This window comes from Streptomyces sp. NPDC037389, assembly GCF_040636475.1.
In the GTDB taxonomy this organism is placed as follows: domain Bacteria; phylum Actinomycetota; class Actinomycetes; order Streptomycetales; family Streptomycetaceae; genus Streptomyces; species Streptomyces hesseae.
This window is the reverse complement of record NZ_JBEZUS010000003.1, coordinates 1-57,671: the sequence shown is the minus strand read 5'-3', so window position 1 is coordinate 57,671 and position 57,671 is coordinate 1. Positions and strand designations below refer to the sequence as shown.

45 protein-coding genes (1 of these 45 running past the window's edge) are annotated in these 57,671 nt (G+C 71.1%); 30 read left to right on the top strand and 15 right to left on the bottom strand.

Features of this window, described 5'->3' with window-relative positions:
* The 3 genes in view from AB0E98_RS07055 to AB0E98_RS07045 are tightly spaced (at most 34 nt apart) and all read right to left on the bottom strand, a layout consistent with a single transcriptional unit that may run on beyond the window.
* Positions 1-609, bottom strand: partial view of an aminoglycoside phosphotransferase family protein gene (locus AB0E98_RS07055; protein ID WP_361699470.1) — the 5' portion only. The gene continues 330 nt to the left of window position 1, outside the view; only the first 609 of its 939 coding nucleotides appear in the window; the start codon lies at positions 607-609; its stop codon lies off the left edge, out of view.
* Between the two features lie 34 nt (positions 610-643).
* A complete protein-coding gene (locus AB0E98_RS07050; RefSeq protein ID WP_361699468.1) occupies positions 644-1,090 on the bottom strand; it encodes a ferritin-like domain-containing protein in 447 nt (148 codons plus the stop codon).
* On the bottom strand, positions 1,087-1,653 hold the full coding sequence (locus tag AB0E98_RS07045; protein WP_361699466.1) for a hypothetical protein: 567 nt from the start codon (positions 1,651-1,653) through the stop codon (positions 1,087-1,089). Before AB0E98_RS07045 ends, AB0E98_RS07050 begins: the two co-directional genes overlap by 4 nt.
* A 241-nt stretch (positions 1,654-1,894) precedes the next feature.
* Between AB0E98_RS07045 and rimP the strand changes: the two genes are divergently transcribed.
* The 9 genes from rimP to AB0E98_RS07000 all read left to right on the top strand — a co-directional run bounded on the left by rimP (position 1,895) and on the right by AB0E98_RS07000 (position 15,377).
* Positions 1,895-2,431, top strand: a complete 537-nt coding sequence (rimP, locus tag AB0E98_RS07040) for a ribosome maturation factor RimP (RefSeq protein WP_361699464.1) — start codon at positions 1,895-1,897, stop codon at positions 2,429-2,431.
* Between the two features lie 2 nt (positions 2,432-2,433).
* Positions 2,434-3,426: a transcription termination factor NusA gene (gene nusA, locus AB0E98_RS07035; RefSeq protein WP_361699462.1), complete on the top strand. Its 993-nt coding sequence runs from the start codon at positions 2,434-2,436 to the stop codon at positions 3,424-3,426.
* A gap of 210 nt (positions 3,427-3,636) precedes the next feature.
* Positions 3,637-3,918 (top strand): YlxR family protein, encoded by a 282-nt coding sequence (locus AB0E98_RS07030; RefSeq protein ID WP_361699460.1) that lies wholly within the window; start codon positions 3,637-3,639, stop codon positions 3,916-3,918.
* 157 nt (positions 3,919-4,075) lie between these two features.
* Positions 4,076-7,156: a translation initiation factor IF-2 gene (infB, locus tag AB0E98_RS07025; protein WP_361699458.1), complete on the top strand. Its 3,081-nt coding sequence runs from the start codon at positions 4,076-4,078 to the stop codon at positions 7,154-7,156.
* A 167-nt stretch (positions 7,157-7,323) separates the two neighbouring features.
* A complete protein-coding gene (locus AB0E98_RS07020) occupies positions 7,324-7,620 on the top strand; it encodes a DUF503 domain-containing protein (protein ID WP_311614080.1) in 297 nt (98 codons plus the stop codon).
* Positions 7,621-7,674: 54 nt separating this feature from the next.
* Complete coding sequence (rbfA, locus tag AB0E98_RS07015; protein WP_361699455.1) at positions 7,675-8,139, top strand: 30S ribosome-binding factor RbfA; 465 nt, start codon at positions 7,675-7,677, stop codon at positions 8,137-8,139.
* Complete coding sequence (gene truB, locus AB0E98_RS07010) at positions 8,139-9,041, top strand: tRNA pseudouridine(55) synthase TruB (protein WP_361699453.1); 903 nt, start codon at positions 8,139-8,141, stop codon at positions 9,039-9,041. Before rbfA ends, truB begins: the two co-directional genes overlap by 1 nt.
* A 257-nt stretch (positions 9,042-9,298) precedes the next feature.
* Entirely contained in the window at positions 9,299-14,359 is a 5,061-nt protein-coding gene (locus AB0E98_RS07005; protein WP_361699451.1) for a hypothetical protein, read from the top strand.
* Between the two features lie 52 nt (positions 14,360-14,411).
* Entirely contained in the window at positions 14,412-15,377 is a 966-nt protein-coding gene (locus AB0E98_RS07000) for a bifunctional riboflavin kinase/FAD synthetase (protein ID WP_361699449.1), read from the top strand.
* Positions 15,378-15,451: 74 nt separating this feature from the next.
* On the opposite strand, the gene AB0E98_RS06995 is transcribed toward AB0E98_RS07000, so the two are convergent.
* The 3 genes from AB0E98_RS06995 to eccE form a co-directional block, all read right to left on the bottom strand.
* Positions 15,452-18,427, bottom strand: coding sequence for an SCO5717 family growth-regulating ATPase (locus AB0E98_RS06995; protein ID WP_361699447.1), 2,976 nt, complete (start codon positions 18,425-18,427; stop codon positions 15,452-15,454).
* 276 nt (positions 18,428-18,703) lie between these two features.
* Positions 18,704-19,501 carry a hypothetical protein gene (locus AB0E98_RS06990; protein ID WP_361699445.1) on the bottom strand — a complete coding sequence of 266 codons (798 nt, stop codon included), beginning with the start codon at positions 19,499-19,501 and terminating at the stop codon, positions 18,704-18,706.
* On the bottom strand, positions 19,501-20,682 hold the full coding sequence (gene eccE, locus AB0E98_RS06985; RefSeq protein WP_361700488.1) for a type VII secretion protein EccE: 1,182 nt from the start codon (positions 20,680-20,682) through the stop codon (positions 19,501-19,503). The genes AB0E98_RS06990 and eccE overlap by 1 nt, the downstream gene beginning before the upstream one ends.
* Positions 20,683-21,031: 349 nt before the next feature.
* On the opposite strand from eccE, the gene eccB reads away from it, so the two are divergent.
* The 4 genes from eccB (at position 21,032) to AB0E98_RS06965 (ending at position 27,165) form a co-directional block, all read left to right on the top strand.
* Positions 21,032-22,594, top strand: coding sequence for a type VII secretion protein EccB (gene eccB, locus AB0E98_RS06980; protein WP_361699443.1), 1,563 nt, complete (start codon positions 21,032-21,034; stop codon positions 22,592-22,594).
* An 11-nt stretch (positions 22,595-22,605) separates the two neighbouring features.
* Complete coding sequence (gene mycP, locus AB0E98_RS06975; protein ID WP_361699441.1) at positions 22,606-23,874, top strand: type VII secretion-associated serine protease mycosin; 1,269 nt, start codon at positions 22,606-22,608, stop codon at positions 23,872-23,874.
* A gap of 253 nt (positions 23,875-24,127) precedes the next feature.
* Positions 24,128-25,666 carry a PQQ-binding-like beta-propeller repeat protein gene (locus AB0E98_RS06970; protein ID WP_361699439.1) on the top strand — a complete coding sequence of 513 codons (1,539 nt, stop codon included), beginning with the start codon at positions 24,128-24,130 and terminating at the stop codon, positions 25,664-25,666.
* A gap of 197 nt (positions 25,667-25,863) precedes the next feature.
* Positions 25,864-27,165 (top strand): PQQ-binding-like beta-propeller repeat protein, encoded by a 1,302-nt coding sequence (locus AB0E98_RS06965; protein WP_361699437.1) that lies wholly within the window; start codon positions 25,864-25,866, stop codon positions 27,163-27,165.
* 52 nt (positions 27,166-27,217) lie between these two features.
* Here AB0E98_RS06965 and AB0E98_RS06960 read toward each other — a convergent pair whose 3' ends face one another.
* Complete coding sequence (locus AB0E98_RS06960; RefSeq protein WP_361699435.1) at positions 27,218-27,499, bottom strand: DUF397 domain-containing protein; 282 nt, start codon at positions 27,497-27,499, stop codon at positions 27,218-27,220.
* 148 nt (positions 27,500-27,647) lie between these two features.
* On the opposite strand from AB0E98_RS06960, the gene AB0E98_RS06955 reads away from it, so the two are divergent.
* The 6 genes from AB0E98_RS06955 to AB0E98_RS06930 all read left to right on the top strand — a co-directional run bounded on the left by AB0E98_RS06955 (position 27,648) and on the right by AB0E98_RS06930 (position 34,497).
* Positions 27,648-29,081 carry a PQQ-binding-like beta-propeller repeat protein gene (locus AB0E98_RS06955; protein WP_361699433.1) on the top strand — a complete coding sequence of 478 codons (1,434 nt, stop codon included), beginning with the start codon at positions 27,648-27,650 and terminating at the stop codon, positions 29,079-29,081.
* Positions 29,082-29,145: 64 nt separating this feature from the next.
* Positions 29,146-30,519 (top strand): PQQ-binding-like beta-propeller repeat protein, encoded by a 1,374-nt coding sequence (locus AB0E98_RS06950; RefSeq protein ID WP_361699431.1) that lies wholly within the window; start codon positions 29,146-29,148, stop codon positions 30,517-30,519.
* A gap of 137 nt (positions 30,520-30,656) precedes the next feature.
* Positions 30,657-31,079 (top strand): hypothetical protein, encoded by a 423-nt coding sequence (locus tag AB0E98_RS06945; RefSeq protein WP_361699429.1) that lies wholly within the window; start codon positions 30,657-30,659, stop codon positions 31,077-31,079.
* Between the two features lie 1,457 nt (positions 31,080-32,536).
* On the top strand, positions 32,537-33,739 hold the full coding sequence (gene mycP, locus AB0E98_RS06940; protein WP_361699427.1) for a type VII secretion-associated serine protease mycosin: 1,203 nt from the start codon (positions 32,537-32,539) through the stop codon (positions 33,737-33,739).
* 78 nt (positions 33,740-33,817) lie between these two features.
* Positions 33,818-34,135: a WXG100 family type VII secretion target gene (locus AB0E98_RS06935; protein WP_311614096.1), complete on the top strand. Its 318-nt coding sequence runs from the start codon at positions 33,818-33,820 to the stop codon at positions 34,133-34,135.
* Positions 34,136-34,188: 53 nt separating this feature from the next.
* Positions 34,189-34,497, top strand: a complete 309-nt coding sequence (locus AB0E98_RS06930; protein ID WP_361699425.1) for a WXG100 family type VII secretion target — start codon at positions 34,189-34,191, stop codon at positions 34,495-34,497.
* Between the two features lie 63 nt (positions 34,498-34,560).
* Here the strand turns inward: AB0E98_RS06930 and AB0E98_RS06925 are convergent, their stop codons facing one another.
* Complete coding sequence (locus AB0E98_RS06925) at positions 34,561-35,037, bottom strand: ATP-binding protein (protein ID WP_361699423.1); 477 nt, start codon at positions 35,035-35,037, stop codon at positions 34,561-34,563.
* Positions 35,038-35,309: 272 nt separating this feature from the next.
* Between AB0E98_RS06925 and AB0E98_RS06920 the strand changes: the two genes are divergently transcribed.
* Both AB0E98_RS06920 and AB0E98_RS06915 read left to right on the top strand, forming a co-directional pair.
* The gene (locus AB0E98_RS06920; protein WP_361699421.1) at positions 35,310-36,161 is read left to right on the top strand and encodes a helix-turn-helix transcriptional regulator; all 852 of its coding nucleotides are present in this window, start codon (positions 35,310-35,312) and stop codon (positions 36,159-36,161) included.
* An 11-nt stretch (positions 36,162-36,172) separates the two neighbouring features.
* On the top strand, positions 36,173-36,367 hold the full coding sequence (locus tag AB0E98_RS06915) for a hypothetical protein (RefSeq protein WP_361699419.1): 195 nt from the start codon (positions 36,173-36,175) through the stop codon (positions 36,365-36,367).
* 92 nt (positions 36,368-36,459) lie between these two features.
* On the opposite strand, the gene AB0E98_RS06910 is transcribed toward AB0E98_RS06915, so the two are convergent.
* The 5 genes from AB0E98_RS06910 to eccCa form a co-directional block, all read right to left on the bottom strand.
* Positions 36,460-37,176, bottom strand: a complete 717-nt coding sequence (locus AB0E98_RS06910) for a hypothetical protein (protein ID WP_361699417.1) — start codon at positions 37,174-37,176, stop codon at positions 36,460-36,462.
* Positions 37,177-37,245: 69 nt separating this feature from the next.
* A complete protein-coding gene (locus AB0E98_RS06905) occupies positions 37,246-38,292 on the bottom strand; it encodes a hypothetical protein (RefSeq protein ID WP_361699415.1) in 1,047 nt (348 codons plus the stop codon).
* Positions 38,289-40,610, bottom strand: coding sequence for a hypothetical protein (locus AB0E98_RS06900; protein WP_361699413.1), 2,322 nt, complete (start codon positions 40,608-40,610; stop codon positions 38,289-38,291). Before AB0E98_RS06900 ends, AB0E98_RS06905 begins: the two co-directional genes overlap by 4 nt.
* Before the next feature lie 16 nt (positions 40,611-40,626).
* Complete coding sequence (locus tag AB0E98_RS06895; RefSeq protein WP_361699411.1) at positions 40,627-41,088, bottom strand: hypothetical protein; 462 nt, start codon at positions 41,086-41,088, stop codon at positions 40,627-40,629.
* Between the two features lie 125 nt (positions 41,089-41,213).
* The gene (eccCa, locus tag AB0E98_RS06890) at positions 41,214-45,164 is read right to left on the bottom strand and encodes a type VII secretion protein EccCa (protein WP_361699409.1); all 3,951 of its coding nucleotides are present in this window, start codon (positions 45,162-45,164) and stop codon (positions 41,214-41,216) included.
* Between the two features lie 228 nt (positions 45,165-45,392).
* Here eccCa and eccD point away from each other — a divergent pair, with 228 nt between their 5' ends.
* From eccD to AB0E98_RS06860, 6 genes are all read left to right on the top strand, one after another.
* Positions 45,393-46,835, top strand: coding sequence for a type VII secretion integral membrane protein EccD (eccD, locus tag AB0E98_RS06885; RefSeq protein WP_361699407.1), 1,443 nt, complete (start codon positions 45,393-45,395; stop codon positions 46,833-46,835).
* A gap of 206 nt (positions 46,836-47,041) precedes the next feature.
* Complete coding sequence (rpsO, locus tag AB0E98_RS06880) at positions 47,042-47,329, top strand: 30S ribosomal protein S15 (protein ID WP_311614106.1); 288 nt, start codon at positions 47,042-47,044, stop codon at positions 47,327-47,329.
* A gap of 255 nt (positions 47,330-47,584) precedes the next feature.
* Positions 47,585-49,804 carry a polyribonucleotide nucleotidyltransferase gene (locus AB0E98_RS06875; RefSeq protein WP_361699405.1) on the top strand — a complete coding sequence of 740 codons (2,220 nt, stop codon included), beginning with the start codon at positions 47,585-47,587 and terminating at the stop codon, positions 49,802-49,804.
* Complete coding sequence (locus AB0E98_RS06870) at positions 49,801-51,180, top strand: pitrilysin family protein (protein ID WP_361699403.1); 1,380 nt, start codon at positions 49,801-49,803, stop codon at positions 51,178-51,180. Before AB0E98_RS06875 ends, AB0E98_RS06870 begins: the two co-directional genes overlap by 4 nt.
* A 54-nt stretch (positions 51,181-51,234) precedes the next feature.
* Positions 51,235-51,987 carry a 4-hydroxy-tetrahydrodipicolinate reductase gene (gene dapB / locus AB0E98_RS06865; RefSeq protein WP_361699401.1) on the top strand — a complete coding sequence of 251 codons (753 nt, stop codon included), beginning with the start codon at positions 51,235-51,237 and terminating at the stop codon, positions 51,985-51,987.
* 4 nt (positions 51,988-51,991) lie between these two features.
* A complete protein-coding gene (locus AB0E98_RS06860; protein ID WP_361699399.1) occupies positions 51,992-52,453 on the top strand; it encodes a hypothetical protein in 462 nt (153 codons plus the stop codon).
* A 75-nt stretch (positions 52,454-52,528) separates the two neighbouring features.
* On the opposite strand, the gene AB0E98_RS06855 is transcribed toward AB0E98_RS06860, so the two are convergent.
* Positions 52,529-53,134, bottom strand: coding sequence for a hypothetical protein (locus AB0E98_RS06855; RefSeq protein WP_361699397.1), 606 nt, complete (start codon positions 53,132-53,134; stop codon positions 52,529-52,531).
* A gap of 76 nt (positions 53,135-53,210) precedes the next feature.
* The gene (locus tag AB0E98_RS06850) at positions 53,211-53,453 is read right to left on the bottom strand and encodes a hypothetical protein (RefSeq protein ID WP_361699395.1); all 243 of its coding nucleotides are present in this window, start codon (positions 53,451-53,453) and stop codon (positions 53,211-53,213) included.
* Positions 53,454-53,717: 264 nt separating this feature from the next.
* Between AB0E98_RS06850 and thyX the strand changes: the two genes are divergently transcribed.
* The 3 genes from thyX to AB0E98_RS06835 all read left to right on the top strand — a co-directional run bounded on the left by thyX (position 53,718) and on the right by AB0E98_RS06835 (position 57,344).
* Complete coding sequence (gene thyX, locus AB0E98_RS06845; RefSeq protein ID WP_311614112.1) at positions 53,718-54,458, top strand: FAD-dependent thymidylate synthase; 741 nt, start codon at positions 53,718-53,720, stop codon at positions 54,456-54,458.
* A gap of 195 nt (positions 54,459-54,653) precedes the next feature.
* Complete coding sequence (gene dapA / locus AB0E98_RS06840) at positions 54,654-55,553, top strand: 4-hydroxy-tetrahydrodipicolinate synthase (RefSeq protein ID WP_361699392.1); 900 nt, start codon at positions 54,654-54,656, stop codon at positions 55,551-55,553.
* A 105-nt stretch (positions 55,554-55,658) separates the two neighbouring features.
* Complete coding sequence (locus AB0E98_RS06835; RefSeq protein ID WP_311614114.1) at positions 55,659-57,344, top strand: ribonuclease J; 1,686 nt, start codon at positions 55,659-55,661, stop codon at positions 57,342-57,344.
* The last annotated feature ends 327 nt before the right edge of the window (positions 57,345-57,671 follow it).

Sequence of the window (57,671 nt, the reverse complement as noted above, 5' to 3'; positions counted from 1 at the left end):
CGGCGGCTCCGCCGGGGCGTCCGCCGTCAGGCCGTCCCGCAGCTCGACGGCCTCGTCGACCAGCTCCCGGGCGTCCGCCGCCCACGGCAGCTCGCGCCACGCGCGCAGCGCCTCGGCCAGCGCCGCCGAGCGGTCGGTCACGGTGGCGAGAGGGTGCTCCTCGGCGGGCGGCGCCACCCACAGCCGCTGGAGCGTCGCCGCCGCCTCCAGCTGCGCCTTCTGCTCGGCCAGCGAGCGCAGGCTGACGTCGGCGTGCAGCCGCTCCAGGAGCAGCGCACCGCCCTCGGCGTCCACGCGCAGCGGGCGGACGGCCGAGCGGCCGTCCCAGTGGGCGAGTGCCGTGTGCTCGGCGGCGGTCGTGCCGTCGGGCGGGGAGAGCTTGAGCGCGGCGGGCGTGCCGTCGGCCTGCCGGACGAGGACGACCATGCTGGTGCGGCCGCCGGGACACTGCACCCGTTCGGGTGTCAGCTCCCAGCGCGTCAGCCACTCCCGGGCGATGCCCGGGAGGTCCGAGAGCCACCGGCGGGCGGCCTCGCCGACGGCGGGGTCCGCGCTCAGGGTCCGAACCAGCCGCTGCGGCGGTTCGAGGCGGTCGTTCGTGATGGCCATCCCTGAGCGTTCCCTTTCCTGCCTTCTGCGCTGATCAGGCCCGATCGGCGAGCCCAGGGAAGGCTACGCTGCCACCGCTCCAGCGCACCGCCCGGACCGCCGCCTCCCGCAGACCGGCCGCCGCCTCGGCGCGCAGACCGCCCGTGGCGGCCCGGACGAGGTCGGCGTAGACCGCTGTCAGCCGCCGCTCCAGCTCCGCCGCGAGCCGCACCGCCGCCTCCCCGTCCGCTACGGGGAAGGGCAGGGCGTACGCGGCGGCGGCCGCCTCCGGCTCGGCGCCCAGCGCCCGTACCGCGCGGCTCATCGCGTCCCGCCGGGCCCGGTGGGCGTCGTGGGCCTCACGGGCCTCGCCCGCCCGCGTGTCGTCGACACGCCCGCCGACGATCCCGTAGCCGTAGACCGTCGCGTGCTCGGCCGCGAGCGCCGCCGGCGGGGCGCCCACCGTCTCCTGCCGGGCGCGCCCGGCCCGAGCCGCCGTCATGAGCCGCCCTCCGTCAGCAGATAGGCGTGCGCGGCGCCCGCCGCCGCCACCGAGGCGAGGAGCCGGGCGAGCTCGGGCGGCGCGGATCCGAGGGCGGTGGTCCGGGCGTCGGCGGTGCGTCGCTCGGCGTCCGCGAGGGCGGCCAGCGCCGCCTTCTCCTCCCCGGGCACCTCGACGCGCGCGGCCGGCGCGGCGGGCGACGCCGAGGCGGAGGACGAGGCCGAGGCGGAAGCTGACGGGGACTCCGCCCCAGGGGCGGCGAACGCCTCGGCGTGCCGCGCGACTTCGGCCCGCAGCGGCCGCAGCCGGTCCGTCAGGGCGGTGTGCGCGGCGAGCGTGGCGTCGTACCGCTCCAGCAGCGCGGCCGTGTCCCGCGCCGCACGCTCCCTCAGCCGTGCCGCGCCGGGGGAGCGTTCGGCGGCGTCCGGGCCGCCGGAGGAGGCGGAGGAACAGGCGGAGAGCAGCGCGCCGGCGCCGCCGGCCAGCAGGGCGGCGGCACCGCCCGCCAGTACCCTGCGTCTGCGCGGGCCGTTCGCGCCCCGCGTCGTCGTCGTGAGCGGCACGTTCCTCTTTCCGCCTGGTGGGCTCTGTGCGGCGCGCCGGGCACGCCGGCCCGTCGGGGTCCTGGTGGGGCGGGCGTTCCACGGGCCTGGCCCCGAGTGATCGCCGCACGCGAGCGTACCGGCGCGGGACCCGACGGCCGTGGACCGGGCACCGAATCGTCAGTCGGCTGCCGGAACAGATAGGCTTTGACCTGACACGCGTCTTTCCCACAACAGCACACGCGGCCGAGGAGTCACCCGGATGAGCACCACCCAGAGCGAGCGGCTGCGCGAGCTGCTGGCCCCTCTCGTGAGCGCGCGGGAGCTGGAGCTGGAAGAGGTCGAGGTGACACCGGCCGGAAAGCGGCGTGTGCTGCGCATCGTGGTCGATTCCGACGAGGGCGTCCAGCTGGACGCGTGCGCGGACCTGAGCCGCGACATCTCCGCCGCGCTCGACGAGACCGATGCGATGGGCGGGGCCCCCTACGTTCTCGAGGTCACCTCTCCGGGTGCCGACCGTCCCCTGACGCAGGTCCGGCACTACGTCCGGGCCACCGGCCGGCTGATCAAGGCACAGCTCACCGAGGGCGGCGAGCTCGTCGCGCGGATCGTCGCCGTGGACGACGAGGGGCTCGACCTGGAGGTGCCGGGCGTCAAGGGCCGTAAGCCCACCGCCCGCCGCCTGGCCTTCGCCGAGATCGCGAAGGCGCGTGTGGAGATCGAGTTCAACCGCAAGACGGCCGCGGGCGACGCCGCGGCCGAAGAAGACGAATCCGACGAGATTCAAGAGGAGGCGTAGCCGTGGACATCGACATGAGTGCCCTGCGGGGTCTGGTGCGAGAGAAGGAGATCTCCTTCGACCTGCTGGTCGAGGCGATCGAGTCGGCCCTCCTCATCGCCTACCACCGCACCGAGGGAAGCCGCCGCCGCGCCCGCGTGGAGCTGGACCGGTCGACCGGGCATGTGACGGTGTGGGCCAAGGAGGACCCGCAGGACCTCGCCGAGGGCGAGGAGCCGCGCGAGTTCGACGACACCCCCTCCGGCTTCGGCCGGATCGCCGCGACCACCGCGAAGCAGGTCATCCTCCAGCGTCTGCGCGACGCCGAGGACGAGATCACTTTCGGTGAGTTCGCCGGCCGTGAGGGCGACGTCGTCGCGGGCGTCGTGCAGCAGGGCAAGGACCCCAAGAACGTCCTGGTCGACATCGGCAAGCTGGAAGCCATCCTGCCGGTCCAGGAGCAGGTCCCGGGCGAGGAGTACAAGCACGGCACCCGGCTGCGGACGTATGTCGTCCGTGTGGCCAAGGGTGTCCGCGGCCCGTCCGTGACCCTTTCGCGTACCCACCCCAACCTGGTGAAGAAGCTCTTCGCCATGGAGGTCCCGGAGATCGCGGACGGCTCGGTGGAGATCGCCGCCATCGCCCGCGAGGCCGGTCACCGCACCAAGATCGCGGTGCGTTCGACCCGTTCCGGCCTCAACGCCAAGGGCGCCTGCATCGGCCCGATGGGCGGCCGCGTCCGCGCGGTCATGGCCGAGCTGCACGGCGAGAAGATCGACATCGTCGACTGGTCGGACGACCCGGCCGAGCTGGTGGCGCACGCGCTGTCCCCCGCTCGGGTGAGCAAGGTGGAGGTCGTCGACATGGCCGCCCGCTCCGCCCGGGTGACCGTCCCCGACTACCAGCTCTCCCTCGCCATCGGCAAGGAAGGGCAGAACGCCCGGCTCGCGGCCCGGCTGACCGGCTGGCGGATCGACATCCGTCCGGACACCGAGCAGCAGCCCGAGCGCGACTGAGTCGCGTACCGGCGTCCGGAAGCGGCGGGGGGCGTGCACACGGCGCCCCGAGCGGCCCCGAAAGGTCCGTAAAACGACCATGGCGGGCCGCTTCCGCCCTTGGCGGAGCCGGGACGGACCCGGGAAACCAGCCGATCATGGCCGAAACGCATACGTGCACGACCAGTGCCCCGAAGGGGTGAGGTCCGCGCGGGGAGGTAGACTTAACCAGTGTCTGGCCGGACGCATGCCCGCGCATGCCCTGAGCGCACCTGTGTGGGGTGCCGGGAGCGAGCGGCCAAGGGTGAACTGCTGCGGACCGTGGTGATCGAGGGATCGTGCGTCCCCGACCCTCGCGGTACGCTGCCCGGCCGGGGTGCCTCCGTGCATCCCACACTGGTCTGCCTCGATCTGGCGGTGCGCCGCCGGGCGTTCCTCCGGGCCTTCAAGGTCCCGGGGCCGCTCGACACGGCGGAGCTCCGCCGGTATGTCGAACAGACCGGTCAGCAGTAGAGATCGGCCCGCGCGTTTACGCGCGGGGATGACCCATGTCAGGTACCTCGCGAGTTGGAAGTAGGTCGAGATTGCGATGAGCACTCGATGAGTACGCGATGAGTACGCCCATGAAGTAGCGACGGTCCGGCGGACACCCGGACCTAGAAGGAGCGAAGTGGCTAAGGTCCGGGTATACGAACTCGCCAAGGAGTTCGGAGTGGAGAGCAAGGTCGTCATGGCCAAGCTCCAAGAACTTGGTGAATTCGTCCGTTCGGCGTCCTCGACCATCGAGGCGCCGGTCGTCCGTAAGTTGACTGACGCATTGCAGGGGCCCGGCGGCAGCGCCGGCAAGTCCGCTGCGAAGCCCGCGGCGCCGCGCAAGGCCGCGCCCGCGAAGCCTGGTGCCCCCACTCCGGGTGCACAGGCCCCCCGTCCCGCCGCCCCGGCCCCCAAGCCGGCCGCGGCCCCCAAGCCCGCCGCGGCGACGCCGGCCGCCGGCCCCGCGCCGACGCCCGGTCCGCGTCCGGGCCCGAAGCCCGCTCCGGCCGCCCCGGCCAAGCCGGCTCCGGTCACCCCGGTGCCCGCCGCGGAGTTCTCCGCGCCGGCCCCGGCCCCGGCCACGCCGTCCGAGCGCCCCGCCGCGCCGCGTCCCGGTGCCCCCCGCCCCGGTGGTGCCCGTCCGGGTCCCGCCGGTCAGCGTGAGGGTGGCCGTCCCGGCGGCGAGCGTGCCCCGCGTGCCGGTGGTCCCGGCGAGCGTGCCCCGCGTCCCGGTGGCGCCCGTCCGGCCGGTCCCCGTCCGGGCAACAACCCCTTCACCTCCGGTGGCTCCACCGGCATGGCCCGTCCGCAGGCCCCCCGTCCGGGTGGCGCCCCGCGTCCGGGTGCCGGCGGTCCCGGTGCTCCCCGTCCGCAGGGCGGCCCCGGCGGCGCCCCGCGTCCGCAGGGTCAGGGCGGTCCCCGTCCGACGCCCGGCGGCATGCCCCGTCCGCAGGCTCCCGGTGGCGCGCCGCGTCCCGGCGGTGCCCCGGCCGGTAACCGTCCGAACCCCGGCATGATGCCGCAGCGTCCCGCTGCCGGCCCGCGTCCGGGCCCCGGTGGCGGCGGTCGCGGTCCCGGTGGCGGCGCGGGTCGTCCCGGCGGCGGTGCCGGTCGTCCCGGCTTCGCCGGTCGTCCGGCCGGTCCGGGTGGCGGCGGTCGTCCCGGTGGTGGCGGCGGCTTCGCCGGCCGTCCCGGTGGCGGTGGCCCCGGTGGCGGTGGCGGCGGCGGCTTCGCCGGTCGTCCGGGTGGCGGCTTCGCCGGTCGTCCCGGTGGTCCGGGTGCCCGTGGTGGCACGCAGGGCGCCTTCGGCCGTCCCGGTGGTCCGGCCCGTCGTGGCCGCAAGTCCAAGCGCCAGCGTCGCCAGGAGTACGAGGCCATGCAGGCCCCGTCCGTGGGCGGCGTGATGCTGCCGCGCGGCGGCGGCGAGACCATCCGTCTCTCCCGTGGTGCCTCCCTCACCGACTTCGCGGAGAAGATCGGCGCCAACCCGGCGTCGCTCGTCGCCGTGATGATGAACCTCGGCGAGATGGTCACGGCCACGCAGTCCGTCTCCGACGAGACGCTGCAGCTCCTCGGCGGCGAGATGAACTACCAGGTTCAGATCGTCAGCCCCGAGGAGGAGGACCGCGAGCTGCTCGAGTCCTTCGACATCGAGTTCGGTGAGAACGAGGGCGGCGAGGAGATGCTCGTCGCGCGTCCGCCGGTCGTGACCGTCATGGGTCACGTCGACCACGGTAAGACGCGACTCCTCGACGCGATCCGCAAGACCAACGTGGTCGCGGGCGAGGCCGGTGGCATCACCCAGCACATCGGTGCCTACCAGGTCGCGACCGAGGTCAACGACGAAGAGCGCAAGATCACCTTCATCGACACCCCGGGTCACGAGGCGTTCACCGCCATGCGTGCCCGTGGTGCCAAGTCGACCGACATCGCGATCCTCGTGGTGGCGGCCAACGACGGTGTCATGCCGCAGACGATCGAGGCCCTGAACCACGCCAAGGCGGCCGACGTGCCGATCGTGGTCGCGGTCAACAAGATCGACGTCGAGGGTGCCGACCCGACCAAGGTGCGCGGTCAGCTCACCGAGTTCGGTCTGGTGGCCGAGGAGTACGGCGGCGACACGATGTTCGTCGACATCTCCGCCAAGCAGGGTCTGAACATCGACAAGCTGCTCGAGGCCGTCGTCCTCACCGCCGACGCCGCGCTCGACCTGCGCGCCAACGCGGAGCAGGACGCGCAGGGCATCGCGATCGAGGCCCACCTCGACCGCGGTCGCGGCGCCGTGGCCACCGTCCTCGTCCAGCGCGGTACCCTCCGCGTCGGCGACACGATGGTCGCCGGTGACGCCTACGGTCGTGTCCGCGCGATGCTCGACGACAAGGGCCAGAACGTGGAGGAGGCGGGTCCGTCGACTCCGGTCCTCGTCCTCGGTCTGACCAACGTCCCGGGCGCCGGCGACAACTTCCTCGTCGTCGACGAGGACCGTACGGCCCGCCAGATCGCCGAGAAGCGCGCTGCGCGCGAGCGCAACGCCGCCTTCGCCAAGCGCACCCGCCGGGTGTCCCTCGAGGACCTCGACAAGGTGCTCAAGGCCGGTCTGGTGCAGGATCTCAACATCATCATCAAGGGCGACGCGTCCGGTTCGGTGGAGGCTCTCGAGTCCTCGCTGCTCCAGCTCGACGTCGGCGAAGAGGTCGAGATCCGCGTGCTGCACCGCGGTGTGGGTGCGGTCACCGAGTCGGACATCAACCTGGCGACCGGCTCCGACGCCATCGTCATCGGCTTCAACGTCCGCGCCGAGGGCCGTGCCACGCAGATGGCCGAGCGCGAGGGCGTCGACGTCCGCTACTACTCGGTCATCTACCAGGCGATCGAGGAGATCGAGGCGGCCCTCAAGGGCATGCTGAAGCCGGAGTACGAAGAGGTCGAGCTCGGTACGGCGGAGATCCGCGAGATCTTCCGCTCGTCCAAGCTGGGCAACATCGCGGGTGTTCTCATCCGCTCCGGCGAGGTCAAGCGCAACACCAAGGCGCGCCTCATCCGCGACGGCAAGGTCATCGCGGAGGAGCTCAACATCGTCGGTCTGCGTCGTTTCAAGGACGACGTCACCGAGATCCGCGAAGGCTTCGAGGGTGGTATCAACCTCGGAAACTTCAACGACATCAAGATCGACGACGTCATCGCGACGTACGAGATGCGCGAGAAGCCGCGCGGCTGAACCGTGTAGCTCGACCGGGGCCGGTCGGCGGAGAAATATTTCCGTCGATCGGCCCCGGCCGTTGCGTGTACGGTTCGAGGAGTCCGTACACCACGTACGGGCACACTCCCCCAGCTACCGCTGGGGGTGCCCCACACGCCTCCCGGGTGGGCCCTCACCCGTTACACATGTATGTAGGGACTCTGTCCTTCGACATCCTCCTCGGTGACGTCCGGTCGCTGAAGGAGAAGCGCTCCGTCGTCCGTCCGATCGTCGCCGAGCTCCACCGCAAGTACGCGGTGAGCGTGGCGGAGGTCGGCGAACAGGACCTCTACCGCCGGGCCACCATCGGGGTGGCGGCGGTGTCCGGGGACCCGGGGCACCTCACGGACATACTGGACCGCTGTGAGCGCCTGGTCGCCGCACGGCCCGAGGTGGAGCTGCTGTCGGTACGACGGCGGTTCCACGGCGAGCACGACGACTGAGCGCGTCGGCGGCGCCGAGAGCACAATGCAGGAAGACGAGAAGGAGACGGACCAGTGGCCGACAACGCGCGGGCGAAGAGGCTGGCGGACCTCATCCGCGAGGTCATCGCCCGGAAGCTGCAGCGCGGAATCAAGGACCCGCGGCTCGGCTCGCACGTGACCATCACGGACACCCGGGTCACCGGTGACCTGCGGGAGGCTACGGTCTTCTACACGGTCTACGGTGACGACGAGGAGCGCGCCAGCGTCGCGGCCGGACTGGAGAGCGCCAAGGGCATCCTGCGCTCCGAGGTCGGCCGGGCGGCGGGCACCAAGTTCACGCCGACGCTGACCTTCGTGGCGGACGCCCTGCCGGAGAACGCCCGGACCATCGAGGACCTCCTCGACCGTGCGCGCGCCTCCGACGCCCAGGTGCGCGATGCGTCCTCGGGCGCCGCCTACGCCGGTGAGGCGGACCCGTACCGCAAGCCGGGCGAAGACGCCGAGGACGCGGACGACGAAAAGGGCGCCGGCGCCTGATGAAGGAGAAGTACAGCGGTCCGGACGGCTTGATCATCGTCGACAAGCCGGCCGGCTTCACCTCGCACGACGTCGTCGCCAAGATGCGGGGCATCGCCCGCACCCGGCGCGTCGGCCACGCGGGGACGCTCGACCCGATGGCGACCGGTGTGCTCGTCCTCGGCGTCGAGCGGGCCACCAAGCTCCTCGGTCACCTCGCGCTGACCGAGAAGGAGTACGTGGCCACCATCCGCCTCGGGCAGAACACGGTGACCGACGACGCGGAGGGGGAGATCATCTCCTCCACCGACGCCTCCGGGGTCACCCGGGAGGCCATGGACGCGGGCATCGCCAAGCTCACCGGCGCGATCATGCAGGTCCCGTCCAAGGTCAGCGCGATCAAGATCGACGGCGTGCGCTCGTACAAGCGGGCGCGCGAGGGCGAGGACTTCGAGATCCCCGCCCGTCCGGTGACCGTCTCGTCCTTCACCCTCCACGCCGTGATCCCCGCCCAGGCGGAGGACGGCACCCCGGTGCAGGACCTGCTGGTGTCCGTCGTCTGCTCCTCCGGCACCTACGTCCGGGCGCTCGCCCGTGACCTGGGCGCCGACACGGGCGTCGGCGGCCACCTCACGGCGCTGCGGCGCACCCGCGTCGGCCCCTACGGGATCGGCGACGCCCGCACGCTCGACCAGCTCCAGGAGGAGCTGAGCGTGATGCCCGTCGCCGAGGCGGCGGCCGCCGCCTTCCAGCGCTGGGACGTGAACGAGGAACAGGCCAAGCTGCTGGCCAACGGTGTCCGGATCAAGGTGCCGCTGTTCGACACCACGGGCCCGATCGCGGTCTACGGACCGGACGGCCGCTTCCTCGTCCTGGTGGAGAACCAGGGCGGCCGGGCCAAGAGCCTGGCGGTCTTCGTCTAGCGCGGTCGGCGGACCCTTTCCCGGCCCCGGCCGGACCCACCGTGGGGCGGGGAGCGCGTCGTCACGACGCCTCCCCGCCCCACGGTCCCCCTCCCACTGGTCTCTATCCATCCGGGACGGATGATTCACCCCAACGGGCAGGCGCTCGGAGTGAACCAGGGGGGTGGAAGGGGGCGCGTTCAGGATGTGATCTGGTTTCGCCGATCATCCGCTGCCTACCGTCGTGGGGACCAGCACGCCGGGGAGGTTCGACGGAGATGAACGGTCGGCGGACCGATGCCGAGGAATCACTCGTACGCATTCGCGACCTCGCGGGGCGCGAGCGGGGTACGGGATTCCTCGCCGACGACCGCGGCACCCTGATCACCAGCCATGAGGCGGTCGATGGACTGGCCCGGCTGGTGCTCCACGCCTCGGGCGATCTGACCTGCGTCGTCGGCGCTGAGAACGTCACGCCACTGCCCGAGTACGACCTGGCACTGGTGCGCACCGAGGGCTTGTGCGTCCCCCCGCTGCCGGTCGCCGCGGCCGTGGGCTTCGAGGGCGAGCAGGACGTCCGGCTGCGCGCCGGGCGCTGGTACGACGCGCGGATCATCGGCGACGTCCCGGTCACCTACACCGCCACCGACCGCTTCCATCTGCTCGGCGCCGCGCTGGAGCTGTCCCTGTCCGGCCGCTCCGGGCTGCGGCTCGGCGAGGAGGCCACCGGCGGGCCCGTCCTCGACGCCCGTACGGGGGCGGTCGTCGCCGTCCTCGGTACCGCGCTCCAGGCCGACCGCCGGGCCGCCGGATTCGCCATCCCGCTCCGGGCCGCCGCGGCGTCCTGCCCGGGCGGGGCGCTCGCGGAGCTCCTCGACCGCAACTCCGCCACCGTCCCCGCCTTCGGCTCCGACCTCAATCTGGCCGGCGCCCTCCAGCTCACCGCCACCGCCCTGGGCTCGGTCGTCACACCGCGCGTCTGGCGCGACCCCGTGGAGCGCCCCGAGACCGAGCGGGAGTTCGCCCGCTTCCTGGACGGGGAGCCCGGCGCGGAGAGCGATGCCCTGGTGCTCGGCCTCGTGGGCGACCCCGGGACGGGCCGGACCACCGAGCTCGGCGCGCTCGCCGGCCGCCGGGCGCGCGGCGCCCAGCCCGCGCCCACCCTCTGGCTGCGCGGCGCGGACCTGCGCGTGGGCGACGAGAGCGTCCGGGACGCCGTCGCCCGGTCCCTCAAGGCCGCCGGGCGCATCGTCACCGCCTCGGCGGGCCCCGTCGGCACCATCGGGGACACCTCCGCCGCCACTCCCGAGGCCGTCGCCGGGCTCGCCCGCCGGGTCGGGCACCCCCTGCTCGTCCTCCTCGACGGGCCCGAGGAGATGCCGCCCGTCCTCGCCCACGCCCTGCCCGCCTGGACCGCCGCGACCGTCCGCTGGCTGGAGGAGACCTCCTCCCGGCTGATCGTCGCCTGCCGCCCCGAGCACTGGGAGACCGCCGGCGCCCTCTTCCCGTCCGGCGTCCTCCACCGCCCCGGCGGCGGCCCCTGCGCCCTGCCCCCGCCCTCGGGTCCCCGGGCCCTGCCGCCCTGCTCCCGGCTGCCCGGGCTCACCCATGCCCAGGCCGCCGAGGTCCGGGCCTCCTACGGCATCCCCCCGGGCGCCGTCGACCCCGCCGACGCCGCCCACCCCCTCGCCCTGCGGCTGCTCGCCGAGGTCCGGGCGGCGCTGCCCGACGGCACGGTGGGCGCCGGCGGCACCGGGGAGGCCGCCCCCGACCGGTGGGGCGTCTTCTCCGCCTACCTGGACCTGATCTGTCTGCGCATCGCCGTGCGCCTGGCCGCGTCCCGCCGCCCGCCGCTGCGCGGACCCGCCGTCCGCCGGCTCGCGGCCCGGGTGGCCGGGCAGGTTCACGAGGCCGCCCGGCGCTGCCTCGGCCCGGGGCAGGGGGAGCTGGAGCGGGAGGCGTTCGAGGAGCTGTTCCCCTGGCGTACGGGCTGGGCCTCCGCCGTCCTCACGGAGGGGCTGCTCGTCCCGGCCGGCTCCGGCTACCGCTTCGCCCACGAGGAGTTCGCCGACTGGGTGCAGGGCTCCCACCTGGACCTCGACGCCGCGCTCTACGCGCTGGTGCACCGCTGGTACGAGCCGGCGGGCCCGCCCGCCGAGGCCGCCGTGCGGCTTCCCTCCCGCACGGGAGGGAAGGGCCCGCTGCCCACGCCGGGCGGCCATGTGCCGCCGCCGCCCGGCTCCGCGGCCGGCCGCGGCGGCGCGAAGGGCCGCCGTAAGCGCGGCGGGGGCCCGGCCGAGCCGCCGCGCCCGCTGCCGGTCCCGCGCCACCGGATCGGGCCGGTGCTCCAGTCCATGCTCCTGCTCGCCCGGCGCTCGGGCCCGACGGAGCTCTCCCGCCGCCTGAGCGCCCTCGTCCACGCCATCGAGACCCTTTCCCAGCGGGCGGTGGAGGCCGAGGCCAAGGAGGAGGGCGCCGGCCGACGCCTCGGCGACCCCGCCTGGTGGGCCGCGCACCTCCTGGGCGAGACACTGCTGCGCGTCCCCGACGCCACGCCGTACCTGGGCGTGCTCCGCCTCCTGGCCGAGCGCGTCACGGCCCGCTCCCTGGCCGTCGGCGGTTTCGACGGCGAGGCCGGGCGCACGCTGGGCGGCCTCGCGGAGTTCGGCCCCTGGTTCTGGCTGCGGCTGCCACTCGGCCTCGCCGACCGGCTGGAGCTCCTGCGCGTCCTGATCCCGGCCGACGGCCCGCCCCCGGGTGTCATGCCGGAGGCGGCGGCCCTGTCGGCCCCGCCGTCGGCGGAGTCGGCGGACGGGACGGCGCGGGCGGCCGTGCCGGGGCAGTCGCGCGGGAGCGCGGCCCGGGCCGGAGGAGACGGGGAGGGAGACGAGGGAGACAGGGAGGGGGCCCTCGGGTCCGGCGGGGCCGGGCGCGGTGCGGGGCGCGCGGGGGCGCGCGCTGCTGGCGGTGCGGCCGGGGCCGGTGCGCGCCGGGTCGGCGCGGACGGGGTCAGGGGTGGTGGCTCGGGCGGGACCCGTGTCCATGGACCCGGCACGGCAGGGCGGGTCCCGGGGCAAGGCGGTGCCATGGCGCCGGACGGGGGCTGTGGTGCCGGTATCAGTGAGTCGGACGATGCAGGTGGGACGTCCGGGGCGGCTGCCGCCGCAGATACCGGTGCCGCAGGCCGCATCACGGACGCGGCTCGGACCGGCGAAGAGCGGGGAGCGCCCCGGGCGGGGGCCCGGCGCGGGGGGCCTGCGGCGGCTTGCGCCGGTGCGGCCTGGCATGCCGCGGGGAGCGGTGGGGGCGAGCCGGAGGCGTCCGACTGGGCCGACGGGCGCGGGGCCGCCGGGAACGGCCGGGCGGACCGCGCGTCCGGCGGCGCCCGGGGACGCGGCGCGGCATGGATGCCCGGACAGGGCCGGGGCGCCAACGGGCGCGGGCCGGCGGACGAGGGGGCGTACGGCGAAGCGCGCGCCCCCTGGGGTGGCCGGGCGGCGCGTGTTCCCGGCCAGGCGCGGGGCGCGGGGGAGGCGTGGAACGGTGCCGGGCGCTCCCCGGTGCTGGGGCGCCCCCGGAAGGCCGTCCCGGAGGAGGAGCGCGTCATCTCCTACACCTCCGCCCACCCCGGGGCGTACGAACCCCACGAGCCCCGCGAACCCGGCGTGCCGTACAGCGAGGGATGGTCGGACGCGTGGGCCCGGACCCGTTCCGCCGACGGGCAGGAGCCGGGCGGAGCCCAGGAGCCCGCCGGGCCGGACGAACCGATCGAGTCCATCGAGCTGGAGGTGGAGCTGGAGCCGGAGGCAGAGGCTGAGGCTGACGTAGAGCCTCAGGAACCGCAGGTGCCCGCCACGCCCGCCATGCCCGACGAGGGTGGCGAAGGCGGCGAGGGCGGCGAGCGCGACCCCGCCGACGGCCCCGCCCGCAAGGGCCCCGCGGCGGCCGCGCCGCCCGCCCGCCGGCGTACGTCCGGCGACGCCGCGGCGGCGCTCGCCGACCGGTTCCTGACCGCCGTCGTGACCCTCTTCACCGCCGACCCCTGCGCAGCGCAGCCCCTCCTGTGCCGCTGGTTCGCCGACGAGCGCCCCCTCCAGATCACCCCCGCCGGGGCCAGGGTCCGCCTCACCGTCGCCACCGCCGCCCAGGCCCTCCTCCACACCCACCGCCGCCGGGCCGTGGACGACCTGACCGAGGCACTGGTGGAGGCCGCCCACCCCCGGGCCGACGAACTGCTGGCCGCCCTGGCCGAGGACGAGCCGTCCGCGCTGTGCCGGGCCGTGGACCGCTGGGCCCACGACGACCGCGTCGAGCGCCACGTGGCCGCCGCCGCGTACGCGCTGCGCACCGCCCCGCACGTCGTCACGTCCGCCGACCGCGAGCTGCTGCGCTATGCCGCGCTCGCCCTTCTGGAGCGGCCCGACGAGGGCACCCTGCACGGCACCGCGCTCGCCCTGCTCGTCCGCGACCCCGACACCCGCGCCCGGCACCTCCCGCAGGCCCTCGCGGGCTTCGCCACGGGCGAGCCCGACCTCCCGCCCGACGTGCTCGCCCCCGCCCTGGGCACCCACCCCGACCAGGTGCTCGACGCCTTCCGGGCGCGCCTGTACGAGCCGGGGGAGCGGCCCGCCGCCGTGCTGCGCACCCTCGCCGGGATCTCCACCCCCGCCACCCTGGCCCGCCGGATCACCACGCTGGTGCGCGAGCACGTCGACCACCGCCCCGAGGGCGCGGCCAACGCCGCCGACTTCGTCGACCGCCGCCTGGAGTGCGGCCCCACCACCCGTTCCGTCCTCTTCCCGCTCGTCGTCGACCTGCTGCGCACCGGGACGCCCCAGGTGCGCCGTGCCCTCGCGCCCGTGCTCGCCGACCCCGGCACGGCCACCTCGCGCCCGTTGCGCCAGGAGCTGCTCGAAGTGCTGATGGAGCGCGAGGAGTACGGGCCGTACGACCGTGACGCCACCGTCCTCGACACCCTGCTGCGCGCGGTGGCGGCGGGCGCGGCCGAGCGCACCGAGGCCCGCACCCGCGACCTCGTGCACCGCACGGGCCTGCTGATGGCGCGTACGCCCGAGGGCGCCGCCTGCTTCGACCGGAGACTGACCCAGCTCGCCCGGGAGATCCCGGTCTTCGGCGGCCAGGTTCGCGGTTGGCTGAAATCCGCGCCGGCCCAGTGGGCCGTGGTCGTGGGCCCGAGCGCCCGTATCCGCCTGACCGCGGGGCGTGAGAAGGGGGGTGGAGGGGGTCAGGGGGGCGCGTCGGATCCCACGCACCCAGCCGACGTGACCGGCACCGCACCGGCCGATGCGGGACGCCGCCAACCGGCATGGCACTCTTAGACCTGCGTCATCAGACAGACAAAGGTTCGGGTTCGGGCGAGGAGCGGGGACAGTGCAGCGCTGGCGTGGCTTGGAGGACATCCCCCAGGACTGGGGGCGCAGCGTCGTCACCATCGGCTCGTACGACGGCGTGCACCGCGGGCACCAGTTGATCATCGGTCGTGCGGTGGAGCGGGCGAGGTCGCTGGGCGTTCCCTCGGTCGTGGTCACCTTCGACCCGCACCCCAGCGAGGTCGTGCGCCCCGGCAGCCACCCGCCGCTGCTGGCGCCCCATCACCGGCGCGCGGAGCTGATCGCCGAGCTGGGCGTGGACGCGGTGCTGGTCCTGCCGTTCACGGCGGAGTTCTCGAAGCTGTCGCCCGCCGACTTCGTGGTCAAGGTGCTGGTCGACAAGCTCCACGCCAAGCTCGTCGTCGAGGGCCCCAACTTCCGCTTCGGCCACCGGGCCGCGGGCAACGTCGAATTCCTCAAGGAGCTCGGCGGCACCTACGACTTCGACGTCGAGGTCATCGACCTCTTCGTCTCGGGCGAGGCGGGCGGCGGGCTGCCGTTCTCCTCGACGCTGACCCGTCGGCTGGTCGCCGAGGGCGATGTCGCGGGCGCCATGGAGATCCTCGGCCGGCCGCACCGCGTGGAGGGCGTCGTCGTGCGCGGCGCCCAGCGCGGCCGCGAGCTCGGCTTCCCCACGGCCAACGTGGAGACCCTGCCGCACACCGCGATCCCGGCCGACGGGGTGTACGCGGGCTGGCTGACCGTCGACGGCGAGGCCATGCCCGCCGCCATCTCGGTCGGGACGAACGTGCAGTTCGACGCGACCGAGCGGACGGTGGAGGCCTACGCCATCGACCGCGTCGGCCTCGACCTCTACGGGATGCACGCGGCCGTGGACTTCCTCGCGTACCTGCGCGGCATGGAGAAGTTCGCGTCCATCGACGCGCTGCTGGACCGCATGGCCCAGGACGTGAAGCAGGCGCGCGACCTGGTCGCCGCGCACGAGGCGGCGGTCGTCGCCGGCTAGGGCGCGATACCGCGATACGACGGAGGGCCCCGGGCGCGTACATCGCGCCCGGGGCCCTCCGCTTTCCCACGCGCCTACTGCTGCGGCGGCAGGGACCAGCCGTCCGGCTGGGGCGGCTGCTGGGTCTGCTGGGGCTGGGCGTACGGGCTCGGCTGCGCCGGGGGCATGCCCTGGCCGTACGGGTTGTACTGCGCCTCGGGAGCCGGCGCGGGAACGGGAGCGGGAGCGTAGCCGCCCGGCATCGGCGGGGCCTGGTGGGGCGCCGCGTACAGGCCCTGTTGCTGCTGGGCGCGGACGAAGTCCTCGGCGACCATGGCGGACAGGTGGAAGTAAGCCTCGCGGGTCTTCGGCCGCATCATCTCCAGATCGACCTCGGCGCCGGTGGCCAGGTGCTCGTCGAAGGGCACGACCACGACGCCCCGGCAACGCGTCTCGAAGTGGGAGACGATGTCCTCGACCTTGATCATCTTTCCGGTCTCCCGGACCCCCGAGATCACGGTGATGCTGCGTGAGACCAGCTCGCCGTAGCCGTGCGCGGCCAGCCAGTCGAGGGTGGTGCTGGCGCTGCTCGCGCCGTCCACGGACGGCGTGGAGATGATGATCAGCTGGTCGGCGAGGTCGAGGACCCCGCGCATCGCGCTGTAGAGGAGTCCGGTGCCCGAGTCGGTGAGGATGATCGGGTACTGCTTGCCCAGCACGTCTATGGCGCGCCGGTAGTCCTCGTCGTTGAAGGTCGTGGAGACGGCCGGGTCCACGTCATTGGCGATGATCTCCAGTCCGGAGGGCGCCTGGGACGTGTAACGGCGGATGTCCATATAGCTGTTGAGGTGCGGGATCGCCTGGACGAGGTCGCGGATGGTCGCGCCCGTCTCCCGGCGCACCCGGCGACCGAGCGTACCGGCGTCGGGGTTGGCGTCGATCGCCAGGATCTTGTCCTGGCGCTCGGTGGCCAGCGTCGCCCCGAGGGCGGTGGTGGTCGTCGTCTTGCCGACGCCGCCCTTGAGGCTGATGACCGCGATGCGGTAGCAGGACAGGACGGGCGTACGGATCAGCTCCAGCTTGCGCTGCCGCTCGGCCTCCTCCTTCTTGGCGCCGAACTTGAAGCGGGCCGCCGGGTTCTGCTTCTTCGGCTTCTGCTTCGCCTTCAGCAGCCGCTCCGAGGACAGCTCGACCGCCGCCGTGAAACCGAGCGGCGCGCCGTGCACGGACCGCTGGCGCTGCTCCGGCGTCACGGTCGGCCAGCCGCCGGCCCGGGGGTCGACGGGGACCTCGGGGACACCGGGCCGGCCGGGGGCCTGACCGGGAGCCTGGCCAGGGGCCTGGGCGGGGTACGCGCCCGGGTACGCCGCCGGGTCCATGGCCGGCGGGAGGGCGCCGGGCTGCGGCTGGTGGGCCGCCGCCCCTTCGGCGCCGGGGAAGGGCATACCGGGCACCGGCGCGCCCGGCTGGGCGTACGCCCCGGGCATGCCGGGCACGCCGGGCTGCGGCTGCCCGGGCGCGGCGGTGGGAGGCAGCGCGCCGGGGTACGCGTTGGGCTCAGCGGGCGCGGCCGGTCGCGGATAGCCGTAGCCGTCCTGGGGCGCGGGCATGGGCAGGGGCGTGGGCGCGGGCGGCATGGCCGCGCCGTCCGGCCGGGGGTAGCCGTAGCCGTCGTACGACGGCGGCACGGGCGCCCCCTCGGGACGCGGGTAGCCGTAACCGGCCTGCGGCGGGGCGGCGTTGGGAACGGGCATGCCGGGCGCACCGGGCATGCCGGGCGGCACGGGGGCGCCGGGGACCGGCTGCGGCAGTACCGCGCCGGGCACCTCCGCCACGGGCACGGGACCGGGCGGCACGCCCGGGACACCGTACGGAGCGGGCGCGACGGGGGCGCCCCAGGGGGCGGGGGCGTCGGGCGCGCCGGGGGCGGTCTCGCCGGTCGGAGCGGGTGCGCTCGGCACGCCGGGAGCGGCGTCACCGATCGGGGCGGCGGCCGACACGCCGTGCGGGCCGGTCGGGGCGGGGGTGGTCGGGGCCGGGGGAGCGGTGGGGGCGGGGTTACCGGTCGGAGCCGTGGCGGGCGCGTTCTCGAAGCCGGTCGGCGCCGGAGTGGTCGGCGCGCCGGGAATGCCGGGGACGACGGGCGTGCCCGGGACGGCCGGGGTGTCCTCGCCGAACGGAGCGGTGGCCGGCACGCCGTCGAGGCCGGTCGGGGCGGGAGCGTTCGGTGCGCCGGAAATGTCGGGGACGACCGGCGTGCCCGGAACGGGCGGGATGCTGTCGCCGGTCGGCGCGCCCGGAATGCCGTCACCGGACGGAGTGGCAGCCGACACGCTGTCAGGGCCGGCCGGGACGGCAGGGGCAACGTCACCGGTCGCCGCGGGGGCCGCCGGGGATGCGTCCACGGCCTGCCGCGTACCGGCGTCGCTCACCGTGCCGTCCTCGTCCTGGGACGAAGCAGCCGACGCGGTCGACGTGTCCGACACGGGCTGCGGGGCCTCGTCACCGACGGGCGCGTCGCTCTCCGCCGCCAGGGCGTCCGCCGGCTCCCCGGCGCCGGCGCCCTGGACCGCGACCGGCACGTCCGCCTCGGGGTGCGGCATCCCATGACCCGGCACGGCCGGGTACGGCGCCTGCGGGGGCGGCGGCCAGGCGGCCGGGGGAGCGGTCTGCTGGGCCGCGGGCGGGAAGTCGGGCGGCAGTGGCGGCAGGGAGACCTGGGGTGCGGGAGGCGGGGTCCACGCGGGCGCCGGGGCCTCGGCCGGCGCGGCCGCCGGAGCCGTGGCGGCCCGCGCCTCTTCGTCGCTCGGAGCGGACGAAATGGGCGCAACAGGCGCAACGGGAGTAACAGGCGCGACCGGAGCAACTGGAGCAACTGGAGCGACCGGCGGTGCGGGCGCGGGCGCCGCCGACGGCGCGCTCTGCGTGTACCAGGCGGGCGGTGTGTAGTCGATGGTGAACTCGCCCGTGTGCTCGGGCTCGTGTTCGTACCCCGGACCGTGTTCGGCGTCGGACCGGTCCTCGCCGGCTGTCTTCCCGGCCGCTCGGATCTCGTCCCGATCGCTGCTCACAATGCCTCCTGCTGGTGTGGTCGGCTGCCCATGGGTTTCGGTGGACTCAGCTGGCGGGGCCGACCGTTACTGTCGCCCCGACCGCCCGGATTTCCCCATCTGTCGCAGGACAGGACCGGCGTCGGGTTCTCCAGTGCGTGCGTACGTTCTTACAGACTAATCGTCATCCGCATCTCCGCGGCAGGCCCGCCCCCGCCCCACCACCCGCCCCTCGGTGCGGCAAGGCTTCCCCGCGCGGCGGCGGCGACACCGCTCCCACGCCGGTGGAGCCGGGTGTCACTCCATGCGCCGGGCGGCGCCCAGCAGACCCGTCTCCGGCTCGGTCGGCCGGGTGGTGACATACATTCGTGACGAACGTGTGCACCAAAGCGTGACGCCGTCGGGGAGCGTGGACAGCGTTTCGACGTCCTCCGGCGGCAGGCTCATCGTCCGGCCGATCTGCCGCGCCTCGTCGGGCGACACCCGCTGAACGCCCACCAGGTCCGCCTGGGTCATCAGGCGCGGCGTGGTGGGGCTCGGATAGGGGAGCAGGGTGAGCACCGACTGCCAGGGCGCCGGGCCCGTACGGCCGCGCGGCGGCCGGGCCCCGCAGTCGCGGACGACGAGCACGGGGCTGTGCACGGACGGCCCCTGCGGCGGCATCCGGCCGACGTCGTGAAGCGTGACGCACTGCTGCCCGCTGTTCGCCGACTGCGCGAGCGGCGTCCACAGCTGCCGCCGTCCGGTCTCGACGGCGACCCGTGCCCCCGTACCGACCGCGCGCAGCGCGATGACCTGGGCCGTCCACGCGCCGCCGACCAGGACCATGTCGTAGGGGACGGGCCGCCCGAGGCCCAGGACGGCGGGTGCGCCCTGCTCGTCGGACCCGATGACCACCCCGTCGTCGCCCACGGGCAGCGCCAGCGACGCGAACTCGTCGGGCGCCAGCTCGTGCCGCCCGCGGCGCGGCCCGAGCAGCCCGAAGCCGAACCGCGCCCGGCGGGCGGGCTGCGGGGCCGCCACGGCCGGGTCCGGCGCGGCCCGGGCCGCCCCCGCAGGATCCGTTACAGGCGGTGCCGTCACCGGAGTGTTCATCAACGCGTCCCTCCCAGCGGCAGCGTGGCGAGCACGCCCGGCACCTGCTCGTGGTCCAGCCGGACCAGCCCGACCTTCACCGCCCGGGCGGCCCGCTCCAACTCACGCCGCACCGCGCCCAATCCATCCGCACTGCGCCCGCATATCCGTACATGCCCGGTAAGTGTCGGCGCGTGCCGTCCCTCGATCGTCCGCCCCCGGCCGAGCGTCAGGCTCAGCGTCGTCGACAGCGCGGGCAGCGACGTGAGCAGCGCGGCCAACTGCGGCAGACCGGCGCCGCCCGCCCCCAGCCGGGGCCAGCGGCTCACCCAGTACACCGAGTGCCAGCGGTCGTCGCAGCGCCAGGCGCGCGAGGTCTCCGCCGTGCGCCGCCCGGGCGTGCCGGCACGGCCCGCCTGCGCGGTGGCCGCCGGATTGAGGTCGGCCGCCGCCGCGAGGGCGGCCGTCAGCTCCTCCTCGGACAGCGGCGTCGCCGTGAACCCGGCGCCCGGCAGCCGGCTGGCCAACTGCCGCGCCGCGCGCAGCACACAGCGCCGCGCTCCCTCGGCGCCGCCTCCGCGCGCCGCCACGGCCTCCGGGCACAGCTCCGGGTCGAACTTCAGCGCCACCCAGGTCTGCCGTACCGCGGGGGCGCCGCTCATCTCGTGCAGCAACGCGTAGTTCCGCGCGGGCAGCGCCTGTGCGGGCAGATGAGGGGCGGGCGCCGGCAGGGTGCTCTGCACCACCTGCACCGACTCCAGCAGGACGCCGTCCACGTCCATCGCGTCCCGCAGCAGGTCCAGCGGCAGCGCCCGCTCGGTCCGCGCGGCCCGCAGCGGCCGGTCCACGGCGTCCACGCGCAGCACGGCCGTCAGGAACGTGCCGTCGCCGACCAGGCCGACCGGCTGCCCGTCGCGATCGGTGAACGACTCGGTCCACAGCGCCGGTTCGCACTCCACCAGGGGTGCCAGACGCGGATCCGTACCCGGCGGCACCGGCTGCGCCGCCGCGCGCCGCGCCCGTCGCCGCAGCGCCGCCACGGCGGTCAGCCACTCCATGACGGGCCGCCGCCCGAGCCGTACGAACGCGAGCGCCACCAGCACCGCCGCGACCACCACGGCCGGGACGAGCGCCACCCGCCCACCGGCCCAGCCGGCGAGCACCACGGCCGCCGCGAGCTCCAGCAGCACCAGCTGCGGCAGCCGGACCGGACCCGGCGTCCCGTGCCCCGGCGCCGGCCGGGGTACGACACCCCCGGCACCGGCTGTACCCCCGGCACCGGCGGTCCGCGCACCGGACTCCGGACGCCTCCCGGAATCCGGACCCCTCCCGGCCCGTACGCGCGTCATGGCAGCCACGACCCGTCAAGCCCCCTCGCACATCCCGGAATGCACCGCCGGGAAATCGGATGCCGCCTCGGGAACCCTCCCCCGGCGACAGGTGTCGATCACTTACGGGCATAGTAGAGGCTCGGTACGACACCGGACCCGATAGGGCCGCGCCGGGCGACCGAGGGAAGCCACGGCGAAAACGGGGGAGAAACAGCTCGAGATGGCATCACGGCGGGACGAACTCAACGCCTACACCTTCGCGAAGAAACGGACGGTTGCCGCTTTTCTTCAGCCCTCGCCCACCGGTTCCGAAGAAGGCGCCCCGCGTCCGCTGCGCACGGTCCTGCCCGGTGTCGTCATCGGCGCCCTGCTCGTCGCCGGCTTCGGCGCGTGGGGTGTGTTCCGGCCCGTGGCGCCCAAGGGATGGGACGACGTCGCCGGCCATGTGATCGTCGGCAGCGACTCCACCACCCGCTACGTCGTACTGAAGACGGACGGCAGGAAGCAGCTCCACCCCGTCCTCAATCTCGCCTCCGCCCGGCTGCTCCTCGCCCCCGGCAAGGCTGGAGTGATCAAGGTCCGGGAATCCGAGCTCGACGACGGGCATATTCCGCGCGGCCCCACTCTCGGCATTCCGTACGCACCGGACCGAATGCCCACGGCGGCCCAAGCGGGCAAACCGAAACAGTGGGCCGTCTGCCAACAACCCGGGGGCAACGGGAAAACCACGCAGAAAGCGGTCTTCCTTTTCTCCGCGAACGACCCGAAGGCCAGGGCGCTCGGCGGCGCCGGACGGCTGCGCGGCGCGCAGGCCCTCTACGTCCAGGGGCCCGACGACGCCCGCTACCTCGTCGACCCCAAGGGCACCCGCTACCTCATCGGCGGCCCCGACTGGCAGCACCAGGACCCCGCCGACCGCAGCGTCCTCCTCCGCGCCCTCTTCCCCGACGGCGCCCAGCCCCAGCACGTCACCAAGGAGTGGCTGGGCACCCTCGGCGAGGGCACGCCCATCACCGTCCCCGCCGTCGGCGGCCGCGTCGGCGAACCGGCGGGCGTCCCCACCCTCAAGACCGGGGCCAACCGCGTCGGCATGATCCTCCAGGCCCCCACGGGCGCCACCACCCAGCACTACGTCGTGCTGCCCGGCAAGGTCGCCCGCGTCTCGGAGTTCGTCGCCAAGCTCCTCCTCAGCAGCCGTGACCTCGCCCCCCTCGGCCAGGCCGGCGCCCCCGAGCGGGTGAGCGCCGCCGACTTCACCCCCGACGCCGAGGAGTTCCACGGCGGCGACCACTGGCCCGCCCAGGTGCCCCGCCTCGCGGGCGCCGGCGACCCCCTCGCCGGCGGCGGCACCGTGTGCGCCCTCTTCGGCGGCCTCGACGCCTCCGGCACCCCCGGCCTCGGCGTCTGGACCGGCAAGGACTACCCCGCGACCATCCCCGACGGCGCCACCAGCGCCTATGTCACCCCAGGCTCCGGCCTCCTCTACCGCCAGGTCACCGGGCGCCAGACCCGTAGCGGCGCGGTCTTCCTCGTCACCGACACCGGCCTGCGCTACGCCGTGCAGTCCAACAACGACAGCGCCACCGACAAGTCGAGGATCGGAGCGGAGCCGGACGGGGCCCGGCCCGGCGAGGGCCCGACGGTGCCCGAGGCCGACCAGGCCCGCGTCCGGCTCGGCTACAAGGACGTCGACCCCGTGCCCGTACCCGCGAACTGGTCCCAGTTCCTGCCGACCGGGCCACGGCTGGACACCAACAGCGCCAAGCAGCCACAGGGTTCGTGAGGAGCGTCCGTATGCGAACGCAGGCCCTCCTCACCGCCACGCTGCTGACCGCCCTCGCCACGGGGGCGGCGCCCGCTCCCGCCTACCCGGCCCCGGTCGCCCTCGACGGAAGCGGCGAGTGCACCTACCCCGCCAAACCCATCAAGGGCACCCCCTGGTCTCTCCAGCGCGTCCTCCTCGACCAGCTCTGGCAGGACACCCGGGGCAGGGACAGCCGCGGCAACCCCGTCCGCGTAGCCGTCATCGACACCGGCGTCGACAACCTCAACCCGCAGCTCAAGGACGCCGTAGACGCCAGGAGCGGCACCGACCTGCTCACCGGCGCCAAGGACCCGGGCGGTCAGGGGCCCGGCCCGGCACCAGGACCCGCCGGGCCCGCGGGCCCCACCGTCGACCCCGTCGGCCACGGCACCAAGGTCGCCGGAATCATCGCCGCCCGCCCCTCCCCGACGAGCGGATTCGTCGGCATCGCCCCGGAGTCGGTCATCATCCCGATCCGGCAGAACGACGAGAAGGGCACCGGCACCTCCCGCACCCTCGCCGTCGGCATCCGGCAGGCCGCCGACGCGGGCGCCCGCGTCATCAACATCTCCCAGGACACCGCCACCCGGCTGCGCCCCGACTCCGACCTGGAACAGGCCGTCCAGTACGCCCTCGCCCACGACGTCGTCGTGGTCGCCTCGGCCGGCAACGACGGCGCCGACGGCCAGGCCAAGGCCACCTACCCGGCCGCCTACCCCGGCGTCCTCGCCGTCGGCGCCTCCGACCGCAACAACGAACGGGCGCCCTTCTCCCAGTCCGGCGACTTCGTCGGCGTGGCCGCGCCCGGCGTCGACATGGTCTCCACCGTCCCCGGCGGCGGACAGTGCGTCGACCACGGCACCAGCTTCTCCGCCCCCTACGTCGCCGGGGTCGCCGCGCTCATCCGCGCCAAACACCCCGACTGGAAACAGCACCAGGTGGTCGCCCAGATCGAGCAGACCGCGGAACGCCCGTCCGCCGGCCGCGACCGCTACATCGGCTGGGGCGTCGTCGACCCCGCCCGCGCCCTCACCGAGGACGACCACCCCCTCGACCGCGTCACCGCCCCCGGCGGCCCGGCCCACCCCGTCGCCGCCCCCGAACCCGCGGCCCTCCCCCTGGGCGAGACCCCGAGGGAGCGACAGGCCCGCCTGGCCACCTACGCCCTGGGCGGCACCGCCGCGCTGGTCGCCGCGATCGCCGGCTCCGCCGTCGTCGTACGCGACCGCAACCGCCGCCGCGTCCGTACGGGGTCATGAGCGTGCCGGTGACCATACGGATCGACGCCTGCCGGCCGCCGCCGAAGCCGGGACCGCGCACCAGGGCCTGCCGGCGTCCGCGGCCGTATCGGCAGGCACCGCTACGGCTCCTACGGCTCCGCTTATGGCCGTACGGCCCCACTCGCTCGCGTGGTCGCGACGCGCGCCGTCCTCGCAGGCACAGCCGTGCGCACAGTCGCAGCCGTATCCTCTCGCCGCCCGCCAGGGCGGGCGGCACCGCAGATAGGAATCCATGACTCAGCCACCACCTCTTCCACCGCACGGCGGGGAGCTGCCACCGCAGGACCGGGCGGCCACCCGCCTCGACGGGCCCGGCACTCCGCCGACGCCGCCGGGAGCCGTACCGACAGGCGGGCCGGCGGGTGCGTCCGGCTTCGGGCCGGCGCCCCAGCCGTTCGGGCCCGCCGCGGCGGCCGTGGCGTCGGCGGCCACCGTCACGGCCCGCCCGCCCGGCCAGGGCGGGAACGGCAAGCGCCGCAAGGCCCTGGCCATCGGGCTGGGGCTGCTGCTGGTCGCCGGTGCCGGAACGGGCGGCTGGCTGCTGTGGGGCCGGAGCGGAAACGATCCCGCCCCGAAGTCGAAGGGTCCGGCCCGGGCCGTCGGCGCCACACTCGACTGGATGGCGCCGGTGCCGGACGCCGACAAGGAGCACGGGCTGAAGCAGATGGCCCCGCTGTGGTTCGCCAAGGGCAACGCCATCATGGCCACCAGCAAGGCGGTGACGGCGTACAACACCGAAACGGGCAAGCCCAGCTGGACCGTCCCGGTCCCCGGCTACGCCTGCAAGACCTCCCCCAAGGCCGTCGACGGCATCGCCGCGATCATCCACGGCAAGGACCAGTACGCCTGCGACATGCTGATGGCCGTCGACGTGGAGCACGGCCGTGCCCTCTGGTCGAAGCAGCTCACCAACGAAAGGGGCCTCAGCGGCCCCCACGACGGGTCCAGCATCAGCATCGACCGGGGCCTCATCTCGGTGGCGGACACGGGTGGCCCTCCCAAGGTCTTCGCCGTGGGGAACGGCGAAAGGCAGAAGCCCCGGGATTACGGATGCCGGGAGTACGGCGCGGTCGCCGGCCGCTCGCGACAGCTCGTCCTCGCCCAGTGCCAGCCCTTCGGGCGGATATTCGTCATGAATACGCAGCCCAAGTCCGATCTGGAGAAATGGATCTGGAAGGTCCCGGACGGGCTCACCGTCCAGAACATCCTCTCCGTCGAGCCCGCGCTGCTGGTGGTCGGCAGGGAGAACGACTCCGACCCCTCGGACCTCGTGAGCCTGGACGACAAGGGCCACCTGCGGAGCCTGATATCCATCTCGGCGGGACCGTACGACTTCAGCGACTGCTGGAAGACCGAACTGACGAGCTGCCACAGCGCCGTGGTCGACGGTGACACCGTCTACCTGCCCATGAAGAGTGCCGACATGAACGTCGACGGCGTCAACGTCAACGCCATCGTCGCGATCGACCTGATCACGGGCAAGAAGCGCTGGACCGCCCCTCTCGGCGGAAACCGGGGCAACCGTCCCGTGGCCATGCACGAGGGGCGCCTGCTCGTCTACCAGCAGGCGACGAAGGACGAGAGCGGAAAGCTGCTCTCCCTCGACCCGGCCGACGGCAAGCCCGCCGACTTCATGCGGCTTCCCCAGGAGTCCAACGAGCAGGAATTCAGCCTCGCCCGCAGTGGAAGCGCCTATTTCCACGACGGCCGCTTCTACCTGGTCGTGAACGAGGGCCTGATGCACAGCACGATGATGATGTCGTTCCACTGACGAGTGCGTGCCAGAACGAGAAACGGAATCCAGGAGCCAAGTCAGTGACGCAACCACCCCGATACGGCTATCCACACCAGCCGCCGTCGGCACCACTTCCCCCGATGACACCACCGTCCGTATCCACCACCCCGCGCCCCGTCTCCAGCCTCGGCGGGAACTTCACCCCCCGCCGATCGCCATGGCGAGGGCCGGCCGTGCTCATCGGCCTGGTGATCGTCCTCCTGCTCACCGCGGGCGGCTGGGCGCTGTGGTCGTTCATGGGCGACGGCCGGTCGAAGCCGAAGGACCCGAACGGCGCCGCCCACGCTCCCGCGGCGGGATCGGTCGCCTGGCTGGCCGAGGCGCGAGTGAAACCCGACGAGGGAATGCGGCAGGCCCTGGGCACCTGGTTCACCTCGACGCTCGTGGTCAAGGCCGAGCCGGATGTCGTCACGGCCTACGACATCAAGACCGGTGAGAAGAAGTGGTCCTTCCTCCTCACCGGCTCGCTCTGCGCCGCCTCCCGGGAATCCGAGGGGAACGTGGCGGTCATCGCCGCCATGTTCGGGAACCACTGTATGAACCTCAAGGCCATCGACCTGCGCGACGGCCATCGCGTCTGGGACGAACTGCTCATGGACGAGAAGGACGCGGGCGACAACCTCGACCCCAAGAAATGGGGCAAGTCCGGCCCTCATCTCGCCCTCCACGACGGCCACGTCTACACGACCTGGAAGGACGGCGAGCAGACCCGCCGCCTCACCGACGGCAAGCGCGTGGACCAGCGGAAGCAGGACGCCTGCGAATGGGCCGACACGGCGGGCGGCATGCAGCTGATCGCCATCACCTACTGCGGGGAGAGCGAGATCAAGCTCCGCTCGCTCGACCCCAAGAAGCTGGACAAGCCGAAGTGGAGCTCGTCCCTCAAGCGCAATGACGGCTTCGTGTCCGTCATCTCGACGGACCCGCTTGTCCTCTCCCAGTCACCCGGGAAGGGCGGCGCGGACAGCCGGTACGACTTCGTCGTACTGGACCCGGCGACCGGCAAGGAGAAGACGCGCGTCGCCTACAACAGCTACTGGCGACTGGGCGCGTGCTTCCTCTCGACCTCGGGCTGCACGGGAGCGCTGGTCGACAAGGGCGGCAACAGCCTGTACGTCGCCGGCCAGGGCGTGACCATGGCCTACGACCTCACCACCGGCAAGGAACGCTGGACCTACAAGAGCGACGCCAACCGCGTCACCGTGCCCACAGCCGTCCGCGACGGCAAGCTGGCCACCTACGTCCCCGCGAGCGCCGAGCGCCGCGGTCGGCTCGACTACGTGTCCACCGCCGACGGCAAGGTCGCGCGCGTGGTCGAGCACTCGGACGGTGAGGAGGACCGCAAGAACGAGTCGACGATGGCCAAGGTGACGTTCCCCCGTCTGGTGAACGAGCGCCTTCTCCTGATCGTCGACGGAGGAGTCGCCAGCGACGAGGACGGCATGATCCTGGCGATCAGCGCTCCGGACGCGTGACGGTCGGTACGGCGTGGGGCGCGCCCCGCTGAGGCGCGCCCCACACCCCCCGTCACTCCTTGACGTCGGCCCCGGTGCCGGCCACGGCCTCACCACTGTCGTCGACGTCGATGTCGAACTCCCCGTCCCGCACCCCCAGAACGAACGCCTCCCACTCGCTGGCGGTGTAACGCAGCACGGTGTCCGGGTCGTTGGAGGCCCGCATCCCGACAGCGCCACCCTCCAGATACGCGATCTCCACACGCACCTCGGAAGTGTCACCCGGGGCGCTGAGCCACTCGGCGCCCGAGATGTCCATGGCGTACAGCGCTTCCTTCTCTTCTTCAGTGGCCACTGCGCGGGGCTCCTCTTCCGATCAGCCGACGGTATGGGTGCGAGGCACTGCGGTCGACGCTAGCAACCGGTGGGGTCGCGGAGGCGGGAGTTCGGCCACCTGTCCATCGATCGATTCGATATCCGACGTGCAGAAAGGGGTTCATTCCATGACCCAACCACCACCCCCGTCTCGTACTCCTCAGATATGGGACACCGACATCAGCCGCCGCTCCCCGGCCCCACCGGGTTTCGGACCGCCGCCTCCCGGTTTCGGCGGGGGAGGGGACGAGGGGAGCGGACCGTCGGTCGGCCGCCGCCGAAAGGCCCTGCTCGTCGCCCTCGCGCTCTTACTGATAGCGGGCCTGGGCGGCGGCGGATGGTTCCTCTGGGGCAGGGACGAGAAGAGGACCGGGCCGAAGGCGAAGAAGCCGGCACCGGCCCGTGTCGAAACCCGCCTGGACTGGCTCGTCCGCACCCCCGACAAGGACAAGGACATTGGCGCCAACGGGACGCCCAAGAAGCCGGTCGTGTGGTTCACCCATGGGAACGTCATCCGTACACGGGCGCGTGACATCACCGCGTACGACGTCCGGCAGGGCAAGGAGCAGTGGAACATCCCGCTGCCCGGAGTGCTCTGCGCGGCCGCGCGCGAGCCCGACGGCGACACGGTGGCCGTCATGTACTCGAAGAACGGCAACGACTGCAACGGCGTCATGGCCGTCGACCTCGGCAGCGGGCGGAAGAAATGGGACCAGCCCCTGCCGCTGAACGATCCCAGGATCACGGACTACGGCGACCCGCAGATCATGATGCTCCGGGGCAAGGTCAAGGTCATGGGCTCCAGCGAATCGGTGACCTTCGCGGCCGGTGACGGCAAGGTGCAGGATCATCCCAAGCTCTCGTCGAGCGACAACTGCATGGAGAACCGTGCCTCGACGGACGGGAAGACCCTGGTGTCCATACTGCTCTGCAACTTCGGCAACCGGCAGTTCGTCCAGCGGCTCGACCCGGAGACGGGCAAGGAGGACTGGACCTGGAAGGCGCCGGAAGGCCTTGAGGTCAGAGGCGTTCCCTCCGTGGATCCGCTCGTCGTCTCGGTCGCCCGCGGGGAGCCGCACGCGGACTTCCCCACGGATCTGATCAGCATCAGCCCGGAGGGGCGGACCAGAGCCGTCATCTCGCTGACGGGCAACGGCAACGCGGGCCAGGCGATTGTCGACAAGGACACCGTCTATCTGGCGAGTGAGGGCCGGGAGACGTCGAACAACACCCAGGAGAACCGCGTCATCGCCATCGACCTGGCCAGCGGCGAGAAGCGCTGGGAGAACAAGGTCGGAGGGAACCGGGTCAGCTGGCCGATCGGATTCATCGGCGACAGGCCGCTGGTCTACCAGATCGCCCAGTCGGGAGAAGGCGGAAAGCTCGTCACGCTCGACCCGCGCGACGGATCGCCGACGGTGTACAAGCGGATGCCGGCGGAAAGCGCCGAAGAGGAGCGGAACGTCGCGTTCATGGGCGAGGTGTACTTCCAGGACGACCGGCTCTTCCTCTTCAGCGAACCGAACAACAAGCCGGAGAACTTGCTGCTGTCGTTCAGCTGACCGCACTCAGCAGGACTCAGCAGCAGTCAGCCGCATTCCGCGCTGTTCCCGACGGAGAAAACCGATGCCTCAACCGCAGCAGCCCTCCTACCTCTCGCATCCGCCGCTGCCCTCCTATTTCCCGAAGCGGACCACGGGCCGTCGCAAGTTCTGGATCGCGGGCCTGGTGCTCGCCCTCCTGCTCGCGTGCGGCGGGGGCGCGTACGCGCTGTGGGGCGGTCCGGGCGACGACCGGGCACCCTCGGCGGCCCCTGGCGCGGGCAGCGCCGGGGCAGGGGCCCTGGCCTGGAAGAAAACTGCCCGCACCGAACCCTCGAAGGGTGCGAAGAGCGCGCGCGGCGCCTGGTTCACGCCGACCACGGTGGTCAAGCCCGAGCCAGACATGGTGACGGCCTACGACCTCAAGTCCGGCAGGAAGCAGTGGTCGCTGGTGCTCGACGGCGTGCTGTGCGCGTCATCACGGGACGTCGGAGGCGACCGTGTGCTCATCGCCCTCAAGTCGGCGGGCGTGTGCGACGTGATGACGGTCATCGACATCCGGCGCGGAGTCCGGCTCTGGACGCAGCCCATCGCCTTCCACAGCGCCGATGACCCGGACCTGGACAATTTCCGCCCCGACAAGTGGCAGGCCGAGCTGGAAGTGGCGGTGAGCGGCGAACACGGACTGATCACATGGGCCACGGGCGCCAAAATCATCCGCCTCACCGACGGCAAACTGATCGGGGACTCGCCCCAGAAAGCGCCCTGTCGCTATGAAGGCGCGGCCGGTGGCTCCCGGATGCTGACCGTGGCCCGCTGCGAACGGCAGTCCCGGGTGCGTTCCCAGAACCCGGAGGCGCTCGACAAACCTCACTGGACCTGGGAGGGCCGCGAAGGCGAGGAGGTCGACGAGGTTCTCTCGACGCGCCCCGTCGTGCTCCTCATCGGCGACGGACAGAATCGCCTGCTGCGTCTGGTCACCCTCGGCGACACCGACGGCAAGGAGCGTTCCCGCATCGAGCTCCGCGATGACCACGACTCCCACGCCTGCTCGGCGAGCATGAGCAAATGCCCGGAATACCTGGTCGACGGCGACACGGTCTATCTCGCCGGGAAGGGATCGACGGCCGCCTACGACCTCACCAACGGCCGAGAGAAATGGACGTACAAAGCCGACGCCAACCGGACCGCCTTCCCGGTCGCGGTCCGTGACGGCCGACTCGCCGTCTACGTCGCCGGCTCCCCGGAACGCGTCGGCGAGCTCTCCCACGTCGCCACCCGCACGGGCAAGGCCGCCCGCACCACCCGCCTCGCCCCCGACCTCCGCGCGACCGAATGGCGCCTGGCCCGCCCCAAGAGCCTGGTCGCCCGGCTGGCGGGGGACCGCCTGCTGCTGATCAACGAGGGCGCGATGGAGTCCCTGGACACGGACGTGATCGTCGCGGTCGCCGCGCCCTGACGGATGCCTTCCTGACGCATGCCTTCCTGACGCATGCCTTCCTGACGCATGCCTGACGTGCGCCTGGCGGAATCTGGTTCGAGTGTGTCAGAGGGTGTGACTACAGTGACGAGGGCATGGGGGAGGGGGAGTTGGAGATGAACGCCCGGGGGACGAACGGCCGCCTGGCCAAAGAGGCCGAGACGCTGACGACGTTCAAGAACCGCATCGACGAGGTGCTGGCCGACCTGGAGAAGTCCGCGGCCTCGCCGAAGTCCATGGGCGACCAGAAGGTCGCCCATGACGCCTTCGGCAGGGGCTTCGGCTCGGCCGAAGGCCTGGCCGCGCTGTACGACGCGGTCCACGCGAGGTTGGAGACCCTCTCCAAGGTCTTCGGCGACCAGGTCGAAGCCATGGGCCTCGCCGCAGTGATCGCCGAACGCGGCTACGACGGCGTCGACGCGGACGAGGCCGCCCGGATGCGGGCGATCCAGGAGCGTACGCACGAGTACGAACACGGCCCGACCACCCGGAGCACCGCACCCGGCACGCCTGCGGGCACCGGCGGGACCGGACTCTAGGGGGAGGACGAGACAGGAATGTCGGACTCGGAATTCCAGGGAAAGTCGCACGAAGCGCTGTACGCCATGGTGGTCGACGCCAAGCCGGAACATTTGAGCGAGGTCGGAAAGGCCCTCAAGAAGGCGTTCACGGATCTGGACGGGATCAGCAGGGACCTCAAGGAACACGTCGGGCGCGTCAGACTCGAGGGCGAGGGCGGCGACGCCTTTCGTAAATGGGGCGAGCAAATGGTCATGCAGACCACGAAGCTTGCGCACTATGTCTCGTCGGTCGGCTCGGCGATGGACCACGCGTCCGAGGGCCTGACCAAGGCCCGGTCGAGCATGCCCAAGCCGAGTGGAACCGTGTGCCTCACGGACCCGGAGAAGGAACGGGCGCGACTGAAGGCAGCGGAGACGGACCGCCAGCACGCGGTGGATGCGATGCGGACGCTGGATTCGTACTACCGGACGGCGCAGGCGGATCTGGGGAAGCTGGAGGAGCCGCGGTTTGTGCTGCCGCCGGATTTCAACCCGCCTGCGGGCGAATGGGAACGACCTTACGAGACTCCGTCGCCGACCGGATTGGCGGGCGACGGCGCAGGGAGCCGTGGGAGCGGCGGTTCCGTACCCAGCGCCTCGGTCGGTTTGAGTGGGACGGCACCGAGTGCTCCTCGCGCTCACGAGACGACGTATGCGAGCACGCATCCTGTTATGAACGGGGCCGCGACCGAGGCACATGGCACGGATTGGACCTCGGGCACGAATATCGACTCGACGACCGCGTTGCCGTCATCGCACACAGTTGTACCGACGCCTGATGCCGTTCAGCATCATGGGGGTGCCCCGGTGTCCGAGAAGCCGAGCGGCCCCTTTCCTGCCCTGCCTCAGTTGCCGATCGGCGGCCGAGGAAGGGGAGGGGACATGGCGCGAGGAGGCCCGGGCTTTGGGCGCTCGGGGATAGAGGTGGCTTTGCCACGCGCCGCCAGCGGGCCACGTATGAACGATGGGATCGTGGGAGGGGCGCCGGCTCGCCCGGGAGGCGAGGCCGGTGCCGCGAAACTGCCGAGGGGCACGGTCGTCGGCGAAGAACGAGGCCTGACGAGTCGTGGCCCCGCAGGGCCAGGAGGTTACTCCGGTCCGGTCAGCGGTAGCCCTCCTGGTGCGCAGGGCACCGGTACGGGACGAAGGCTGGTCTCCGAGCCCGGTGGTGTTGTCGGCGGCCCGCGCGGTTCGGTTCTGGGCCAGACGCCGCCGGGTGCGCGCTCGGAATTCACCCCTGGCGGTTCGGGCCTCGTGCGAGGGGCTCAAGTACCGGGGGCGGTAACCCCGCACATGGGAGGCGCTACACCAGGAGCGGCCCGACGGGCATCTGCCGGTCGGCCTGGATACCTCACTGAGGATGAGGAGACCTGGACGCGCGGGCGACGCGATACTGTCCCACCTGTCATCGAGTAGTCCGAGGGGACTCCTTACGCATGTCATTCATGTCCAGAGGGACGCGGCCGTACGCTCTGGTGACGCTCCCTTTCCTGACTGCTGTATTGGCGCTGGGCAGCGTTGTGCCGCAAGCCATGGCGGACGATTTGAGGTCGCGGCAGTGGTACCTCGATGGCATGCAGGCAGAGGAAATGTGGCAGGCGAGCCGAGGTGAGGGAATCACTGTCGCGGTCATTGACACGGGCGTGGACTCCTCTGTACCTGAACTGCGGGGGCAGGTGCTTCAGGGTGCGGATGTATCCAATAAGCCGTCAGGGGCGAATGCGGACAAGGACGGTCATGGGACGAACATGGCAACCCTGATCGCAGGGACCGGAGCTGGTAATGGAATCCAAGGGCTCGCACCGGGAGTGAAGATTCTTCCGGTGCGAACCGTTGGCAATTTCATGGCGGATGTCAACGACTCGCTCGATGACAAAGCGATCCGATTCGCCGTGGACCATGGCGCTCGTGTCATCAACATTTCCATGGGCGGTCCTGACAGCGTGGGCCGGTCGCCGAAGACAGAAGCGGCAGTGAAATACGCGTTGAGTAAGGGCGCCCTGGTCTTCGCCTCTTCGGGAAACGATGGGGACATGAGTAATCTTCCCAACTACCCCGCGGCGATCCCCGGAGTCGTTTCCGTAGGCGCGATCGACAGCTCCAACACGGTGACCAAGTGGTCGAACAGCGCCAGCAACGTGGCCCTCGCCGCGCCGGGGGAGAACATCCCGGGCCGCTGCACCAAGAGCGAAGGGTTCTGCGATGGTGGCGGCACCAGCCAAGCCACCGCCCTCGCCTCCGCCTCCGCCGCCCTGATCTGGTCCAAGCACCCGGACTGGACCAACAACCAGGTCCTGCGGGTCATGCTGGAAACCGCCGGCAAGCCGACCACGGGCAAGATCCCGAGCCCGTACATCGGCTACGGTATTGTCCGCCCCCGCAAGGTCCTCCTGGACGGCGAGGGCGATCCCGGCCCCGCTGACGTCAACCCGTTGCTCGCCGCAGGCGAATCCGCCTCGCCGAAACCGCGACCTTCGAGTGACTCGATGTCATCGGCGAGCCCGAACCGCCGTTCCGCCGCAGAGTCCGGCTTCGCCAAGGGCGGCGGCACCGCTCTGTCGTGGGGCGTCGGTATCGGCGTCGTCGCGATCGCCGGTGTCGCGGTCACCACATTGATGGCGCGACGCCGACGGCAATAGCAAGGGATCCGAAGCGGATCACGAAGCGCGAATTCGAAACGAACCGATTCGCAATCAACTCATGGGGGATGGTGAAACATGTCGAACACGCAGAAGGTCAATGACGACGCGTTCAGAACGTTCAAGAACGCCATGGACCAGTCGAGCCAGGCGTTCACAGCCAACCTGCGCACCCTGTCCAATGCCATCGCGACCGTCGACGGCGCATGGAAGGGCCAGGCCAGCACGGTGTTCAAGACCGCGCAGGAGGAGCTGAACAGGGAGCACGACGCCGTGCGGCGCCTCATTGACCACGTCAGTGAGGCGGTGGCCAAGACGCATACCCTCACCGGCGCCACCGACCAGGAAATCGCATCGAGCGTCGGCTCCGCCAGCGCGATCGACCAGTACAGCTAGTAGCCAGGACAACTGGGCCCTGAGGGCCCGAACACGACATGGGGAGCGGGAAAATGGCAACAAACGGTGGCGAACTCCTTGTCACCTACGCCTCCCTGCGGGAAACCGCAGGGCAGATCAAGGGCGCGGCGGGCGTGATCCAGAACGAGATCTCGGCCATGAAGTCGGCCGTCGCCAATGTCTCTGCCGGCTGGGAGGGCGAGGCCAAGACGGCGATGGAGGACGCCCAGAAGCGTCTCCAGGACAAGGCGAACAAGATCGGGGAGATCCTCGAGCGGGTCTCGGCGAAGATCCAGGAAGGCGCTGACCAGTACCACGTCACCGACGTGAAGGCGTCGCGGCTCTTCACCGAGGGCTACTGAGCCTGATCCGCTGAGCACCCGGGGGTGGGCAGCCGCACGGCGGCAGCCCACCCTCCCGCGTGCTCAGACCCGTGCGTAGAGCGCCCCGGCCTCTCGCGGGAGCACGACCCAGACCTTGCTCCCGCGAAGGGGCATGTCGGCCTCGGCCAGCCCGCAGATCCCGCCGCACGTGTCAGCGACTGTATCCAGCAATGACAGCGCTTCCCTCCGCCGCTCAAGACACGCGGCGATGATTTCCGCTGCCTCGTGCGCGGGGTGCTCGTCGAACACGGTCAGTCTCAGCACGCCGAAGCGCCACCGCATCGACAGATGGGTCTCGCGCCCGGGCGTGAACGCGTAGGCGTTGGCGAGGAGTTCGGATGCCGCGAGGACGCCGAGCTCGGCCAAATCGGCGAGCTTGTGTTCGCGTAGCACGGTATGTACCAGGCTGCGCGCGGCGCCGAGGCAGTACGGGCCCCCGGGCAACCCGAGGGAGTAGTTGAAGTTGGCGGGCGTCGGTACGGCCGACATCTCCGGTGGGCAGAGTGCGCTGTTGCTCATGCGCGTTCGCTCCAAGTGCTGGTGCAGTTGGGAGTTCTGGCACGCTGACCTGTGCCGGTGGCTTGCCTCCCTGGGCACGGGTACACCCACTCCAGGGAGAGTTGGGCATGCTCGCGCGGTGCGCTTCCGGCTCTGTCGCGTGTGAGCGGTGCGTCACTGAATGTAGGGGCACTTGGGCGTGCCGGACAACCTTGTCTGCAAAGACAACCCTGTCGGTAGACGTGGCCCCTGGCGCCACGGCATGCTTCGCATAGATCGCAAGGAGGGGTCAGATGCCGTCAAGGAGCCATCCCACGCAGCGGCAGCGACGCCTGGGCATCGAGTTGCGCAAGCTTCGCGAGGCTGCGGGCCTGAGCGCTCAGGACGCGGGTGCGCTGATCAACATCAAGGCCTATCAGGTCAGCCATCTTGAAGCCGGCCGCGTGGGGATCACCCCAGGCCGCCTGCGCACCCTGGCATGCAACTACGGCTGCGCGAACGAAAGCTTCGTGGAAGCGCTGGTGGCGTTGGCGGACGAGCGGGACAAGGGCTGGTGGGAGGAGTACCGAGGGTCTCTGCCTCCGGGGTATCTCGACATCGCCGAGCTGGAGGACGGTGCGCGCAAGATGCGCACGTCGTCCAGCGTCCATATTCCCGGGCTGCTTCAGACGGAGGATCACGCGCGGGCGATCTTCGAGGAGGCGGTGCAGCCGTTGCCGACCCGGGAACTGGAGCTCAGGCTCGTTCACCGCATGCGGCGGCAAGCGGTACTGGACCACAAGGAACCACCTCAGCTCGATGCGATCGTCCACGAGGCGGCACTGCGTATGCAGTTCGGGGGCCGCAAGGCTGCGCTCGCTCAGCTGGAGCATCTCCTGGCCGTGACCGAGCGGGACCACGTGCGAATCCGTGTCCTGCCTTTCGCCGCAGGGGGCTTCCCCGGTGCCGGGCAGACTGTGTTCTACGCCTACGGGGCGGTCTCGCAGCTCGACACGGTTCAACTGGACGCCGCGCACACCACGGTCTTCCTCACAGCTGAGCATCAGTTGGAGAACTACCGCGGCTTGTTCGAGCGCGCAGAGCGCAAGACGCTGTCGCTGAAACAGTCCCGCGAACTGATCCACGCAATCGCCAAGGAAGCATGAAAGGAACGGCCATGCCGGAGATCAAGTGGCAGGAGCCCTACTGCTCGGGCGGAGGCAACGCCTGCATCCAGGTCGGCCTCACCGCCGACGGCACCCCCATACTCAGAGAGACCGCCCGCCCCCACGAGCTCGTCACCACCACCCGCGAGGGCCTACGCAACTTCATAGAGGCCGCCAAGCGCGGCGAGCTCGACCACCTCATCTGATGAGGGCGGCGATCCGCCGGTCGCCATCCTGCCCTCGGCGACCGCACCCTCAGAGCGGAACCTCGGGCTCTGCCGCGCGCTGAAAGCGTTCCTCAGTGGCCGGTGACCCGGTTGCGGAAGTCTTTCAGCGGCATGGTCTTGTCCATCGGTGGCAAGGTGACGGTGAACTTCTCGCCGAACGAATCGTAGGTCGTGATGCTGGACCGGCCGTCACGGGTGGACCCCAATTGGAGGAGGTAGGACCTTCCCTCAGCTGCCACCTGGTAGACGTCGCTTGTCAGGGCATTGCTGGCGGTAAGGCCGTAGGACTTGGCACCGTTCACGCTGCTGTCCTGTTCCGGCGTGAGCTTGGCATTTTCGGGAATGCTGTACATGCTGGCGCAGCCCTGAGGCATCTCGCTCTTGACATAGACGTCGGTGAGGTCCGGCGGGACGGTAATGCTGGCGGTGCCTGACTGCTTCAGGGAATCCGCGAAGAGGGGCGCGCTGGTGTAGGTGGCGCCGTCCTTGCAGAAGATGTCGCCGTTCTTGCCCGTCTGGCTATTCGTCGTGTGAATGTGCAGACCTTGCCCAGGAACCGACCACATTTCCGTACGGCTGCCCTCGAATGCGGTCGTGGTTCCGGATGCGTGAAAGGAGGTGTTCCTCATCAGCAGGTTGGTGCTTGCAGCTTTTAATGAGCTCATGTCGGTGCTGGCAGGGGCCGGTGGCGTTTCTTGTGGGTTCGATTCGGATGGCGTGATGGTTGCTGCGTGATGCGGAGTGGATCCGCTACCACATGACGTGAGGGGCAAAGCCAGTGCGGCCATGGCTGTGATCGGCCACGCGACAGGAGCCTTACGCATGGATCTCCATATCTGAACTCGATGGCGCTGCGGTTACGGTGCGATTCGACCGCAGCCGAGCTTGTTGCCCGCGGCTTTTACGAAGGAATCGAAGAGCGCCTTGACTTCCGATTCCTCGGTCGGCCTTGTCGGTCGTTTTTCCATATGGACGGAAAAGTAAGTGTCGCCATCCTTGCAGGAGGCGATGATTCCTGTTTTCCTGTCGCCCTGAGCGTTCCAGCCCTGAGGTGGCCTGGCGTTGAGGTAGCTGATTTGTTGAGCCTGGGCTGAGACCAGCGTTTTGTCTCGCGTTATCGAGAATCTTGTGTAAGGGCTCTGGGCGCCCTTTGGGGTCAAGTCGCAGGTCCAGACCGGATTTGAAAAATTCCCGGATTGCTCGACATGTCGGCCTATCCCGGCAGCGCCTGTGACAGGGGCGGTGAATCCCCTGATTCCGCACACGGCGTCAGGACTTGTGTTTGTGATCTCGGGGGGCGATTCAAGAGTTGTGGGGGCGGCCAGCTCTTTCTTGGCGCACCCCTCCCGTCGTGCCGCGTTGTTCGCAGCGTTCACCAGGAGCCGCGCCAGCTCCATCCGAGCCACCGGATGTCCTGGTACGCCTGCTTCGATCACGTGGACGCGAGGGCCGTTTTTGTCGGGGCTCCAGCATGACTGAGGGAGGAGGACCCAGCCGTCAGTGTCGGAAACGGCTCCGATGGCTGAGCCGGTGAAGAAGGAAACCTTAGCGGGGTACGACCACCTCGGCCGGACAGTGAATGGAAAGTTGCCCAGTTGCTGATAGCTGTCAACCCACAGATTCTTCTCGTTACCGCCAGTGAATTTGGCGATCTGCGTGAGTTTGCAGTGAAACTCGCCGAGCTTTCCTGCAGGCGGGGAAGTGGTGCTGTCGGAGGCCAGCCGTCCCACAGCACCAAGTGTGCGTTCGGCTTGCGCCTCGGATATCAGACCGTCGCACAGGTTGCTGGGACCCAACAGGTTCGTATTGAGCGCCAGATTGAGACCTCCGATGACCAGGGTGCATGCTGCCCCGGCGAAGAGGAGTCGCTTCCAGACCGGGACGGGGCGGGATGTCTCTGTCATTTTGCCGTCCGAAGGGCTGTGTACGCTGCGTCTCTTCCTTCGGTGAAACTCTGTCCCGCTTCTCGCCTCATCCCCGTCACCGCGTTGCTCTTTTCCACGTTCCTACCTTCGGCCCACTTGTCTATGAGGGTGTTGGTGGCGTCGATTCCTCTGGAATAGATGTCACTGCCTTCCGCTCTTGCGGTGTTTTCCCTGTTGGATATGGCGATCTTTGACTGTTCGTAGGTGACCGCATCGACGGTCCGCTGGGCCTCGTCGCCAATGATGGGGATCATGGTTATGGGGGTGCCTATGCCGTGATATGCATAGCGTGCTACATCGTTGACCCACTGGACGCCGGAATCCCGCTTGTCCAAGACGATGTCATGGGCTATCGAGTTGTAGATGCCGCTGACTTTGCCGACCTCTGCCCCTCGAGTCTCCCAGTCGTGGATGCTGTCTTTCGTGTCGATGTTTTGCGCCCCGCCTGCAAGCCTCTCCGCTGAATAGCTGAGCTCGGCATAATGCAGCGCCGCGAAGGTGTCCTTGTCGTCGGAGACGCCCCTCAGTACGCGTATGAGGCTGGCTTGATTATTGGCCAGATGGGAGTCGTCCCCGGATCCCTGTATGCGCGGTAGGCCTTGAGTTCTTCCCTTGTCCGGGTTCAGCCCGTCGAGGATGTCATGGGTGTCCGGGACATAGTGGATGAGTGCCCGCCCGAGCGGCTGCTGCAGGTTGCCTGGTATCGAGTCGCCTTGGTGATTGGCGTCGAGAATGCTGATGGTGTCCTGCATCACACGTGCTTGCCCCTCGCTATGGGGCCCGGGCTTGCCCATGGGGCTGCCGGGTTCACGGCCTGTGGTTGCGGCTTCGAGTGCTGCTCCGAGCCCTACCCGGCTGTCCTTCTCTTCGATGTCGCCGGCGCGGTGCTCGATGTTCCCCTGCCAGCTGGTTGTGTTGGTGAACTTCCAGTCCCGGTCGTGGAGGAAGTAGTTCAGCCTGCCGTTGTCCCGGTGCTGGGCGTCTTTTCCTCCTGCGCCGGGGTCCAGGTAGGCGGTGGCGGTTGCTGGATCTCGGCTCATGATGCCCAGTGCCGCGTCGACAGGATCGTTGGCGAACCAGCCGGTCTCCTTGCCCTGGAACTGGCCGTAAAGATCCCAGACATCGCGATCCTTCTTCTCGGCGGCCACCATGTCGTCGGTGACGTCCGCCAGAAACTGCGGGGAGTATCCGCTGCCCTGCTGCATGAGCGTGGCCAGGCTCTGATAGCCGCGCACCTTCTGGTCGTGGCCGATGCCGATGACATTCGTCTTGTTCGTGGCCGATTCGAGGTCGAACTTTTCCACCCCAGCCTTCTTGAGGCCCTCGCGCCAACCGTCGTAGAAGGTCGCATCGGATGTCTTCATCCAGTCCTGGTACGACTTGGAGTATTCCGCTGAACCGTATTTCAACGGCTTGCCGTCCTGGCCCTTGAAGTCTGGGACGCGGGTGGCCGAGGCCAGGGTGCCGGCCAGCCCCGTCTCGAGGGTCAGGTAATCGGCTTTGTGTTTCTTGTCGGCGACATAGGCCAGATCATTCAGCTTGTTGGTGAACTTGATGGTGTTGTCCGCGCCGAGGCTGCTGAGAAGCGTCTGGCTGAACGCTTTGTCGTGGTCGTTGTCGCGGAAGAGGCGCTGCATCTCCGCCATGTCCTTGGCGTCGAGGTGACCGGTGGAGTTGAGCTTGGTCGCCAGCTCGTACGCTTCCTTGGCCTCGACCTTCTCGATGTCGCCCTCGGCGTTCGCGTTGAAGCCGTGGGGCGTGCCGTCGAGGAGATCCGGTGTCGCGTCCTGGACCGCGGTCGTCAGTGCCAGCTTGACGCCCTGGTCCGCGTCGTCGAAGGCGCGGACCGCTTCGGCTATGCGCTGGTTCCACGAATTCTCGGCTTTGGCGATCGCCGTCGGGGCGTCGGGGTCGTGCAGGACGGCGGGGTCGTCGCGCTTGGTCCAGGTCGCGCGCCCGTCGTCGCCGATCCTCATGTGGTCCTTCTCGGCATCGGCGACCGCCGACTTCAGCTTCCCCCGCAACTCCGTGAACTGCGCGTGCGCGTCCCGCAGTAGGGAGGCGATCGCGCGGGCCTCCTTCGCCGCCGCCGTGTATTGGTCGTGCGTCAGCTGCATGGCCGACTTGCCCGCGAGGTTGGCCTGGCCGGTCCAGGAGCCGTCGGTGGTGATGGCCTTGACCTGGCTCTCGTAGTCCTTCTGCACGGACTCGAACTTCTTCGCCGCCGTGTCCCACTGCTCGGCCGCGGTTGTGAGGAGGGCGAGGTCCGTCGTCAGGACCTGGTGGTACGTGAGCATGGTGATCCTGAGCCCCTCAGTAGTCCGCTACGCGCGACGGGAAGGGCGGGTTGGCCGTCAGCGGGCCGCCCCCGCCGGGGCCGCCCGGTTTAAGGAGCGAGAACTGTCCTGCGATGCCCGCGTCCGTGCCGGTGAACAGCCGGGTCGTGCCGCTCAGCGCCGCCTTGTCGGCGGCGAGGCGGGCCTGGAGGGACTTCACCGACGCGCGCCAGCCCTTCAGGGCCTCGCTGATGCCGGCGCCGGTGGCCCAGTCCTTGAAGCCCCGCGCCGCAGCCTCGGACGTCTCGTCCGCCACCCGGCCGGCGGCCTGCGAGTCCGGTTCTATGTGCTGTTCCAGGGCCGATACAGCGGACCGTTTCTTCGCGGCCGAGGAAGAGAGGTCCGGCCCCCCACCGGCTCCGCCGCCCGGCACCCCGTTCAGCTGCGTCCGCGTCACCGCGTCGGCGCGTAGCTCTGCCCACTCGTTCTCGAACGTCACGATCCCCCCAGATCGTCGCCAAGTCACCTATATGACAAGGCATTCGTGCGTTCGAAGCTAACAAGGGTGGTGCGTGTGACGCACCACCCTTGTTGATCTCTTGGCGGATTCCTACCGCCCGTCTCCTACTGCTCCGGCACCCACCCCACCTGCACCAGCGGCGTCCCCCGCCGGCGTGAGACGAAGAAGCCGCGGCCCGGGGGCATCGGGCGCGGGCGGACGCCGCCGAGGATGTCGCCCTCGCCCGGGTCGCCGGACAGGACGACGCCCTGCGCGCCCAGCTCCTTCACCCGCTGCATAAAGGGTTCGAACATGGAGCGCGACGCGCCCGCCGAGTTCCGGGCGACGATGAAGTGGACGCCCACGTCCCGAGCGAACGGCAGGTTCTCCGTGAGCACCGCCAGCGGGTTCCCGCCGCCTCCTGTCGCGACGAGCTCGTAGTCGTCGACGATGACGAAGAAGCGCGGGCCCGACCACCAGCTCCGGTCGCGCAGCTGCTGCGGGGTGACGCCGGGCTGGGGTGCGCGGCGTTCCATCAGGCCGTTGAGGGCGTTGGCGTGGAGGGTGAGGGACGAGGCGATCGGGGCGTACTCCAGGAGGTGGGTGTCCGGGATGACGTCCAGGAGGGAGCGCCGGTAGTCGCCGACGACGATCTTCGCCTCGTCCGGGCCGTAGCGCTCGGTGAGCTGCTTGGCGATCAGGCGCAGCAGCGCCGTCTTGCCGGATTCGCTCTCGCCGAGGACGAGGAAGAAGGGGTCGGTCTCGAAGTCGACGAAGACGGGTTCCAGGTTGGTCTCGTCGAGGCCGATGGCCACGCCGCGCTCCGGGAACTCGGAGCCCTTCGGCAGCTCGTCCGCCCGCAGCATGCGCGGCAGCAGCCGGACGCGCGGCGCACTCGGCCCGGTCCAGGCGGTGCCGACCGCCGTGAGCAGGGCGGCTGTCGCGTCCGTCAGTGTCGCCGGGTCGCTGCCGCCGTCGATCCGGGGCTGGCCGGCCATGAAGTGGAGCTTCTCGGGGAGCTGGCCGCGCCCGGGGACGCCGGCCGGGACGTTGGCGGCGACCTTGCGGTCGAACTCCGAGTCCATCGTGTCGCCGAGGCGCAGCTCCAGACGGCTGAGGAGCTGGTCCTTGAGGGCGGGGCGGACCTCCATGTTGCGGGAGGCGGTTACCACGACGTGGACGCCGTAGCCGAGGCCGCGCGCCGCGATGTCCGTGACGACGCCTTCCAGCAGCTCGTACTCCTGCTTGAAGCTGCCCCATCCGTCGACCAGGAGGAAGACGTCCCCCCAGCCCTCGTCGGCGAAGTCGCCGGCGGCCCTGCGCCGCCGGTAGGTGGCGATGGAGTCGATGCCCCGCGCGCGGAAGAACTCCTCGCGGCGGGCCAGGATGCCCGCGACCTCGGCGACCGTGCGGCGTACGCGCTCCGGGTCGAGGCGGGAGGCGACGCCGCCGACGTGCGGCAGGCCGTCGACGGCGCTCATGCCGCCACCACCGAAGTCGAGTCCGTAGAACTGCACCTCGGCGGGGGTGTGGGTGAGCGCGAAGGAGGTCACCAGGGTGCGCAGCAGCGTCGACTTGCCCGACTGGGGGCCGCCGACGACGAGCATGTGGCCCGCCGCCCCCGAGAAGTCCCGGTGGAGGACGTCGCGGCGCTGTTCGAAGGGCTTGTCGACGATGCCCAGCGGTACCACGAGCCGGCCCTGGCGCGAGGGGTCGGAGGCCGTCAGACCCCGGCCCGGCACCTCGGCCAGCGGCGGTAGCAGCTGGTCGAGGGACGGCGCCCGGTCCAGCGGGGGCAGCCACACCTGGTGGGCCGGCGGGCCCTGGCCCTCCAGCCGTCGTACGACCACGTCGAGGACGGTGTCGGCGAAGGTGTCGTCCTCCGGACGCGCCGACGCCGGGAGGGACGGAGGGGGCGCGTACGTCACCGGCACCGGCGCCGCGGTGAAGAGCGCCGGGCGCCGCTCGACCGGCAGCGCCCCGCCGTCCGCGCCGGCCGGTCCGCCCGCCCGGTACGTGCCGGAGACGTACGCGGCCTTGAACCGGGTCATCTCGTCCGTGCCGAACTTCAGATAGCCCGACCCCGGCACCGTCGGCAGGTGGTAGGCGTCCGGCACGCCCAGCGCCGTACGCGACTCGGCGGCCGAGAACGTGCGCAGACCGACGCGGTACGACAGGTACGTCTCCAGCCCGCGCAGCCGGCCCTCCTCCAGTCGCTGCGAGGCCAGCAGCAGATGGACGCCCAGGGAGCGGCCGATCCGGCCGATCTGGATGAACATGTCGATGAAGTCCGGCTTGGCCGTCAACAGCTCGCTGAACTCGTCGATCACCAGGACGAGTGAAGCCAGGGGCTCCAGGGCGGCGCCCGCGGCCCGCGCCTTCTCGTAGTCGTGGACGTTGGCGTAGTTGCCCGCCGACCTCAGCAGCTCCTGGCGGCGCTGGAGCTCGCCCGTGATGGAGTCGCGCATGCGGTCGACCAGGGTCAGGTCGTCGGCGAGGTTGGTGATGACGGCCGCGACGTGCGGCAGCCCGGACATCCCCGCGAAGGTCGCGCCGCCCTTGAAGTCCGCGAGGACGAAGTTCAGCGTCTCCGAGGAGTGGGTGACCGCGAGGCCCAGCACCAGCGTGCGCAGCAGCTCGGACTTGCCCGAGCCCGTGGCGCCCACGCACAGGCCGTGCGGGCCCATGCCGTCCTGCGCGGCCTCTTTCAGGTCGAGCATCACGGGCGCGCCGTCCTCGCCGACGCCGATCGGCACGCGCAGCCGCTCGGCGGGCGTGCGCGGCCGCCAGGTGCGGGCGACGTCCACCGCGCCGGCGTCGCCCAGCCCCAGCAGCTCCGTGAAGTCCCAGTTGGCCAGCAGCGGCTCGTCCTCCTCGCCACTGCCGGGACGCAGCGGCGCGAGCTGTCGCGCGAGCGCCTCGGCGGCCTCGGGGGACAGCGTGTCCGGCACCCCGTCGTACGCCGCCGCCTGCGACCGCAGCCGCAGCGCGCCCGGCGCCACGCTGATGGCCAGCCCGCCCCGCAGCTCGTCCAGTCCGCCCGGCACGACCTCCACGACGGTGACGCCCTGCAAGCCCTCCGGCGAGGCGAAGAGCGAGTCCGGCGGCACCGCGGCGCCCTCCAGGAACAGCACCACGTGCGGCTGCTCCACCAGGGGGCGGGTGTCACGGCCGAAGCGGGGACGCCCCTCCAGGCGCGGTGCCAGCAGCTCCTCCAGCTCGCCGAGGTCGTCGCCGATCAGCCGGCGCGTGCCCGCCCCGTCGGCCGTGCCCGGCAGCTGCACGTGCGGCAGCCACTTCGTCCACTCCCAGCGGGCCGCCGCGCCGCGCCCCGCCACCACGGCGACGACCAGGTCCTCGGGGGAGTGCAGCGCGGCCAGCTGGGCGACGAGCGCCCGCGCGCAGCCGTGCACCGTGTCGGGGTCCCCCGAGAGGGTGACGTGGTAGAAGGCGCGCAGCGACACCGCCATGGGCAGCCCGTCCAGCGAGCCGTGCACGGCCAGGAAGCGCTGCATCGCGCCCGCCGTGAGCGGCTCCAGCTGGTCTATGGGCGCCGTCTCCGGGGCCACCAGTGGCGTCGCGAGCCGCTGCGCGCCCAGCCCGACGCGCACCTGCGCGAAGTCGTCGTCGGCAGTCCGCCGCTCCCAGACGCGGGAGCCCTCGGCGACCACCGACCACAGCTGGTCGGGGGAGGGGTGGAGATAGAGCTGGGCGTCGCGCTGCGCCCGCGCCGTGCGCCGCACGGTACGCCGGGTCTGCGCGAGGTATCTGAGGTAGTCGCGGCGCGCGTCCGCCATCTGCCCCTGCGTGCCCTGACGGTGCCGAACGACCATGGCGACGGTCATCCCGAGCGTCGACATCATCATCAGGACGCCCATGATCTTCATCATGGGGTTGGCGCCCGGCATGAAGAAGTAGACCATCGACGAGGCCATGCCCAGCGTGGGGAGCAGCTGCATCAGGAAGCCCTCCTGACGGCCGCGCGGCAGCTCCGGAGGAGCCTCCAGCCGCAGTTCCTCGCTCGGCAGCTCGGGCGGCAGGGCCCGAGGCTGGCGTTTGACGACGACCTGGGTCACGGAACGGCTCAACCCCTCTGCACCGAGGGGCCGTTTCCCGCCCGGCGCCCCTGTGGCCCCGGCCGCCCCTCGCGAGACGGTGATCCTATCGGCGTACAGGAGTTCGCCCCCGGTAGGGTGACCAGCCGCGAGTGCCACCGTTGGTGACCACCCGTCGGCCAAACCTCGGAATCAGCAGCAAACCAGCAGCAAAAAAGACACCACCGACAGCATCAGGGGGCAATCCGGGTGAGTACGTCCGCCACGACCGGCTTCTGTCGGGTGACCGTCGTCGCGCCCGACAGCCGCGTCGACGTCGCCCTCCCCGAGGACCTCCCCGTCGCCGACGTCCACCCCGAGATCCTCCGGCTGACCGGAGGCGCCCAGCCCGTGGGCACGCCCACCGGCTACCACCTCGTCCGCCGCGACGGCACCGTCCTCGACGGCGCCCGTACCCTCGCGGCCCAGCGCGTCCTCGACGGCGAGATCCTCACCCTGCGCCCGTTCGCGGAATCCCTGCCGCCCGCCGTCCACGACGACGTCTCCGACGCCGTCGCCACGGCCGTCTCCGGCGACCGCGCCCTGTGGAACACCGGCATGCTGCGGGCCGCGGGCCTCACCGGCGCCGCCCTGCTGCTCGTCCTCCTGGGCCTCGTCCTCTGGTACGCCGACCCCGCGCGCCACGACGCGCACGGCCTGCCCGGCATCGTCGCCGGCGCCGTGGCCGTCCTCCTGACCGCCTACGCGGGCGTACGGGCCCGGGTCTACCGGGACCGCGGCCCGGCCGTCGCCCTGGGCCTGGCGGCCGTACCGCACCTGCTGATCGCCGGGTCCGGCATCGTCGGCCCCGCAGCGGGCGAGGGAGCCGGACGCCTCCAGTTCCTGCTCGGCTGCGCGACCGTCCTGATCGCCTCCGTCGTCCTCGTCGCCGTCACCCCCCGCGGCGACGCCCCCTTCGTCGCCACCGTCGTGACCTCCGCCACCGGCGTCCTGGCCACCTTCGGGATGATCCTCACCGGCGCCGCGCCCTCCGCCGCGGCCGCCGTCTGCGCCGTCGCCGCGATCGGCGCCCTCGCCTTCCTCCCCGCCCTCTCGGCCCGCGCCGCCCGGCTGCCCATCGGCTACACGGCGCCCCGCGCCGCCGGCGACGACCTGGACGCGCCCCGGAGCGGCGCCGACACCGCGCCCGTCGACGCCGAGCGCGTCGCCGCGCGGGCCCGCCGGGGCCACGAGCTGCTGCTCGGCCTCGTGGGCGGCTGCTCGGCCGTCGTCGTCGGCTCGGCCGCCGTCCTCTCCTTCTCCGCCGGCCCCTGGGCCCCGGCCCTCGCCCTCGCCGCCGGGCTCGCCATGACCCTGCGCGCCCGGCTCTTCCGCTACACCTCGCAGGTCGCCACCGTCCTCGGCGCGGGCCTGGCCGGGCTTGCCCTGCTCGTCCTCGGCCTGGCCCTGCGCCCGCTCTCCGGAGCTCACGGTGGCGCTTCCGACATCCGTACGGTCTGGATCACCGTGGCCGTCGCCGCCGTGGCGGCCCTGCTCACCGCCGTCGCGCTGATCATCCCCCGCAAGGGGCTGTCACCCTTCTGGGGGAGAGCCTCCGACATGGTCGAGAACGCCGTCCTGCTCGCCCTCGTCCCCCTCTGTCTCGCCGTTCTCGACGTCTATGCGAGGGCGCGCGGCCTCGCGGGCAGCTGACCTGCGCGGGGCCGCGCCCCAGGGCCGGAATCAGGCCCCCGGGCTGGTACTGTGTCCAGTGGCCGTTTGTGTACGCGCCTCCGGAACGCCCGCCAGGGCATCTGGGGACAGCGCCCAGCGGACCCCGCCTCCCGAGTAACGGAAGCTCTCCTGAGACAGAGACCAGGGGCACTCGGTGGCCAAAAAGAGACTCAGAAGGAGTACGCGTGTCGCTCGACGCCGCTACGAAGAAGCAGATCATGGCCGAGTTCGCCACCAAGGAGGGCGACACCGGCTCCCCCGAGGTCCAGGTCGCGCTGCTCACCCGCCGCATCTCCGACCTGACGGGTCACCTCAAGACCCACAAGCACGACCACCACTCCCGTCGTGGCCTGCTGATCCTGGTCGGCCAGCGTCGCCGTCTGCTTCAGTACCTGGCCAAGAAGGACATCACGCGCTTCCGCGCCCTGGTCGAGCGCCTCGGCATCCGCCGCGGTGCCGCGGGCGCCAAGTAAGACGCCATGAAGGGGGCGGTTCCCACATCCTGGGGGCCGCTCCCTTTGCGTATCTCGTGGGACGCAAAAGCTTTGTAATCTGGATCCCACAACGCGAAACCGTATGAGGAGGAGCGCTCCGCTCGCCGCCGGTCCTCGGTAGTGGCCCCCGGATCAGGGAATCCGGGTGCTTCGATCGAAGACCGGCCAGCCGAGACGCCCCTCCGCCAACGTCACCGCCACACGGGCGGTGACGCAGAAGAGGAGATATCCCTGGTGGAGAACGAGACCCACTACGCCGAGGCCGTCATCGACAACGGCGCCTTCGGCACCCGCACCATCCGCTTCGAGACCGGCCGTCTGGCCCGTCAGGCCGCCGGCTCCGCCGTGGCCTACCTGGACGACGACACCATGGTGCTGTCGGCCACGACCGCGTCGAAGAGGCCCAAGGACCAGCTCGACTTCTTCCCCCTCACGGTGGACGTCGAGGAGCGGATGTACTCGGCCGGCAAGATCCCCGGCTCCTTCTTCCGCCGTGAGGGCCGCCCCTCCGAGGACGCGATCCTCACCTGCCGTCTGATCGACCGCCCGCTGCGCCCGTCCTTCAAGAAGGGCCTGCGCAACGAGATCCAGGTCGTCGCCACGGTCATGGCCCTCAACCCGGACCATGTCTACGACGTCATCGCGATCAACGCCGCCTCCTGCTCCACGCAGCTGGCCGGCCTGCCCTTCTCCGGCCCGGTCGGCGGCGTCCGCGTCGCGCTGATCAAGGGCCAGTGGGTGGCCTTCCCGACCCACACCGAGCTCGAGGACGCCGTCTTCGACATGGTGGTCGCGGGCCGCACCCTGGAGGACGGCGACGTCGCGATCATGATGGTCGAGGCCGAGGCCACCGAGAAGACCATCCAGCTCGTCAAGGACGGCGCCGAGGCGCCGACCGAGGAGATCGTCGCCGCCGGTCTCGACGCCGCGAAGCCCTTCATCAAGGTGCTCTGCAAGGCCCAGGCCGAGCTCGCCGCGAAGGCCGCCAAGCCGACCGCCGAGTTCCCGATCTTCCTCGACTACGAGGACGACGTCCTGGAGGCGCTGACCGCCGCCGTCCGCACCGAGCTGGCCCAGGCGCTCACCATCGCCGGCAAGCAGGAGCGCGAGGCCGAGCTGGACCGCGTCAAGGAGGTCGCCGCCGAGAAGCTGCTCCCGCAGTTCGAGGGCCGCGAGAAGGAGATCTCCGCCGCGTACCGCTCGCTCACCAAGGCCCTGGTCCGTGAGCGCGTCATCAAGGACAAGGTCCGCATCGACGGCCGCGGTGTCACCGACATCCGCACCCTCGCCGCCGAGGTCGAGGCCATCCCGCGCGTCCACGGCTCCGCCCTGTTCGAGCGCGGCGAGACCCAGATCCTGGGTGTCACCACGCTCAACATGCTCCGCATGGAGCAGCAGCTGGACACGCTGTCGCCGGTGACGCGCAAGCGTTACATGCACAACTACAACTTCCCGCCGTACTCCGTCGGCGAGACCGGCCGCGTCGGTTCGCCGAAGCGCCGCGAGATCGGCCACGGCGCCCTGGCCGAGCGGGCCATCGTGCCCGTGCTGCCGACGCGCGAGGAGTTCCCCTACGCCATCCGCCAGGTCTCCGAGGCGCTGGGCTCCAACGGCTCGACCTCCATGGGCTCGGTCTGCGCCTCCACCATGTCGCTGCTGAACGCCGGTGTGCCCCTGAAGGCCCCGGTCGCCGGTATCGCCATGGGCCTGATCTCCCAGGAGATCAACGGCGAGACCCACTACGTCGCCCTCACCGACATCCTCGGTGCGGAGGACGCCTTCGGCGACATGGACTTCAAGGTCGCCGGCACCAAGGAGTTCGTGACCGCCCTCCAGCTCGACACCAAGCTGGACGGCATCCCGGCCTCCGTCCTGGCCGCGGCCCTCAAGCAGGCCCGCGACGCCCGCCTCCACATCCTCGACGTGATGATGGAAGCGATCGACACGCCGGACGAGATGTCCCCGAACGCCCCGCGGATCATCACCGTCAAGATCCCCGTGGACAAGATCGGTGAGGTCATCGGCCCCAAGGGCAAGATGATCAACCAGATCCAGGAGGACACCGGCGCCGAGATCACGATCGAGGACGACGGCACCATCTACATCGGTGCCGCCGACGGCCCGGCCGCCGAGGCCGCCCGCGCCACGATCAACGGCATCGCCAACCCGACCATGCCGGAGGTCGGCGAGCGCTACCTGGGTACGGTCGTCAAGACCACCACCTTCGGTGCGTTCGTCTCCCTGCTCCCGGGCAAGGACGGCCTGCTGCACATCTCGCAGATCCGCAAGCTCGCCGGTGGCAAGCGCGTGGAGAACGTCGAGGATGTCCTCGGTGTCGGCGCCAGGGTCCAGGTCGAGATCGCCGAGATCGACCAGCGCGGCAAGCTCTCCCTGATCCCCGTGATCGAGGGCGAGGACGGCGACGAGGCTGCTAAGGACGAGTCCGCCAAGTGACGTCCCGTAGTACACGGAAGACGGCCCGCCCCTCCTCGGAGGGGCGGGCCGTCGCCCGTACCCAAACGCTTCTCAAGGGCGAGAACGGCATCGGCACCGTCCGCCGGACCACCCTCCCGGGCGGTCTGCGCGTGGTCACCGAGACCCTGCCGTCCGTCCGCTCCGCGACCTTCGGCATCTGGGCGAACGTCGGCTCCCGCGACGAGACCCCGGCCCTCAACGGCGCCACGCACTACCTCGAGCACCTCCTCTTCAAGGGCACGGCCAAGCGCAGCGCCCTCGACATCTCCGCCGCCCTGGACGCGGTCGGCGGCGAGATGAACGCCTTCACGGCCAAGGAGTACACCTGCTACTACGCGCGGGTTCTCGACACCGATCTGCCGCTGGCCATAGACGTCGTCTGTGACATGCTCACCGGCTCGCTGATCGACCCGGCCGACGTCGACGCCGAGCGCGGGGTGATCCTCGAAGAGATCGCCATGACCGAGGACGACCCCGGCGACTGCGTCCACGACCTGTTCGCGCACACCATGCTGGGCGACACCCCCCTCGGCCGCCCGGTCCTGGGCACCGTCGACACGATCAACGCCCTGACCAGGGACCAGGTCGCCCGCTTCTACAAGAAGCACTACGACCCGACCCACCTGGTCGTGGCCGCCGCCGGCAACGTCGACCACGCCAAGGTCGTCCGCCAGGTCCGCGCCGCCTTCGAGAAGGCCGGCGCCCTGGGCCGCACGGACGCCGTGCCGATGGACCCCCGCGCCGGCGCGAAGACGATCCGCACGGCCGGCCGGGTGGAGGTGCTGGGCCGCAGGACCGAGCAGGCGCACGTCGTCCTCGGCATGCCCGGCATCTCCCGCATCGACGAGCGCCGCTGGGCCCTCGGCGTGCTCAACACCGCCCTCGGCGGCGGCATGAGCTCGCGGCTCTTCCAGGAAGTCCGGGAGAAGCGCGGCCTCGCCTACTCCGTCTACTCCTACACCTCGGGCTTCGCCGACTGCGGCCTCTTCGGCGTCTACGCCGGCTGCCGCCCCAACCAGGTCCACGACGTGCTGCGGATCTGCCGCGACGAGCTGGACAAGGTCGCGAGCGAAGGCCTGTCGGACGAGGAGATCAGCCGCGCCATCGGCCAGCTCTCCGGCTCCACGGTGCTCGGCCTGGAGGACACGGGCGCGCTGATGAACCGCATCGGCAAGAGCGAGCTGTGCTGGGGCGACCAGATGTCGGTCTCCGACATGCTGGCCCGCATCGCCGCCGTGACCCCGGACGAGATCCGCGAGGTGGCCCGTGATGTCCTGGGGCAGCGTCCTTCGCTGTCCGTGATCGGCCCGCTGAAGGACAAGCAGGCCGCCCGCCTGCACGAGGCCGTTTCGTAAAACCGCCCCGGCCGGCAGCACCGCCGGCCGGGCACACGAGGGGAAGCAGGGACGATGAGCAAGCTGCGCGTGGCGGTCGTCGGCGCCAAGGGCCGGATCGGCTCCGAGGCCGTCCGGGCCGTGGAAGCCGCCGACGACATGGAGCTGGTGGCCGCGCTCGGCCGGGGCGACCGGCTGGAGGCCCTGACCGAGGCGGGCGCCCAGGTCGTGGTCGAGCTGACGCACCCGGACTCGGTGATGGACAACCTCGAGTTCTGCGTCCGCAACGGCATCCACGCCGTCGTCGGCACCACCGGCTGGACCGAGGACCGCCTCGCGAAGCTCACCTCCTGGCTGGAGGCGTCGCCGGAGACCGGTGTGCTCATCGCCCCGAACTTCTCCATCGGCGCGGTCCTCACCATGACCTTCGCCCAGAAGGCCGCCCGCTTCTTCGAGTCCGTCGAGGTCGTCGAGCTCCATCACCCGAACAAGGCGGACGCCCCCTCCGGCACCGCCACCCGCACCGCGCAGCTCATCGCCGCCGCGCGGCGCGAGGCCGGCTGCGCCCCCCAGCCCGACGCCACCACCACGGCCCTGGAGGGCGCGCGCGGCGCCGACGTCGACGGGGTGCCCGTCCACTCCGTCCGGCTGCGCGGCCTCCTCGCCCACCAGGAGGTGCTGCTCGGCGACACCGGTGAGACGCTCACCATCCGGCACGACTCGCTGCACCACAGCTGCTTCATGCCGGGCATCCTGCTGGGCGCCCGTCGCGTCGTCTCCACACCGGGCCTGACGTTCGGCCTGGAACACTTCCTGGACCTGGGCTGAGCACGTGCGCGCAAAGATCGTCTACTTCGCCCTGGCCGCCGTCCTGGTCGTCTACTTCGTCCTGGTCGGCAGCCGCGGCGTGATGCTCATCCAGCAGGGCACCGTCATCACCGTCACCTTCGGGCTGGCCGTGATGATCCTGCCGTTCATCGGGGCCTGGTTCCTGTACCGGACCACCAAGTTCGCCCGCGACGCCAACCGGCTGGCCCGCGAGCTCGAGGCCGAGGGCGGGCTCCCGGTCGACGAGCTCGTACGGACGCCCGGCGGACGGATCGACCGGGACTCGGCGGACGAGGTCTTCGCCCGCCGCAAGGACGAGACGGAGCGGACCCCGGGCGACTGGCGCTGCTGGTTCCGCCTCGCGGTCGCCTACCACGACGCCCGCGACACCCCCAGGGCCCGCAAGGCCATGCAGCGGGCGATCGCCCTGCACGACGGCAAGCAGATCACCGCCACGGGCGCCTGAGACGGCGAAGGGCCGGGGCACGAAGCCCCGGCCCTTCCGTCATCCGCTTGCCGCTACGCCGTGAACCACGCCGGACTACGCCGTGAACGCGGCCACCCGGTCCTCGACGGCGTCCGCCGCCGTCGCGAAGGCCTGCGGCCGCCCCACGAAATCGGCGTTCCGGTCGGTCACCAGCACGGGCAGCGTCCCGCCGTCCGTACGCCGCACCACGAGCGCCTGCCCCTGCGTGGTACGCGGCGTCCCCACCACCCGCACCGGCTGCTGCACGGTCCGCACCTCGGCCACCTCGGCCCACGACAGCGTCACACCGCGCAGCATTCGCTGCTGACGCAGCCCGTGCGGGCTCACCCAGATGCCCGTACGCACCATCCGCACCGCGACCGTGATCAGCACGGCGGCGATCGCGAAGCAGACGCCCGCGCCGGGCAGTGCTCCCGCCGCGGCGATGATCACACCGGACACCAGGACGTACGCGGCCAGCAGAAGCAGCATCGCCGCGCCCCCCACCCGCAGCGGACCGGGGTGGTACGGGCGCCGCCAACGGCGGTGGTCCTCGTACAGGTCCTCTGAGGCGAGGAGCGCGGCGATGGTGTCGGTGGCGCTCTTCTTGGCGGTCGTGGTCGTCTCGGTCGGTGTCGCGAGCTCGCCGTCGCGTTCGGCTGTCGAGAAGGGCAGGGGCACGACGGGTTCCTCATTCCGATACACACGGTCGAACGACTGTGCGCGGTGAGGGTACCCGCTGTGTAACGGCCCGGGCTCAGCGACCCGCGTTGGCCTCGGACTTCTGGCTGTGCCCGGGGTTCTGCCGACCCGTCTCCAGTGACGGCATTCCGAACAGCAGCGCGCCTATCAGCCCCGCGGCCACCGTCAGCCCCACCAGCGTCCGGCCGAGTAGCTCCGAACGACTGGCACCGCCTCGGGGCGGCGGGGTGACGTTGCTGCGGTAGCGCTCGGCCTCGGCGACGAAGGCGAACGGCACGGGCTCTCGCCGGCGGAACATGGTGGGCTCTCCTAGGAACCTCGAAAGTGTGCTGTCACATCTGAAGACGCTCGAAACGGGCAATGGGTGCCCGTTTCTCCATAACTTCTGTGAAAAATATCAACTGGCGTCCCGGGCCTTCCTGTGGCATCGGGCTTCCGGGCGATCCGGGGTGCTCCGGGGTGCTCCGGAGCCCCCGCCCCGGGCCGGTGTCGGCCCGTTGTCAGTGGTGGCCCTTAGGCTTGGCGGCGGCCAAGCACAGCAGCAAAAGGAAGGACCCCGCCGGTGAGCGACACCCCCACCGAGGATCTGAAGCCCAGGTTCCGCAGCGATGTGACCGTCGAGCTGGTCAAGCACAGCGCGGCCGACTCGGACGTGCTGTGGGCGGCCCGGGTCTCCACGGCCGGCGAGCAGTCCCTCGAAGAGATCACCAAGGACCCCGAGCGGTCCAAGGGGCTCATCAACTACCTGATGCGCGACCGTCACGGCAGCCCCTTCGAGCACAACTCGATGACTTTCTTCATCAGCGCCCCGATCTTCGTCTTCCGCGAGTTCATGCGGCACCGCGTCGGCTGGTCCTACAACGAGGAGTCCGGCCGCTACCGCGAGCTGGAGCCGGTCTTCTACGTCCCCGGGGACTCCCGCAAGCTGGTCCAGGAGGGCCGCCCGGGCAAGTACGTCTTCGTCGAGGGCACTCAGGCTCAGCACGAGCTCACCGGCCGCGCGATGGAGGACAGCTACCGCCAGGCGTACGAGGCGTACCAGGAGATGCTGGCCGCCGGTGTCGCCCGCGAGGTCGCCCGATCGGTCCTTCCGGTCGGGCTCTTCTCCTCGATGTACGCCACGTGCAACGCCCGCTCCCTGATGCACTTCCTCGGCCTGCGCACCCAGCACGAGCTGGCGAAGGTCCCCTCCTTCCCCCAGCGGGAGATCGAGATGGTGGGCGAGAAGATGGAGGCGGAGTGGGCCAAGCTCATGCCGCTCACCTACGACGCCTTCAACAAGAACGGTCGCGTCGCCCCGTAGGGCGGTCCGACCAGCGGTGACGCGCTGCTACCGGGCCAGTGGGCAAGGTGTCCGTATTGCGGCGTTTCATCACCTTCATCTACGCTGAAAAAACGGACCCGGCACTGCTTGAACCCCCGAGCAGGCAGTGCCGGGATCCCTTTAGGCACTCCCCGAGGGGGTACCTCACGGTGAGCAACGAGTAGCGTGACCCTCATGGCTCCGACCTCCACACCGCAGACGCCCTTCGGGCGGGCCCTGACCGCCATGGTCACGCCCTTCACCGCCGAAGGCGCCCTCGACCTCGACGGCGCTCAGCGCCTCGCCGCCCACCTTGTGGACGCAGGCAACGACGGCCTTGTCGTCAATGGCACCACCGGTGAGTCCCCGACCACCAGCGATGCGGAGAAAGCCCAGCTCGTACGCGCCGTGGTCGAAGCGGTCGGCGACCGCGCCCACGTCGTCGCCGGAGCCGGCACCAACGACACCCGTCACAGCATCGAGCTGGCCCGCGCCGCCGAGCAGGCGGGCGCCCACGGCCTCCTCGTGGTCACGCCCTACTACAACAAGCCCCCGCAGGAGGGCCTGCGCCGTCACTTCACGGCGGTCGCGGACGCCACGGAACTGCCCGTGATGCTCTACGACATCCCCGGCCGCAGCGGCGTCGAGATCGAGACCGAGACGATGGTCCGTCTCGCCGAGCACCCGCGCATCGTCGCCAACAAGGACGCCAAGGGCGACCTCGGCGCGGCGAGCTGGGCCATGGCTCGCTCGGGCCTCGCCTGGTACTCCGGCGACGACATGCTCAACCTGCCGCTGCTGTCCATCGGCGCCGTGGGCTATGTCTCCGTCGTCGGCCACCTCGTCGCCACCGAGCTCCGCGCGATGCTGGAGGCGCACCGCTCCGGTGACGTCGACAAGGCAGCCGAGATCCACCGGCGCCTGCTCCCCGTGTACACCGGCGTGTTCCGCACCCAGGGCGTGATCACCACCAAGGCCGCACTCGCCCTCCAGGGCCTGCCCGCCGGCCCGCTGCGACTGCCTCTCGTCGGTCTCACGGACGAGCAGACCGAGCAGCTCAAGAGCGATCTCGCCGCCGGCGGGGTACAGCTCTAACACCCAGACTTCAAAACTGAAGATCGACAAAAACTGCAAGTGCACGAATGTCATGCGCGCCATGTGTCCGAAGAGGCATGTGGCGTGCGTGGTGAGGAGAGTCTTTTGAGCCACCCGCACCCTGAACTCGGCGCGCCGCCGAAGCTCCCCAAGGGCGGCCTGCGCGTCACCCCGCTCGGCGGTCTCGGTGAGATCGGCCGCAATATGACGGTCTTCGAATACGACGGCCGTCTCCTGATCGTCGACTGCGGAGTGCTTTTCCCCGAGGAGGAGCAGCCCGGAGTCGATCTGATCCTGCCGGACTTCTCGTCCATCAGGGACCGCCTCGACGACATCGAGGGCATCGTGCTCACGCACGGCCACGAGGACCACATCGGCGGCGTCCCCTTCCTGCTCCGCGAGAAGCCGGACATCCCCCTCATCGGCTCCAAGCTGACCCTCGCCCTGATCGAGGCCAAGCTCCAGGAGCACCGCATCCGCCCGTACACCCTCGAGGTCGCCGAGGGCGACCGCGAGCGGCTGGGCCCGTTCGACTGCGAGTTCATCGCGGTCAACCACTCCATCCCGGACGCCCTGGCCGTCGCCATCCGCACCCCCGCGGGCATGGTCGTGCACACCGGTGACTTCAAGATGGACCAGCTCCCGCTGGACGGCCGTCTCACCGACCTCCCCGCCTTCGCCAAGCTCGGCGAGGAGGGCATCGACCTGCTGCTCGTGGACTCCACCAACGCGGAGGTCCCCGGCTTCGTCCCGCCGGAGCGGGACATCTCCGGTGTCCTGCGCCAGGTCTTCGCGGGTGCGCAGAAGCGCATCATCGTGGCCAGCTTCGCCAGCCACGTCCATCGCATCCAGCAGATCCTCGACGCCGCCCACGAGTACGGGCGCCGCGTCGCCTTCGTCGGCCGCTCGATGGTCCGCAACATGGGCATCGCCCGTGACCTGGGCTATCTGCGGGTCCCGGCCGGTCTCGTCGTCGACGTCAAGACCCTCGACGACCTGCCGGACGACGAGGTCGTGCTCGTCTGCACCGGTTCCCAGGGCGAGCCGATGGCCGCGCTCTCGCGGATGGCCAACCGCGACCACCAGATCCGGATCGTCCGGGGCGACACCGTGATCCTCGCGTCGTCCCTGATCCCGGGCAACGAGAACGCGGTCTACCGCGTGATCAACGGCCTCACCCGCTGGGGCGCCAACGTCGTCCACAAGGGCAACGCCCGCGTGCACGTCTCGGGCCACGCCTCCGCCGGCGAGCTGCTGTACTTCTACAACATCTGCAAGCCGAAGAACCTGATGCCGGTCCATGGCGAATGGCGCCACCTGCGCGCCAACGCCGAGCTGGGCGCGCTGACGGGTATCCCGAAGGACCACATCGTCATCGCCGAGGACGGCGTCGTGGTGGACCTCGTGGACGGCAAGGCGAGGATCGTCGGCAAGGTGCAGGCCGGCTATGTGTACGTGGACGGCCTCTCGGTCGGCGACGTCACCGACGCCTCGCTCAAGGACCGCCGCATCCTCGGGGACGAGGGCATCATCTCCGTCTTCGTGGTCGTCGACAGCACGACCGGCAAGGTCGTCAGCGGCCCGCAGATCCAGGCCCGGGGCTCCGGTATCGAGGACGCGGCGTTCAACGCCGTCGTCCCGAAGATCGAGGAGGCCATCGCCAGGGCCGCCGCGGACGGCGTCGCCGAGCCCCACCAGCTCCAGCAGCTCGTCCGCCGTTCGGTGGGCAAGTGGGTGTCGGACAGCTACCGCCGCCGCCCGATGATCCTCCCGGTCGTCGTCGAGGTCTGACGCGGCATCAGCCGTATGGACGGCCGCCCCCGCTGCCGATTTGCATCGGGCGCGGCCGTCCAGTACGTTTACGGCTCCACCGCAGGGAACGCCAAAGCACTTCGAGTGCGAGCGGAGCTCCCGGAAAGCGAGTGGAAATCCGGCTCAGAGAAATCTGATAAAGTCGGGGAAGCCCGGTCCGACAGGGCGCTGGAAACGGAATTCGAACCGACTGCTTCGATTGAGAAGCGGAAGGAACGGAAAACGGATCTGGTAAGGTTGGAAACACCGAAGGGAAGCCCGGAGGAAAGCCCGAGAGGGTGAGTACAAAGGAAGCGTCCGTTCCTT

What these genes read in the sequence shown, in the direction of transcription:
- rimP (WP_361699464.1), top strand. Translation starts at nt 1,895, where the DNA reads ATGAGCACCACCCAGAGCGAGCGGCTGCGCGAGCTGCTGGCCCCTCTC.
- AB0E98_RS07020 (WP_311614080.1), top strand. Translation starts at nt 7,324, where the DNA reads ATGTATGTAGGGACTCTGTCCTTCGACATCCTCCTCGGTGACGTCCGG.
- truB (WP_361699453.1), top strand. Translation starts at nt 8,139, where the DNA reads ATGAAGGAGAAGTACAGCGGTCCGGACGGCTTGATCATCGTCGACAAG.
- AB0E98_RS06910 (WP_361699417.1), bottom strand. Translation starts at nt 37,176, where the DNA reads ATGGCCGCACTGGCTTTGCCCCTCACGTCATGTGGTAGCGGATCCACT.
- AB0E98_RS07005 (WP_361699451.1), top strand. Translation starts at nt 9,299, where the DNA reads ATGAACGGTCGGCGGACCGATGCCGAGGAATCACTCGTACGCATTCGC.
- AB0E98_RS06935 (WP_311614096.1), top strand. Translation starts at nt 33,818, where the DNA reads ATGTCGAACACGCAGAAGGTCAATGACGACGCGTTCAGAACGTTCAAG.
- dapA (WP_361699392.1), top strand. Translation starts at nt 54,654, where the DNA reads ATGGCTCCGACCTCCACACCGCAGACGCCCTTCGGGCGGGCCCTGACC.
- AB0E98_RS06990 (WP_361699445.1), bottom strand. Translation starts at nt 19,501, where the DNA reads ATGAACACTCCGGTGACGGCACCGCCTGTAACGGATCCTGCGGGGGCG.
- AB0E98_RS06900 (WP_361699413.1), bottom strand. Translation starts at nt 40,610, where the DNA reads ATGCTCACGTACCACCAGGTCCTGACGACGGACCTCGCCCTCCTCACA.
- AB0E98_RS06920 (WP_361699421.1), top strand. Translation starts at nt 35,310, where the DNA reads ATGCCGTCAAGGAGCCATCCCACGCAGCGGCAGCGACGCCTGGGCATC.
- AB0E98_RS06970 (WP_361699439.1), top strand. Translation starts at nt 24,128, where the DNA reads ATGACTCAGCCACCACCTCTTCCACCGCACGGCGGGGAGCTGCCACCG.
- AB0E98_RS06850 (WP_361699395.1), bottom strand. Translation starts at nt 53,453, where the DNA reads ATGTTCCGCCGGCGAGAGCCCGTGCCGTTCGCCTTCGTCGCCGAGGCC.
- dapB (WP_361699401.1), top strand. Translation starts at nt 51,235, where the DNA reads ATGAGCAAGCTGCGCGTGGCGGTCGTCGGCGCCAAGGGCCGGATCGGC.
- mycP (WP_361699441.1), top strand. Translation starts at nt 22,606, where the DNA reads ATGCGAACGCAGGCCCTCCTCACCGCCACGCTGCTGACCGCCCTCGCC.
- AB0E98_RS06950 (WP_361699431.1), top strand. Translation starts at nt 29,146, where the DNA reads ATGCCTCAACCGCAGCAGCCCTCCTACCTCTCGCATCCGCCGCTGCCC.
- AB0E98_RS06945 (WP_361699429.1), top strand. Translation starts at nt 30,657, where the DNA reads ATGAACGCCCGGGGGACGAACGGCCGCCTGGCCAAAGAGGCCGAGACG.
- AB0E98_RS06915 (WP_361699419.1), top strand. Translation starts at nt 36,173, where the DNA reads ATGCCGGAGATCAAGTGGCAGGAGCCCTACTGCTCGGGCGGAGGCAAC.
- AB0E98_RS06955 (WP_361699433.1), top strand. Translation starts at nt 27,648, where the DNA reads ATGACCCAACCACCACCCCCGTCTCGTACTCCTCAGATATGGGACACC.
- AB0E98_RS06930 (WP_361699425.1), top strand. Translation starts at nt 34,189, where the DNA reads ATGGCAACAAACGGTGGCGAACTCCTTGTCACCTACGCCTCCCTGCGG.
- eccB (WP_361699443.1), top strand. Translation starts at nt 21,032, where the DNA reads ATGGCATCACGGCGGGACGAACTCAACGCCTACACCTTCGCGAAGAAA.
- AB0E98_RS06925 (WP_361699423.1), bottom strand. Translation starts at nt 35,037, where the DNA reads ATGAGCAACAGCGCACTCTGCCCACCGGAGATGTCGGCCGTACCGACG.
- AB0E98_RS06905 (WP_361699415.1), bottom strand. Translation starts at nt 38,292, where the DNA reads ATGACAGAGACATCCCGCCCCGTCCCGGTCTGGAAGCGACTCCTCTTC.
- mycP (WP_361699427.1), top strand. Translation starts at nt 32,537, where the DNA reads ATGTCATTCATGTCCAGAGGGACGCGGCCGTACGCTCTGGTGACGCTC.
- AB0E98_RS07050 (WP_361699468.1), bottom strand. Translation starts at nt 1,090, where the DNA reads ATGACGGCGGCTCGGGCCGGGCGCGCCCGGCAGGAGACGGTGGGCGCC.